At 71.3% G+C, this 57,168-nt stretch carries 50 protein-coding genes and 1 pseudogene; 28 read left to right on the forward strand and 23 right to left on the reverse strand.

Annotated features, from left to right (window positions below; all coding sequences use genetic code 11):
* Positions 1–122: 122 nt before the first annotated feature.
* From ABT154_RS32075 to ABT154_RS32090, 4 genes are all read right to left on the reverse strand, one after another.
* Positions 123–1,559 carry a UDP-glucose dehydrogenase family protein gene (locus ABT154_RS32075; protein ID WP_351861628.1) on the reverse strand — a complete coding sequence of 479 codons (1,437 nt, stop codon included), beginning with the start codon at positions 1,557–1,559 and terminating at the stop codon, positions 123–125.
* A 47-nt stretch (positions 1,560–1,606) separates the two neighbouring features.
* The gene (gene galE / locus ABT154_RS32080; RefSeq protein ID WP_351861630.1) at positions 1,607–2,629 is read right to left on the reverse strand and encodes a UDP-glucose 4-epimerase GalE; all 1,023 of its coding nucleotides are present in this window, start codon (positions 2,627–2,629) and stop codon (positions 1,607–1,609) included.
* A gap of 34 nt (positions 2,630–2,663) precedes the next feature.
* A complete protein-coding gene (locus ABT154_RS32085; protein WP_351861632.1) occupies positions 2,664–4,553 on the reverse strand; it encodes a glycosyltransferase family 2 protein in 1,890 nt (629 codons plus the stop codon).
* Between the two features lie 108 nt (positions 4,554–4,661).
* The gene (locus ABT154_RS32090) at positions 4,662–5,756 is read right to left on the reverse strand and encodes a UDP-glucuronic acid decarboxylase family protein (RefSeq protein WP_351861634.1); all 1,095 of its coding nucleotides are present in this window, start codon (positions 5,754–5,756) and stop codon (positions 4,662–4,664) included.
* Between the two features lie 707 nt (positions 5,757–6,463).
* On the opposite strand from ABT154_RS32090, the gene ABT154_RS32095 reads away from it, so the two are divergent.
* The 17 genes from ABT154_RS32095 (at position 6,464) to hypE (ending at position 24,987) form a co-directional block, all read left to right on the forward strand.
* Positions 6,464–7,555: a carboxylate-amine ligase gene (locus tag ABT154_RS32095; RefSeq protein ID WP_502969639.1), complete on the forward strand. Its 1,092-nt coding sequence runs from the start codon at positions 6,464–6,466 to the stop codon at positions 7,553–7,555.
* Between the two features lie 520 nt (positions 7,556–8,075).
* Complete coding sequence (locus ABT154_RS32100) at positions 8,076–9,035, forward strand: NmrA/HSCARG family protein (RefSeq protein ID WP_351861638.1); 960 nt, start codon at positions 8,076–8,078, stop codon at positions 9,033–9,035.
* Between the two features lie 1,043 nt (positions 9,036–10,078).
* Complete coding sequence (locus ABT154_RS32105) at positions 10,079–11,779, forward strand: hydrogenase maturation protein (protein WP_351861640.1); 1,701 nt, start codon at positions 10,079–10,081, stop codon at positions 11,777–11,779.
* 57 nt (positions 11,780–11,836) lie between these two features.
* Positions 11,837–12,919 carry an NADH-quinone oxidoreductase subunit B family protein gene (locus ABT154_RS32110; RefSeq protein WP_351861642.1) on the forward strand — a complete coding sequence of 361 codons (1,083 nt, stop codon included), beginning with the start codon at positions 11,837–11,839 and terminating at the stop codon, positions 12,917–12,919.
* A gap of 90 nt (positions 12,920–13,009) precedes the next feature.
* Complete coding sequence (locus tag ABT154_RS32115) at positions 13,010–14,794, forward strand: nickel-dependent hydrogenase large subunit (protein ID WP_351861644.1); 1,785 nt, start codon at positions 13,010–13,012, stop codon at positions 14,792–14,794.
* Positions 14,791–15,348: a NifU-related iron-sulfur-binding protein gene (locus tag ABT154_RS32120; protein WP_351861645.1), complete on the forward strand. Its 558-nt coding sequence runs from the start codon at positions 14,791–14,793 to the stop codon at positions 15,346–15,348. The genes ABT154_RS32115 and ABT154_RS32120 overlap by 4 nt, the downstream gene beginning before the upstream one ends.
* Entirely contained in the window at positions 15,345–16,004 is a 660-nt protein-coding gene (locus tag ABT154_RS32125) for a DUF5947 family protein (RefSeq protein ID WP_351861647.1), read from the forward strand. The genes ABT154_RS32120 and ABT154_RS32125 overlap by 4 nt, the downstream gene beginning before the upstream one ends.
* Complete coding sequence (locus tag ABT154_RS32130) at positions 16,001–16,636, forward strand: DUF6084 family protein (RefSeq protein WP_351861649.1); 636 nt, start codon at positions 16,001–16,003, stop codon at positions 16,634–16,636. The genes ABT154_RS32125 and ABT154_RS32130 overlap by 4 nt, the downstream gene beginning before the upstream one ends.
* On the forward strand, positions 16,636–18,033 hold the full coding sequence (locus tag ABT154_RS32135) for a hypothetical protein (RefSeq protein ID WP_351861729.1): 1,398 nt from the start codon (positions 16,636–16,638) through the stop codon (positions 18,031–18,033). Before ABT154_RS32130 ends, ABT154_RS32135 begins: the two co-directional genes overlap by 1 nt.
* Complete coding sequence (locus tag ABT154_RS32140; protein WP_351861651.1) at positions 18,030–18,560, forward strand: hydrogenase maturation protease; 531 nt, start codon at positions 18,030–18,032, stop codon at positions 18,558–18,560. The genes ABT154_RS32135 and ABT154_RS32140 overlap by 4 nt, the downstream gene beginning before the upstream one ends.
* Positions 18,557–18,697 carry a DUF6893 family small protein gene (locus tag ABT154_RS32145; RefSeq protein ID WP_351861653.1) on the forward strand — a complete coding sequence of 47 codons (141 nt, stop codon included), beginning with the start codon at positions 18,557–18,559 and terminating at the stop codon, positions 18,695–18,697. The genes ABT154_RS32140 and ABT154_RS32145 overlap by 4 nt, the downstream gene beginning before the upstream one ends.
* A 138-nt stretch (positions 18,698–18,835) precedes the next feature.
* Complete coding sequence (locus ABT154_RS32150) at positions 18,836–19,231, forward strand: hydrogenase maturation nickel metallochaperone HypA/HybF (RefSeq protein ID WP_351861655.1); 396 nt, start codon at positions 18,836–18,838, stop codon at positions 19,229–19,231.
* 2 nt (positions 19,232–19,233) lie between these two features.
* A complete protein-coding gene (gene hypB, locus ABT154_RS32155; protein WP_351861657.1) occupies positions 19,234–19,929 on the forward strand; it encodes a hydrogenase nickel incorporation protein HypB in 696 nt (231 codons plus the stop codon).
* Positions 19,926–22,397 (forward strand): carbamoyltransferase HypF, encoded by a 2,472-nt coding sequence (gene hypF, locus ABT154_RS32160; protein WP_351861659.1) that lies wholly within the window; start codon positions 19,926–19,928, stop codon positions 22,395–22,397. Before hypB ends, hypF begins: the two co-directional genes overlap by 4 nt.
* A gap of 10 nt (positions 22,398–22,407) precedes the next feature.
* On the forward strand, positions 22,408–22,725 hold the full coding sequence (locus tag ABT154_RS32165; protein ID WP_351861661.1) for a HypC/HybG/HupF family hydrogenase formation chaperone: 318 nt from the start codon (positions 22,408–22,410) through the stop codon (positions 22,723–22,725).
* The gene (hypD, locus tag ABT154_RS32170) at positions 22,722–23,897 is read left to right on the forward strand and encodes a hydrogenase formation protein HypD (protein ID WP_351861662.1); all 1,176 of its coding nucleotides are present in this window, start codon (positions 22,722–22,724) and stop codon (positions 23,895–23,897) included. Before ABT154_RS32165 ends, hypD begins: the two co-directional genes overlap by 4 nt.
* 49 nt (positions 23,898–23,946) lie before the next feature.
* Complete coding sequence (gene hypE, locus ABT154_RS32175) at positions 23,947–24,987, forward strand: hydrogenase expression/formation protein HypE (RefSeq protein ID WP_351861731.1); 1,041 nt, start codon at positions 23,947–23,949, stop codon at positions 24,985–24,987.
* A gap of 90 nt (positions 24,988–25,077) precedes the next feature.
* Here hypE and ABT154_RS32180 read toward each other — a convergent pair whose 3' ends face one another.
* Complete coding sequence (locus ABT154_RS32180; protein WP_351861664.1) at positions 25,078–26,625, reverse strand: MFS transporter; 1,548 nt, start codon at positions 26,623–26,625, stop codon at positions 25,078–25,080.
* A gap of 185 nt (positions 26,626–26,810) precedes the next feature.
* On the opposite strand from ABT154_RS32180, the gene ABT154_RS32185 reads away from it, so the two are divergent.
* Together ABT154_RS32185 and ABT154_RS32190 are read left to right on the forward strand one after the other, a co-directional pair.
* The gene (locus tag ABT154_RS32185; RefSeq protein WP_351861666.1) at positions 26,811–27,875 is read left to right on the forward strand and encodes a right-handed parallel beta-helix repeat-containing protein; all 1,065 of its coding nucleotides are present in this window, start codon (positions 26,811–26,813) and stop codon (positions 27,873–27,875) included.
* A 54-nt stretch (positions 27,876–27,929) separates the two neighbouring features.
* Positions 27,930–28,958 (forward strand): methyltransferase, encoded by a 1,029-nt coding sequence (locus tag ABT154_RS32190; protein ID WP_351861668.1) that lies wholly within the window; start codon positions 27,930–27,932, stop codon positions 28,956–28,958.
* A gap of 91 nt (positions 28,959–29,049) precedes the next feature.
* On the opposite strand, the gene ABT154_RS32195 is transcribed toward ABT154_RS32190, so the two are convergent.
* The 7 genes from ABT154_RS32195 to ABT154_RS32225 form a co-directional block, all read right to left on the reverse strand.
* On the reverse strand, positions 29,050–29,382 hold the full coding sequence (locus ABT154_RS32195) for a TcmI family type II polyketide cyclase (protein WP_351861670.1): 333 nt from the start codon (positions 29,380–29,382) through the stop codon (positions 29,050–29,052).
* A gap of 59 nt (positions 29,383–29,441) precedes the next feature.
* On the reverse strand, positions 29,442–29,921 hold the full coding sequence (locus ABT154_RS32200) for an SRPBCC family protein (protein ID WP_351861671.1): 480 nt from the start codon (positions 29,919–29,921) through the stop codon (positions 29,442–29,444).
* Between the two features lies 1 nt (position 29,922).
* Positions 29,923–30,183, reverse strand: a complete 261-nt coding sequence (locus tag ABT154_RS32205) for a phosphopantetheine-binding protein (protein ID WP_351861673.1) — start codon at positions 30,181–30,183, stop codon at positions 29,923–29,925.
* 24 nt (positions 30,184–30,207) lie between these two features.
* The gene (locus tag ABT154_RS32210) at positions 30,208–31,455 is read right to left on the reverse strand and encodes a ketosynthase chain-length factor (protein WP_351861675.1); all 1,248 of its coding nucleotides are present in this window, start codon (positions 31,453–31,455) and stop codon (positions 30,208–30,210) included.
* Positions 31,452–32,720 (reverse strand): beta-ketoacyl-[acyl-carrier-protein] synthase family protein, encoded by a 1,269-nt coding sequence (locus ABT154_RS32215; protein ID WP_351861677.1) that lies wholly within the window; start codon positions 32,718–32,720, stop codon positions 31,452–31,454. Before ABT154_RS32215 ends, ABT154_RS32210 begins: the two co-directional genes overlap by 4 nt.
* Positions 32,717–33,187: a cupin domain-containing protein gene (locus ABT154_RS32220; RefSeq protein WP_351861679.1), complete on the reverse strand. Its 471-nt coding sequence runs from the start codon at positions 33,185–33,187 to the stop codon at positions 32,717–32,719. Before ABT154_RS32220 ends, ABT154_RS32215 begins: the two co-directional genes overlap by 4 nt.
* Before the next feature lie 68 nt (positions 33,188–33,255).
* On the reverse strand, positions 33,256–34,377 hold the full coding sequence (locus ABT154_RS32225) for a SchA/CurD-like domain-containing protein (protein WP_351861681.1): 1,122 nt from the start codon (positions 34,375–34,377) through the stop codon (positions 33,256–33,258).
* Positions 34,378–34,612: 235 nt separating this feature from the next.
* Between ABT154_RS32225 and ABT154_RS32230 the strand changes: the two genes are divergently transcribed.
* Both ABT154_RS32230 and ABT154_RS32235 read left to right on the forward strand, forming a co-directional pair.
* Positions 34,613–36,274: an FAD-dependent oxidoreductase gene (locus ABT154_RS32230; protein ID WP_351861683.1), complete on the forward strand. Its 1,662-nt coding sequence runs from the start codon at positions 34,613–34,615 to the stop codon at positions 36,272–36,274.
* A gap of 397 nt (positions 36,275–36,671) precedes the next feature.
* Positions 36,672–37,184: a sortase gene (locus ABT154_RS32235; RefSeq protein ID WP_351861684.1), complete on the forward strand. Its 513-nt coding sequence runs from the start codon at positions 36,672–36,674 to the stop codon at positions 37,182–37,184.
* Between the two features lie 610 nt (positions 37,185–37,794).
* On the opposite strand, the gene ABT154_RS32240 is transcribed toward ABT154_RS32235, so the two are convergent.
* Entirely contained in the window at positions 37,795–38,934 is a 1,140-nt protein-coding gene (locus ABT154_RS32240) for a PucR family transcriptional regulator (protein ID WP_351861686.1), read from the reverse strand.
* An 86-nt stretch (positions 38,935–39,020) separates the two neighbouring features.
* On the opposite strand from ABT154_RS32240, the gene ABT154_RS32245 reads away from it, so the two are divergent.
* Positions 39,021–40,076, forward strand: a complete 1,056-nt coding sequence (locus tag ABT154_RS32245) for a ferredoxin reductase (RefSeq protein WP_351861688.1) — start codon at positions 39,021–39,023, stop codon at positions 40,074–40,076.
* A 7-nt stretch (positions 40,077–40,083) separates the two neighbouring features.
* Entirely contained in the window at positions 40,084–41,202 is a 1,119-nt protein-coding gene (locus tag ABT154_RS32250) for a fatty acid desaturase family protein (protein ID WP_351861690.1), read from the forward strand.
* Positions 41,203–41,278: 76 nt separating this feature from the next.
* Here the strand turns inward: ABT154_RS32250 and ABT154_RS32255 are convergent.
* Both ABT154_RS32255 and ABT154_RS32260 read right to left on the reverse strand, forming a co-directional pair.
* Positions 41,279–41,709: pseudogene (locus ABT154_RS32255) on the reverse strand (transposase family protein); the annotation flags it as partial.
* Between the two features lie 289 nt (positions 41,710–41,998).
* Positions 41,999–42,646 carry a TetR/AcrR family transcriptional regulator gene (locus ABT154_RS32260; protein ID WP_351861692.1) on the reverse strand — a complete coding sequence of 216 codons (648 nt, stop codon included), beginning with the start codon at positions 42,644–42,646 and terminating at the stop codon, positions 41,999–42,001.
* A 98-nt stretch (positions 42,647–42,744) separates the two neighbouring features.
* Between ABT154_RS32260 and ABT154_RS32265 the strand changes: the two genes are divergently transcribed.
* Complete coding sequence (locus tag ABT154_RS32265; protein WP_351861694.1) at positions 42,745–43,770, forward strand: glycoside hydrolase family 113 protein; 1,026 nt, start codon at positions 42,745–42,747, stop codon at positions 43,768–43,770.
* A 495-nt stretch (positions 43,771–44,265) separates the two neighbouring features.
* On the opposite strand, the gene ABT154_RS32270 is transcribed toward ABT154_RS32265, so the two are convergent.
* The 3 genes from ABT154_RS32270 to ABT154_RS32280 all read right to left on the reverse strand — a co-directional run bounded on the left by ABT154_RS32270 (position 44,266) and on the right by ABT154_RS32280 (position 46,973).
* Positions 44,266–44,715, reverse strand: a complete 450-nt coding sequence (locus ABT154_RS32270) for a hypothetical protein (RefSeq protein ID WP_351861696.1) — start codon at positions 44,713–44,715, stop codon at positions 44,266–44,268.
* Positions 44,716–45,159: 444 nt separating this feature from the next.
* Entirely contained in the window at positions 45,160–45,849 is a 690-nt protein-coding gene (locus ABT154_RS32275) for a response regulator (RefSeq protein WP_351861698.1), read from the reverse strand.
* Entirely contained in the window at positions 45,846–46,973 is a 1,128-nt protein-coding gene (locus ABT154_RS32280) for a sensor histidine kinase (RefSeq protein ID WP_351861700.1), read from the reverse strand. The genes ABT154_RS32275 and ABT154_RS32280 overlap by 4 nt, the downstream gene beginning before the upstream one ends.
* A gap of 168 nt (positions 46,974–47,141) precedes the next feature.
* On the opposite strand from ABT154_RS32280, the gene ABT154_RS32285 reads away from it, so the two are divergent.
* On the forward strand, positions 47,142–48,332 hold the full coding sequence (locus tag ABT154_RS32285; RefSeq protein WP_351861701.1) for an alpha/beta hydrolase family protein: 1,191 nt from the start codon (positions 47,142–47,144) through the stop codon (positions 48,330–48,332).
* A 981-nt stretch (positions 48,333–49,313) separates the two neighbouring features.
* Here the strand turns inward: ABT154_RS32285 and ABT154_RS32295 are convergent.
* The 5 genes from ABT154_RS32295 to ABT154_RS32315 all read right to left on the reverse strand — a co-directional run bounded on the left by ABT154_RS32295 (position 49,314) and on the right by ABT154_RS32315 (position 54,671).
* The gene (locus ABT154_RS32295) at positions 49,314–50,381 is read right to left on the reverse strand and encodes an endonuclease/exonuclease/phosphatase family protein (protein WP_351861703.1); all 1,068 of its coding nucleotides are present in this window, start codon (positions 50,379–50,381) and stop codon (positions 49,314–49,316) included.
* The gene (locus ABT154_RS32300; RefSeq protein WP_351861705.1) at positions 50,378–51,331 is read right to left on the reverse strand and encodes a D-alanyl-D-alanine carboxypeptidase family protein; all 954 of its coding nucleotides are present in this window, start codon (positions 51,329–51,331) and stop codon (positions 50,378–50,380) included. Before ABT154_RS32300 ends, ABT154_RS32295 begins: the two co-directional genes overlap by 4 nt.
* A gap of 491 nt (positions 51,332–51,822) precedes the next feature.
* Positions 51,823–53,082, reverse strand: coding sequence for an ATP-binding protein (locus ABT154_RS32305; protein ID WP_351861707.1), 1,260 nt, complete (start codon positions 53,080–53,082; stop codon positions 51,823–51,825).
* Positions 53,079–53,789 (reverse strand): two-component system response regulator CseB, encoded by a 711-nt coding sequence (gene cseB, locus ABT154_RS32310; RefSeq protein WP_502969641.1) that lies wholly within the window; start codon positions 53,787–53,789, stop codon positions 53,079–53,081. The genes ABT154_RS32305 and cseB overlap by 4 nt, the downstream gene beginning before the upstream one ends.
* Before the next feature lie 393 nt (positions 53,790–54,182).
* Positions 54,183–54,671, reverse strand: a complete 489-nt coding sequence (locus tag ABT154_RS32315) for an IS5 family transposase (RefSeq protein ID WP_502969642.1) — start codon at positions 54,669–54,671, stop codon at positions 54,183–54,185.
* Positions 54,672–54,937: 266 nt separating this feature from the next.
* Between ABT154_RS32315 and ABT154_RS32320 the strand changes: the two genes are divergently transcribed.
* From ABT154_RS32320 to ABT154_RS32330, 3 genes are read left to right on the forward strand one after another with little or no spacing between them, the layout of a single operon-like run.
* Positions 54,938–55,501 carry a hypothetical protein gene (locus ABT154_RS32320; RefSeq protein WP_351861710.1) on the forward strand — a complete coding sequence of 188 codons (564 nt, stop codon included), beginning with the start codon at positions 54,938–54,940 and terminating at the stop codon, positions 55,499–55,501.
* A gap of 16 nt (positions 55,502–55,517) precedes the next feature.
* A complete protein-coding gene (locus ABT154_RS32325; RefSeq protein ID WP_502969644.1) occupies positions 55,518–56,237 on the forward strand; it encodes a helix-turn-helix domain-containing protein in 720 nt (239 codons plus the stop codon).
* A 44-nt stretch (positions 56,238–56,281) separates the two neighbouring features.
* Positions 56,282–56,836 carry a dihydrofolate reductase family protein gene (locus ABT154_RS32330; protein WP_351861714.1) on the forward strand — a complete coding sequence of 185 codons (555 nt, stop codon included), beginning with the start codon at positions 56,282–56,284 and terminating at the stop codon, positions 56,834–56,836.
* The last annotated feature ends 332 nt before the right edge of the window (positions 56,837–57,168 follow it).

Raw genomic sequence — 57,168 nt, forward strand, 5'->3', positions numbered from 1 at the left:
GGTCCCCCCCCCCGCCCACACCCCCCCCGCGACCCCCGGGGCCCGGCCCGGCCCCTCCCCCCCCCCCCCCCCGCCCGCCCGGCCCGGGGGCGGGCGGGGCGGCGTCGGCGTGCTCGGGAGGTCTAGGCCCTGCCGGTGGGCCGCGCCGGGGACACCAGGGCGGTGTGGTCCGCCTCGACGGCGGGCGAGGCGATCGTGGCCCGCAGCGGCTGCCCCGCCCGAGCGGCCGGCGGCCGGTCCGTCGGCGCGGGACGGCCGAGTGCCTTGACGGTCCAGCCGGCGGCCCGCCACTCGTCGTGCGGTAGCGCGTTGCGCGCGTCGACGAGGACCGGCGTGCGGACGACCCGGGCCAGCTTCACCGGGTCCAGCTCGCGGTACTGCCCCCACTCGGTGAGGTGCAGTACGAGATCCGCTCTCTTACAGGCCGTCAGAAGGTCGTCCTCGTAGCGCAGTTCCGGGTGGGCGCGGTGCGCGTTCGCGGTGCCCTCCGGGTCGTGCACCCGGATGTGGGCGCCCTGCCGGTGCAGCGCCGCCGCCACCGCCAGCGCCGGCGAGTCGCGTACGTCGTCGCTGTTCGGCTTGAAGGTGGCACCCAGGACGGTCACCCGGCGGTTGGTCAGGTCGCCCCCGGCCACCTGACGGGCGAGTTCCACGGTCCGCGTCCGCTGCCGTTCGTTGATCTCGTCGACCTGGTCCAGGAAGGCCACCGCGGGGCCGACACCGAGCTCCTGGGCGCGGGCGGTGAACGCCCGGATGTCCTTGGGCAGGCATCCGCCGCCGAAGCCGAGCCCGGCGTTGAGGAACCGCCGGCCGATCCGGGTGTCGTGGCCGAGGGCGTCGGCGAGGGTGACCACGTCCGCGCCCGCGGCGTCGCAGACCTCGGCCATCGCGTTGATGAAAGAGATCTTCGTGGCGAGGAAGGAGTTGGCCGCGGCCTTCACGAGCTCGGCCGTGCTCGGGTCGGTGCCGATGTACGGGACGCCCGCGTCCAGCATCGGGGCGTACAGTCGGCGCAGTGTCTCGTCGGACTCCCGGCCGACCGTGCCGACGACGATCCGGTCCGGCCGCAAGGTGTCCTCGACCGCGAAGCCCTCACGCAGGAACTCGGGGTTCCACGCCACGTCGGCCCGTACGCCCGGGGGGACGAGCCCCGCGATGCGGGCGGTCAGGCGCGCGGTGGTGCCCACCGGCACGGTCGACTTGCCGACCACCAGGCACGAGGCCGCCAGATGCGGCACGAGCCCGTCGACGACAGCGTCGACGTACCGCAGGTCGGCCGCGTGGGAGCCCGCCTGCTGCGGCGTGCCCACGCAGATGAAGTGGACCTCGCCGTGTACCGCCGCCTCGCGCAGACTGGTTCCGAAGCGTAGCCGTCCGGAGGCGAGGGCGCGGGTGAGGACCTCGTCGAAGCCGGGTTCGTAGAAGGGGGGCCGGCCCTCGGTGAGGGCGGCGATCTTCTCGGCGTCGAGGTCGACGCCGAGGACATCGTGTCCGATGTCGGCCATGCACGCGGCGTGCACAGCTCCGAGGTAGCCCGTTCCGATGACGGTCAACCGCATGCGGTGTTCTCCTGTCTGAACGCGGGTGGGATGAACGATGTGAGGGGTCAGGGCGCGTAGCCGTACGGGTTCTGCTGCTGGAAGGTCCACGCGTCGCGGCACATGGCGGCCAGGTCGTGCCGGGCGGTCCAGTTCCAGGCCGAGGCGACCTTCGTGGGGTCGGCGACGAGTTCGGCGACGTCGCCGGGACGGCGCTCGGTGACGCGGTGCGGGATCGGCTGCCCCGACACCTCCTCGAAGGTGCGTACGAGCTCCAGGACGGACGCGCCGCGCCCGGTGCCCAGGTTGAAGACCCGCATGCCCGGCTCGTCGTCGATGTGGTCCAGGGCGGTGCGGTGCCCTTCGGCGACGTCCACGACGTGGACGTAGTCGCGGATCCCGGTGCCGTCGGGGGTGGGGAAGTCGTCGCCGAAGACGCTGAGTTCGTCGCGGCGGCCCACGGCGATCTGGGTGAGGAACGGCATGATGTTGTTCGGCACCCCGCTCGGGTCCTCGCCGAGGAGTCCGGTGGGGTGGGCGCCGGCCGGGTTGAAGTACCGCAGGGCGAGTACCCGGAGCTCGGGCACATGCCGGCAGACGTCCGCGAGGATCTGCTCGCAGGTCCACTTGGTGGTGGCGTACGGGTTGGTCGGCGCCGCCGGCGACTCCTCGGTCAGCGGGACGGTCGTGACGTCGCCGTAGATCGAGCAGGAGGACGAGAACACCAACCGGTGCACGCCGTGCTCGTGCATGGCCGAGACCAGGGCCGTCGTGCCGCCGACGTTGACGTCGTAGTACGCGAGCGGGATCCGCACGGATTCGCCGACCGCCTTCTTCGCGGCGAAGTGGATCACCGCGTCGATCGGGTGGCTCGTGAAGACGCTGTCGAGGGCCCTCCGGTCGCGTACGTCCGCGACGTGGGCCGCCGCGATGGGGCGGCCCGCGATCTTCGCGATCCGTTCGAGGACCTCGGGCGAGCTGTTGGAGTGGTCGTCGAGCACGACGACCTCGTGGCCGGCGCGGAGGAGCTCGACGCAGGTGTGGCTGCCGATGAATCCGGCGCCGCCGGTGACCAGGACGGTCTGGGGCACGGGAACCTCATTTCTCGATCGGTCGCAGAGGCCGTCACCAGGTGTAGAAGCCGGTGAGGTAGGTGGGGAAGACGCCGACGGCGAGCGCCAGCGGGATCAGGGCCAGGAGCCCCGCGGTGAGAGGGCATGCGGCGGTGCGCAGGGCCCGGTGCCGCCGGACGCCGGCGGCGCGCGCCGTCTCCCCGATGTGCAGGGCGCAGACCGCGAGGGTCACCGCGGCGTACGAGAGGGCGCCGAGGATGCAGAGGAACACGTAGCCGAACGCGGGACCGGTGAACTGGCCGACGAGGGCGGTGCCGGACAGGAACACGGTGATCAGCAGGTAGGGCGCCACGGCACGCAGCGGCAGCCGTTCGAGGCCATTGCGTTCCTTCGGCGTGACCTTGAAGGTGATCGGACGGGGCCGCAGCTTCTGCATCAGGGCCGCCCCTACGCCCCAGGCCACGTACGGCCAGCGGGCCAGGCCGAACAGCCAGATCTCCCAGCTGACCACGGGCGAGTCCTTCGGGCGCAGCAGGCCGCGCCGACGGCACAGCAGCGTGAGCAGCATCAGCCAGACGGACATCGTCCAGAAGCGGGCCAGAAACTCGAAGTAGTTGACGTTGATCCACGGAACTCCGGTGACCGCCGCGACCGGCGGCAGCATGATGCCGATCACCGTGGTCAGGGCGAGCAGCGGGTAGTACAGCAGCGCGCAGGAGAAGCGGAGCCGCAGCTTTCCGGGCATCCGGCTCAGGTGACGCGGCAGCATCCCGAAGAACATCACGGCCAGGCTGCGCGACCACTGGAACTCCTGGGTGATCATCGCACCGAAGGTGATCGGACCGTCCCCGTGGGCTTCGGCGTCGATCGCGAACGCGCCTTGCCAGCCAGCCGAATTGAGCAGGAACGACGTCGAGAAGTCCTCGGCGAGTTCCGGGCCGAGGCCGCCGATGTCCCGCAGCGCCGCGGTGCGGACGGCGTAGTGGGAGCCGATGCACAGCGGAGCGAGTCCGGCGGAGTAGCCGAGCTGCACGGGGCCGTGGAAGAGTGCCTCGCGCTGCAGGCGGCCGCGGGCCGCCCAGGACTGGTCCGCGTTGGCGTCGCAGATGCTCGGGGCGGCGACGTAGCCGATGGCCGGGTCGGCGAAGGGCCGGACGACCTCGGCGAGGTAGCGCGGGTGCGGCACGTGGTCGCAGTCGAGCTGGGCGACGACGTCGTAGTGCTCGTAGCCCCAGTGGTCGTAGAAGTAGGCGAGGTTGCCCTCCTTGCACCGGGTGCGCCGCGGCCAGTCGAGCCGGTGGTAGTCGGCGCGGCCGCGCCGGCAGGAGACGCCGACGCCATGAGTCCGGCACCAGTCGATGATCTCCTCGGTGGGGTCCTCGTCGCACAGCCATACGTCGTAGGCGTAGGGGAAGTCCTGGTCGAGCATCGCCTCCAAGGTGGTGCGGGCGATGTCCCAGTGCTCGGACGGGGCACGGGTCACGACGAACGCGGTGCGCAGCCCCGGCACCTCGATGGCCGGGTTGAAGCGCCGCATCCGGATCAGGGCGACGAGGAAGTGCACCGGCAGATAGGCCAGGTAGAGCAGCAGGGCGCTGTTGACCACCAACCCGGTCCAGCCGAGGCGGTGGGACGGTTCGAGCCACCAGACCCAGAACCAGACCAGGCAGGCCACCCAGCCGAGGGACAGCAGCGCGACCAGGAAGCGGTCGGAGCGCGAGAACGCCAGGACGAAGCTGGACGGGCTGGTGGTGAATCCGTGTGCCGGGCGCGCGAGAACGGGGCCGTCCGGGCCGATGGAGGCCACCGAGCCGTTCGAGAGCGCGTGGATCTCCGCGCCCAGTGCCTCCCACTCCGCCGGTGAGCCGGGGGCCGGTGAGGAGAGAGGGGATTCCTGGGCAGTGCCGGTCCCGTGGGCGGGACCTTGCTCCAACGACGTCATGGCAGCAGGTTCTCCAGGCGGTGCGACAGGGTGAGAGGCCCGGGGGAGGAGGCCCGACGGACTCGGGGCCGCAGCGGGACCGGCGCGGGGCCCGCCGCGGCGTGTGGATCAGCCACCCGCGACGGTGGCCCCGGGCGCGACGGAGGCGACGCCGGTGGCGGCGCCGGCCGGACCGGGGATCGTCTGGGGCGTGAGGGACGCCGGCGTCGCCTCGGTCAGCGGGACCGTCTCGTCCTGTCCGCCGCGGATCGACGCGGCCGAGGCGGCGAGGCGATCCGCGTGGGCGGCGAAGTACGCGACGGTGCGGCGCAGGCCCTCGGTGATGTCGATCTCCGGCTCCCAGCCCAGTACCTCGCGGGCGCGGGTGATGACCGGGCGGCGGCGGACCGGGTCGTCGACCGGCAGCGGGTGGTGCTTCACCTCGGATGCCGAGCCGGTCATCTCCAGTACGATGCCCGCGAGTTCGGAGACCGTGCGCTCGACGGGGTTCCCGAGGTTGAAGGGTCCCAGTTCGGAGGAGTCGAGGAGCGCGAGCAGGCCGCGGACCAGGTCGGCGACGTAGCAGAAACTGCGGGTCTGCCCGCCGTCGCCGTAGATGGTGAGCGGTTCGCCGGTCAGGGCCTGGGTGATGAAGCTGGACACCACACGACCGTCGTGCGGGCGCATGCGGGGGCCGTACGTGTTGAAGATCCGGGCGATGCCGACGTCGACTCCGTGCGTGCGGCGGTACGCGGCGGAGACCGCCTCGGCGTATCGTTTCGCCTCGTCGTAGACGCTGCGCGGGCCGATCGAGTTGACGTTGCCCCAGTACGTCTCCTCCTGCGGGTGCACCAGCGGATCGCCGTAGATCTCGCTCGTCGACGCGAGGATGAAGCGCGCGTGGTGACGCAGGGCCAGGCGAAGGGCGTTCTCGGTGCCGCGGCTCCCGACCGCGAGCGTCTCCAGCGGGTGGCGCAGATAGTCGGTAGGGGAGGCCGGAGAGGCCAGGTGGGCGACGGCGTCGACGTGGCCGACGACCTTCAGGGACACGCTCACGTCGGCGTGCTGGAACTCGAAGGCCGGGTGGGCCAGGAGAGGGGCGATGTTCTCGGGGTCGCCCGTCGAGAAATTATCGAGGCACACCACGGAGTCGCCGCGCCGTAGAAGCGCCTCGCACAGGTGTGACCCAAGGAAACCCCCGCCACCGGTTACGGCAACGCGCATATGTTTCTCCAGGGATGAGAAGCGGAATCACTTCGAGATCCGCTCGCAAAGGTAATCGAATGCCGGAATGGCGGAATGACCTGACGATCTGGAAAGCAGAGCCATCCCGGAAGATGCAGAACGAGAGTATGGGCATACGTAGTCATTTTTTCGGAGGCGATTCGAAGGCTGGGCTGATCGGCGGCCACCTGGCGGGATGGTGTACGGGCCCACCGCCCAGTTTGGGGTTGTGCCGAATGTCGAACGGCGTAATCAGACAGTGTCACCCGCACGTGTCTATGTCGGTGTCCGAGGCCAACCTCGGAGACAACCCTCGTGCCTGCCGGATCGATGGTCTGCATCGCTTCAGACACTCTCCGAGGACGGCACGCGAGAGGGTGTGCACCCTGCGCCCGAAAAGGCCCGCCCGAACCGGACGCGTCATAAACGGGCGCGTCCACGGGCACGAGAGCACTGCGCGCTCGTCGGCTTTCAACGAGCGCGGGTTGGTGGAAAGAGGAGCCATGCGCCAACTCTGAGATGGACCGGGGTGGCCAGCCCAACGCCCCGGAAACCCTCGCCGGGGTGGCTGGCGGCGGCATCATGATCGTTCATGTGCGACGTCGGCGGCCGTTCACCCGGCCTGCGGTGGGTTCGGGCCGGTCGGGTCGCCTGGGTGGAAATCGAGGGAGGGTGATCATGAGGTGCCTGGGTAGGCGCAGCCTGTGATGACCGTGGGCGTGGAAGAGGAGTATCTGCTGGTGGACCCGGCGACGGCCGTCCCGGCCCCAGTGGCGCAGAAGGTGCGCCGCGTGGCAGGGCTCGGCCCCTTCGCGGAGGGGGTCGAGATCCAGGACGAGCTGTTGCAGGCCCAGATCGAGGTGGCCACGCCCGTGTGCTCGAGCCTCGGCGAAGTGGAGGGCCACCTGCTGCGGCTGCGCCACGCGGTCGCCTCTGCCGCCGAGACGAACGGCTGCCGGGTCGCCGCCACGGGGGCGGCGCCGTTGCGCGGCGGCCTGCCCGTACCCGTGACCCCCACACCGCGCTACCTGAGGATGGAGGGCGAGGCTCGCCAGCTGGTCGACGAGCAGCTGATCTGCGCCATGCACGTGCACGTAGGGGTTCCCGATCCGGAGACGGGTGTGGCGGTGCTGAACCGGATCCGGGGGTGGCTGCCCACCCTGCTGGCGATGTCCGCGAACTCGCCCCTGTGGGACGGTCGGGACACCGGGTACGCGAGTTGGCGCACCATCCTGTTCGGCCGTTGGCCCGTCAGCGGCCCTCCGCCGCACTTCGACGGGGCCTGCGGCTACGAAGAGCGTCTTGAGCGGTTGGTGGCGTCGGGAGTGATCGCCGACCGGGGGCAGGTCTACTGGCAGGCTCGGCTGTCCGAGCGCTACCCCACTGTCGAGGTGCGCTGCCTCGACGTCCAACTACGGGCCGACGACGCCGTCATGTTCGCCGGTATCGTCCGGGGGCTGGTGGCCACGGCGGTCGCGGAGGAGGAGGCGGGCGTATCCCTGTCGGTGGTGGCGCCGGAGTTGGCGCAGGCCGCGAACTGGCACGCGGCCCGGCACGGTCTGAACGGGATCCTGCTGGATCCCCTCGGCTGCCCGCACAGCAGCGGAGACGTGCTGCGCGCCCTCCTGCGACACATCACACCCGCCCTGGAGGACGCGGGTGATCTTCAGGGAGGGAGCGGCCTCATCCACCGGCTCCTGCAACTCGGCACGCCCGCCGAGCGCCAGCGTCGTGCTCTGGACGAGGCAGGGCTGCCGGGGCTGATCGACCTGGTGACCGGGGCCGGCGCGTCCGAATGAGCCGCTCGGGAGTTCTGCGGAACAGCTGGATGTTCGTCCAGATGGGGCTCCTTCCCTAGTGTCCCCTCGGCCCTGAGGCTCCCGCCGGTCCACCCGAGGTAGTCGACCAGGCATGGTCCGCCTACTCGGGGGAACCGCAGGGGTATGGGTGTCGTGCACCAGCGGTCCCCGACGGCGGACGGCGCGGCACCGTGCGCGGCAGGATCCCGGGCATCACCTACGACGACTGGGATCTCGGTCGCTGCTGCGCGTCATCGGGGTCGACGATCCCGAGATGCTCGTCGGCGCCGACTCACGCGAGCAGGAGGAAGAGGAGAGGCGGCGGGCCTGCGGAGAACGTGGACATCGAGATCGGGGGCAACGAGTTGTTCATCAGCTGTGTCACCGGCGGCATCGAAGCGGCGCAAGATCGAGATCGGAGGGACAAGCAGATCAAGGCGTAGGCAGAAGGTCCCCGGACCGCCGCCGACCGTGCCCGGGTGCCGCTCCACGTGCAACCACCTGCGAGGCGAATCACGTCATGACGGACAAGAAGATCATCACGGTATTCGGCGCGACCGGCCGACAGGGCGGCGGTCTGGCGCGAGCCGTTCTCGAGGAACGGGGTGGCGACGCCGAATTCACGGTACGCGCTGTCACCCGGAACCCGGACGCGGAGCCCGCCCAGGAGCTGATGCGACTGGGTGCCGAGGTCGTCCGGGCCGACATGGACGACGAGGCGAGCCTCGCCCCAGCATTCGAGCACGCGTACGGCGCGTTCCTTGTGACGAACTTCTGGGAGCACATGTCCGCCGAGCGGGAGAAGACCCAGGCCCGGTCACTGGCCAGGGCCGCCTCGCGCGCGGGTGTCCAGCACGCGATCTGGTCCACGCTGGAGGACACCAGGGAGTGCGTCCACCTCGACGACGAGCGGATGCCGACGCTTCAGGAGCGCTACAAGGTGCCGCATTTCGACGGCAAGGCCGAGGCGGACCACTACTTCACCGACGAAGGCGTCCCCACGACGTTCCTGCGGCCCACCTTCTACTGGGAGAACCTGCTCGGCGCCTTCGCCCCGCAACGCGGCGCCGACGGCGCCTTCCGGCTGACGTATCCGATGGGCGAGAGCAGGCTTTCCGGAATCGCCGCGGACGACATCGGCAAGACCGCCCAGGCGATCTTCCGCCGAGGCACGGACCTCATCTCCGCCACGGTCAGCATCGCCGGCGAGCACCTCAGGATCGCCGACATGGCCGCCGCGCTCACCAAGACGCTCGGCGAACCGGTGCGCTATCACCCCCTCAGCCCGGACGAGTGGCGCGCCCAGGGATTCCCCGGCGCCGACGAGACGGGAAACATGTTCCAGTACTACGCCGACTGCGAGCACCGCTTCGTCGCCGCCCGCGACCTCGACGCCGTACGCGACCTCAACCCCGCCTTGCAGGACTTCGCCACCTGGCTCGCCGCCCATCACGACCACCTGCGCACCGCCTGGGCATGACCCTGCGGGCCGTTTCCCAGGTGCCAGCCTGGCACCGCTACGGCGGCGCCGACGGGGTACTGGTCGAGGAGAAGGGCGTGCCGACCCGAGGGGAGTCCGTCATGAACGATCCGAGGCTATCCGGCAGGGAGTAGCGGCTCATCGACGGCATCGACGGCATCGACGGCATCGATGGCATCGATGGCGGCCCGCGCAGCGACGAGACCCTGGGGCGACGACACCGCAGCCTCGGGCCCGGAGGCACACCAGGAGCCAGAGCGTGGGGTTCCCGCGCGGGCGTCTGGGCTGGTGCACGGTCTTCCCCGGGGGCGCCTGTAGGGCGCTGTTCGTATCCGCAGCCGCGTCCTCGGCACTGGTTTGGCTCTAGTCCGGCATGTGGGTGAGGCGCCGCCGGTGGTCCGGGTATGGGAACGTCGCGGGCCGCCCGGTGATCGGAAGAACGGGTTTCAGCCCCGCCCGAACTCGCCGGGCGCCGCGCCGCCGAGCCGGTCCGCGTCGGCCCCTTCCCCCTCTGCCGTCGCGGCCGTCGTCGTGCTGCTCGTCTGCTCCCACCACGGGAACGGCCGAAGCGGCGACGGAGGGACGCCCGTACGGAGCGGTGGCTGTGCCGCGTCAGCCCGGTCAGGGGCCGGAGGAGTCGTCGTCAGGGTTCACGCCGGTGAACGCCGAGACGTCCCTCGTGCTGCTGGGGCGCTGTGTCCGGCCCCTTCGGCCGGTGTCGTGCATGCCCTTCTCCGGCGAGTGACCTCGCTTCTCACCTCTCGTGGTGTCGCTGTGAACGGTGGCGCCGACCTGCCTGTCCGTGTGAGGGGGCAGGCATCCGCATCCCTGTAGGACTCTGATCTTCCCACGGGACCCAGGGCTCGTCTCCTCGGTCACGCACCGCGGGGATCAGCCCGCCAATCGGTCGGACGCACACCTCGAACGGGTGAGGTGTGGGCTCCGCCACCCTGGTGCCCGCCTCGCGCTGCCCGATGATCGCAGGCGGTTGGCGGACCGCGGCTCCCGGGCGCGCCGTCCACCGCAACCCGGAAAGGCCGCCCATGCGCATCCTGCTCGTCGCCAGCAGCTTCAACAGCCTCACCCAGCGCGTCCTGGTCGAGCTGCGTGACCGCGGGCACACCGTTCCCGTGGAGGTCACCCCCGACGGGGCCGCCGTGCGCGAGGCCGTGGCGCGTCACGCGCCCGAGCTGGTCGTGGCCCCCATGCTGAAGGCCGTCGTGCCCCGCGATGTGTGGACGGTGCACCGTTGTCTGATCGTGCACCCCGGGCCCGTGGGCGACCGCGGCCCGTCCTCACTGGACCACGCGATCCACGACGGGGCCGAGGAGTGGGGCGTCACCGTCCTCCAGGCCGACGACGAGATGGACGCGGGCGACGTCTGGGCGTCCGTGACCTTCCGCGTTCCGGAGGTCGGCAAGAGCGATCTGTACCGTAACGAGCTGTCCGACGCCGCCGTGGCCGCCGTGCTCCTCGCCGTCGAGAGGGTCGCCGCAGGGGCGACACCGCGTCCGCAGACCGGCGAGGTCCGCGCCCGTCCCGCTCTCCGCCAGGAGGACCGTCGGATCTCGTGGGGCGAGGACACCACCGAGACCGTCCTGCGAACCCTGCGGGCCGCCGACTCGCAGCCCGGTGTACCGGACCGGCTGCTCGGCGCCGAGTGGTTCCTGCACGGCGGCCACGCGGAGGACGGTCTGCGCGGGCGGCCCGGCGCACTGCTGGCCACCCGGGCGGGCGCGGTCTGCCGCGCCACCGTGGACGGCGCTGTGTGGATCCCCGAGCTCCGTGCCCGCACCGGCCCCGGCACGCCGCGTGCCTGCAAGCTCCCCGCCGCCCTGGCCCTCGCGGGGCGGCTGCCGGAGCTCCCCGAACTGCCGGCACCCGCCGACCCGGCGGCAGGCCGGCGGACCTGGTCCGACATCCGGTACCGCGAGCAGGGACCGGTCGGTGTTCTGTCCTTCGCGTTCCCCGGCGGGGCGATGAGCACCGACCAGTGCCGCCGCCTGCTGGACGCGTACGAGACCGCCCGCGGGCGTCCCACCTCCGTCCTGGTGCTCGGCGGGCAGCGCGACTTCTTCTCCAACGGCATCCACCTGAACGTCATCGAGGCCGCCGCCGACCCCGCCGCCGAGTCCTGGGCCAACATCAACGCGATGAACGACCTGGTCGAGGCGGTTCTCACCACGACCGACCGGCTCGTCGTGAGCGCGATCGGCGGCAACGCCGCCGCCGGCGGGGTGATGCTGGCCCTCGCCGCCGACGAGGTCTGGTGCCGCTCGGGGGCGGTGCTCAATCCGCACTACCGGCGCATGGGTCTGTACGGATCGGAGTACTGGACCCGCACCCTGCCGGGGAAGGTGGGCGAGGCCCTGGCCGCGCGCCTCACCGAAGAGGCCCGGCCGGTGTCCGCGGCGGCAGCGCTCGACATGGGCCTGGTCGACCGGGTCGTCGACTGCGGCCCCGGGGAGTTCGCCGCCGAGATCACCCGATCGGCCCTCGACCTGGCATCCCGTGGGGGTCTCCAGCCGCGGATCGCGGCGAAGAAGGCGGAGCACGAGCGCAGGGAGGCCGTCGCTCCCCTTGCGGCCCACCGCGAGCAGGAGCTCTCCCGGATGCGGTCGATCTTCGACGATCCCGCCGCGAGCTACCACGCACGGCGCTGTGCCTTCGTCCGGAAGGAGGCCCCCCGAGCGCCGCTCCCGAACGGCCCGGGTGCGGGCGCGGCCGGATCGGCCGACTGTTGAGCAAGACCTAGGCCCGAGACGAGGCCTTCGCCCCACTCCCTCCTCAGGAGGCGACCCATGAGCGCAGTAGAGCCGGCCCCGGTCGAGGACCAGGGTGCCGCACCCGGCAGCGAAGAGAAGCCGATCCACATTCTCTGGATCAACGCGGGTCTGAGCTGCGACGGCGACTCGGTGGCCCTGACCGCCGCCATGCAGCCGAGCATCGAGGAGATCGCCCTCGCGGGGCTGCCAGGGCTGCCCAGGATCGCGGTCCACTGGCCGCTGATCGACTTCGAGTGCGGTCCGGTGGGCGGCGCCGACACCTTCATCGAGTGGTTCTTCAAGGGGGAGCGGGGCGAGATCGACCCGTTCGTGCTGGTCGTCGAGGGATCGATCCCGAACGAGGCCATCAAGCAGGAGGGCTACTGGAGCGGCTTCGGCGACGACCCGAAGACCGGTCAGCCCATCACCACCAGCGAGTGGATCGACCGGCTGGCACCCAAGGCCCTCGCGGTGGTCGCGATCGGCACCTGCGCCACGTACGGCGGCATCCACGCCATGGCGGGGAACCCGACCGGCGCGATGGGCCTCCCGGACTATCTCGGCTGGGACTGGAAGTCGCATGCCGGCATCCCCATCGTGTGCGTGCCCGGCTGCCCCATCCAGCCGGACAACTTCGCGGAGACGCTGACCTACCTGCTCTATCAGGCGGCCGGTTCCGCGCCCATGATTCCGCTGGACGACAAGCTCCGTCCGACCTGGCTGTTCGGGGCGACCGTGCACGAGGGCTGCGACCGGGCCGGCTACTACGAACAGGGCCAGTTCGCCTCGACGTACGACTCGCCCAAGTGCCTGGTCAAGCTCGGTTGCTGGGGCCCCGTCGTCAAGTGCAACGTCCCCAAGCGCGGCTGGATGAACGGCATCGGAGGCTGCCCGAACGTCGGCGGCATCTGCATCGCGTGCACGATGCCCGGATTCCCGGACAAGTTCATGCCGTTCATGGACGAGCCTCCCGGCGGCAAGGTCTCCAGCACCGCCAGCGGTGTGTACGGCTCCGTCATCCGCCGTCTGCGTTCCATCACGGCCAGGACCGTGGACAAGGAGCCGAAGTGGCGGCACACCGGCGATCGCATCACCACCGGCTACCGGCCGCCCTGGTGACCGTGACGCCTTCGCGCCACCCCCGCAGGCCCCCCCAACCCCCCCACTGTTCGAGAAGTCGAAGAGTTGACGAAGGGCACCACAGCGACCATGGCATCTCCGGCGAAGACGACGGGTGACGGCTCCGGCCTTGTGGAGATGGCCTGGGACCCCATCACCCGGATCGTGGGCAGTCTCGGCATCCACACGAAGATCGATTTCAAGCAGAAGCGCGTCGCGGAGTGCTACAGCACTTCCTCCGTATTCCGCGGATACAGCGTCTTCATGCGGGGCAAGGACCCCCGCGACGCGCACTTCATCACCAGCCGCATCTGCGGCATCTGTGGTGACAACCACGCGACCTGCTCGGTGTACGCGCAGAACATGGCGTACGGCGTGAAGCCCCCGCACCTCGGTGAGTGGATCATCAACCTCGGCGAGTCCGCTGAGTACATGTTCGACCACAACATCTTCCAGGAGAACCTGGTCGGGGTCGACTACTGCGAGAAGATGGTCCGCGAGACCAACCCCGGCGTCCTGGAGCTGGCCGAGCGCACCGAGGCGCCGCACGCCGCCGAGCACGGCTACCGCACGATCGCGGACATCATGCGCTCCCTCAACCCCCTCGAAGGCGAGTTCTACCGAGAGGCGCTCCAGGTCAGCCGCTACACCCGGGAGATGTTCTGTCTCATGGAGGGGAGGCACGTCCACCCCTCCACCCTCTACCCCGGTGGTGTCGGCACGGTCGCGTCCGTGCAGCTGTTCACCGACTACATGAGCCGCCTCATGCGCTACGTGGAGTTCATGAAGCGGGTCGTCCCGCTCCACGACGACCTCTTCGACTTCTTCTACGAGGCGCTGCCCGGCTACGAGGAGGTCGGCCGCCGCCGTGTGCTGCTCGGCTGCTGGGGCGCGCTCAACGACCCCGAGCACTGCGACTTCACCTACGCCAACATGACCGACTGGGGCCGGCGGATGTTCGTCACCCCCGGTGTCGTCGTCGACGGCAAGCTGGTGACCAACGACCTCACCGAGATCAACCTCGGCATCCGCATCCTGCTCGGCAGCTCGTACTACGAGGACTGGCAGGGCCAGGAGCAGTTCGTCACCCACGATCCGCTGGGCAACCCGGTCGACCCCCGCCACCCGTGGAACCAGCACACCATCCCGGCCCCGCAGAAGCGGAACTTCGACGACAAGTACAGCTGGGTCATGTCCCCGCGCTGGTTCGACGGCAAGGACCACTTGGCACTGGACACCGGCGGCGGCCCCCTCGCGCGCCTGTGGTCCACCGCGCTCTCCGGCCTCGTCGACATCGGCTACATCAAGGCCACCGGGCACAGCGTCGTCATCAACCTCCCCCGGACGATGACCAAGCCGGAGACCACCTTCGAGTGGAAGATCCCGAAGTGGAGCAACGCCCTGGAGCGCAACCGCGCCCGGACCTACTTCCAGGCGTACGCGGCCGCCGTCGCCCTGCACTGCGCCGAGAAGGGCCTGGAGGAGGTTCGCGCCGGACGCACGCAGACGTGGGAGAAGTTCGAAGTGCCGGACGAGTCCATCGGCGTCGGCTTCACCGAGGCCGTACGAGGTGTCCTCTCGCACCACATGGTCATCAGGGACGGCAAGATCGCCAACTACCACCCCTATCCGCCGACGCCGTGGAACGCCTCCACGCGGGACACGTTCGGAACCCCCGGCCCGTACGAGGACGCGGTGCAGAACACCCCGATCTTCGAGGAGAACACGCCCGAGAACTTCAAGGGCATCGACATCATGCGCGCCGTGCGCAGCTTCGACCCCTGCCTGCCCTGCGGCGTCCACATGTACACGGGCGACGGCAGGACCGTGAAGCAGATGCACGTGCCCACCGGCCTGAGCGGTCTGGCCGGATGAGCGCGACCACCGCCGAACAGGCGGGTCGGCGGGTCGAGGAGGTCCTGGACCGGCTGGCCGAGAACGGCGACGCCGAGGCCTCCGCGGCCGCGGAGGAAGTCGTACGCGTCCTCATGGAGTTCTACGGCAGCGGCATCGCCCGCGTCGTCGAACTCCTGGGGCGCCCCGCCGCCCGCCCGCCCGCCGACCCGCTGGACCCGCTGCTCGCGGACGAACTCGTCGCGAGCCTCCTCAACCTGCACGGACTGCACCCCGAGGACGCGCCGACCCGTATCGACCGCGCCCTGTCCGCCCTGCCGCAGCCCGTCGAGAACGCCGGATTCGACCCGGCGACGGGCGTGCTGCGGCTGCGGGCCACCGCCTCGACCGGCTGCGGCTGTTCCGGCACTCAGGAGTCCGTCCGGCAGGCGGCCGCGGACGCCCTCGCCTGCTTCGCCCCCGAGGTGACCGGCGTGGAGCTGGAGAGCCGCGCCCCGCGTGAACCGGCGCTGCTCCAGATCGGCACCCGTCCGTCGCCCGCGGGCGCGGACGGCCGCTCATCGGCCGCCCTGTGAACGGGCCGCCGAACAGCGCCGTGCGGCGCCCGCCGCCCACCGGCCTGCGCCGGTTCACCACACCCCGCCCGCCCCGCGAGGAGCGCTGCGAACTGTGCGGCGCCCCGCTGGCGGCCGAGGAGCGTCACCCGCATCTCGTCGACACGGACAAGCGGGCCCTGGTCTGCGCCTGCGGCCCGTGCGCGCAGCTCATGGACCGCTCCGCCGCCTCCCCGGGGCGGTTCCGGGCGGTCCCCGGCCGCTACCTGAGCGACCCGGGCCACCGGATCGACGACCGGGCCTGGGAGTCGTTGCGGATCCCGGTCTCGGTCGCGTTCTTCTTCCGCAACTCCGCCCTCGACCGGCCGGTGGTGCTCTACCCGAGCCCCGCCGGCGCCACCGAGAGCGAACCGGACGACGAGGCCTGGCGGTCCGTCCTCGACGCCACTCGGCTCGCCGCCCACCTCGAACCCGATGTCGAGGCCCTGCTGCTGCGCCGCCACGAGGGCCGCACCGAGTGCTTCCTCGTGCCGATCGACCTCTGCTACGAACTGGTGGGCCGCATGCGACTGCACTGGCAGGGCTTCGACGGGGGCGCGGAGGCGCGGGCGGCCCTCGACGACCTCTTCACCCACGTCCGCGCCCTGGCCCGCGAGCCGCAGGGGAGCCGACCGTGACCGAGTTCTCCTTCAGCTGCACCGATGTCCGCGCCGACGCCTACGCGGCCGGACCCACGCTCGTGTTCCGGCTGCGGATCACCGCCAGCGGCGGCACCCCGGTCCACGCCATGGCCCTGCGCTGCCAGATCCGTGTCGAACCCGCCCGGCGCGGTTACGACGACCACGAGGCCGCGGCTCTGGGCGATCTCTTCGGCGAACGCTCCCGGTGGGGCAGCAGCCTCAATCCGGTCCAGTTCGCCCAGGCCTCCGTCATGGTGCCCGGCTTCACCGGCGAGATCGAGACCGACCTCGTCGTGCCGTGCACCTATGACACCGACATCGCGGCGTCCCGCTATTTCCGGGCGCTCTCCGACGGCGACGTCCCGTTGCTCCTGCTCTTCTCCGGCACCGCCTTCACCGGCGCCGGCGGCTTCCACGTAGAGCCCGTTCCCTGGGACAAGGAGGTCTCCCACCGCATGCCCGTGAAGGTGTGGCGCGAGATGATCGACCAGCACTTTCCCGGCTGCGGATGGATCCGGCTGCCGGGCGACGCGATGGACGCCCTGCTCGCCTACCGCTCGCGCCGGGCCCTTCCGTCCTGGGAGGCCACCGTCGAGTCCCTGCTCGAAGCGGCGGGGGAGAGGACATGATGACCACCGTCGCCTTCACCCCCGGCACCGAGGCGCGTTTCGCCGTCGCCCGGCACGTCGCCGACGCCGTCCTCTTCGAGGGGTACGTCCTCTACCCGTACCGTGCGTCCGCCGCGAAGAACCGGCTCCGGTGGCAGTTCGGGGTCCTGGTGCCGCCGTCCTGGAGCGCCGCAGCCGAAGAGCACGACTTCCAGCTCACCGAGTGCCTCATGGAGCCCAGGGCCGGCGCCGAACTCGCCGTGGAGGTCCGTTTCCTGCGAGCCCAGCGGCGTACCGTCGAGGAACTGCGCGAGGACGGGACCTACGCGCCGACCGGTGAACTCCGGCTGGCCGACCGGGTCCTGGTGGCCTGGGACGAAGGCGTCGAGGAGCGCGTCGCCCTCGTCGTCCCCGTCGCCGAACTGCGGGGCGACGGCACCGCCCTGCCCTTCTCCCGCCCCGCCGCCGAGGAGACGGAGGAGGTCACCGACGCCGACGGACGCGTCCTCGGCCGACTCGTACGCAGGCGCGAGGGGATCAGCGGCACCCTGCGGATCTCGACGGCCGAACTCGACGGCCCGTACCGCGTCGAGCGTCTCTCGGTCACGGTGGAGAACACCAGCGACTGGACCGCCGAGCGGGACGCCGACCGGCACGCGGCGCTGCCGTACTCCCTCGTCGCCACCCACACGCTGCTCCGTATCGACGGCGGCTCGTTCCTGTCGATGACCGACCCGCCGGAATGGGCCAGGGGCGCCGTCGCCGCCTGCCGCAACCTGCACACCTGGCCCGTCCTGGCCGGCGAACCCGGCCGCGACGACCTGATGCTCTCCTCGCCGATCATCCTGGAGGACCACCCGGCCATCGCGCCCGAGAGCCCCGGCGCCCTCTACGACGCGACCGAGATCGACGAGATCCTCGCCCTGCGCACGGCGGCCCTCACCGACGAGGAGAAGCGCGAGGCCAGAGGGACCGACGCCCGCGCCGCGGCCGTGATCGAGCTGGCGGACACCATGCCCCCCGAAGTCCTGGAGCGTCTGCACGGAGCGGTACGGAGCCTCCAGAGCGTCACCGGGCCCCCGAAGCCGGCCGGAAACATCCTCGAACCGGAGACGCCCTGGTGGGACCCGGGCGGCGACACCGGTGTCGACCCGGGCAGTGACCACGTCCTCGTGGACGGACGCGCGGTCCGCGCGGGCAGCAGGGTCGTCCTGCGCCCCCGGCTGCGCCGCACGGACGCCCAGGACCTGTTCCTCGACGGGCGCGGCGCGCTGGTCGAGGCGGTCCTCCACGACGTCGACGGCGGAGTCCACATCGCGGTGACCGTGGAGGACGACCCGGGCGCCGACATCCGCCGCGAACAGGGCCGGTTCCTCTACTTCCAGCCCGACGAGGTCGAAGCCCTGGAGGACGTGTGAACGGCCCCGCGCCCGAGGCCCGGGCGCCCGGCACGGCCCGCACCCTCGTGGCCGGGGTGGGCAACATCTTCCTCGGCGACGACGGCTTCGGCGTGGAGACCCTGCGGCGGCTCACCCGCGAGGAACTACCCGCCTGCGTCGAGCTGGCCGACGTCGGGGTCCGGGGCGTCCACCTCGCCTACGAACTCCTCGACGGCTGGGACACCCTCGTCCTCGTCGACGTCACCGCCCGCGGCGGTGAACCGGGGACGCTCTATCTGATCGACGCCTCGGCGGCCGACGACCGCGCCCGCGAGACGGAGCCCGCGCCGCTCGACGGCCACCGGATGACGCCCGACGCCGTCCTCGCCCTGCTCGACACCCTCTGCGCGGGAACCGGGGCCGCGCCGCCACGGCGGATCCTCGTCGTCGGCTGCGAACCGGCCTGCCTCGACGAGGGCATCGGGCTCAGCCCACAGGTCTCCGCGGCCGTCCCCGAGGCGGTGCGCATGGTGACCGAACTGGTCCGACAGGAAGCCGTCGTATGAAGACCGAAACGGAGAGCACCATGCACAGGAACGTCCTCGGCGTCGCAGTCGCCGCCACCGCCGCCCTGGCCGTCGTGGCCGTCGTCGTCGCAGTCCTCCCCGACGTCCGGCGCTATCTGCGCATCAGCAGGATGTGACGCAGCCGCGGGTCCGGTGGTGCGGCCGGCTGCACCGAACGGACGACACCGCCGTCCGGTCCCGGCGTGCCGGGCGTGCCCCCGTCGCCCCCCGCTCTCTAATGGCGCCCGAGACCCCCGCGCCCAGGACGGAGACCGATGCACGAGATGTCCCTCGCGGTCGCCGTCGTCGACCAGGTCGAGGCCGCGGCGAAGTCCCGCGGGGCCGTCGGCGTCAGCAGCATCGAGCTGGACGTGGGCGAGCTGGCCGGCGTCGTCGCCGACGCCCTCGCCTTCTGCTTCGAACTCGCCTGTGCCGGAACCGTCGTCGAGGGCGCCGAGCTGATCACCCGTACCGTCCCGGGCACCGCGCGCTGCGCGCCGTGCGCCGAGGACTGGGCGGTCGGCATGCCGCCCCGGCTGCTCTGTCCGGGCTGCGGCGCCGCGGCCGGCGAACTGGTCTCCGGCCGTGAACTCCAGATCCGGGAGGTCCGCTGGGCCTGCCCCGAAACGACGCGTGAACGACATCGCCGACCGATCACCGAGGAGAGCTGAGCATGTGCCGAGCCGTCGATCTCCAGCGCGCCGTCCTCGCCAAGAACGATGCCGCGGCACACGTCCTGCGCACCGAGCTGAGCGCCCGCGGCACCACCGTGATCAACCTGCTCTCCAGCCCCGGCAGCGGGAAGACCGCCCTGCTGGAGCGCGAACTGCGCCTCGCCGGCGAGCGGGGCGTCAGCGCCGCCGCGCTCACCGCCGATCTGGCCACCGAGAACGACGCCCGCCGCCTGGCCCGCTCGGGCGTTCCCGTCAAGCAGGTGCTCACCGACGGCCTCTGCCATCTGGAGGCGGACATGGTCGCCCGGCACCTGCACGACTGGCTGCCCGAGTCCGTCCGGCTGCTGTTCGTCGAGAACGTCGGCAACCTCGTCTGCCCCGCCGGCTACGACCTGGGGGAGTCCCTCCGTGTCGTGCTCGCCTCGGTCACCGAGGGGGAGGACAAGCCGCTCAAGTACCCCACCGCGTTCGGCCTCGCGCAGCTGGTGATCGTCACCAAGCACGACATGGCCGAGGCCGCGGAGTTCGACGAGACGGCCTTCCGCGCCAACGTGCAACAGGTCAACCCCGGCGTCGAGGTCGTCCTCAGCTCGGCGCGTGACGGCCAGGGAGCCGGCGTGCTGCTGGAGCGGGCCCTCGCGACGGCCGAGGGGAGCCGCGTCCACACCCCGGCGATGGCCCGGGCCGAGGCATGACCACGGCGCGGCCCGGACCCGCCCCCGCCATGGCCCCGCGGCGCAGCCGTGTGGTCGTCCGTGGTGTCGTGCAGGGCGTGGGCTTCCGGCCCTTCGTCTACGCCCTCGCCACCGGACTGCGCCTGTCCGGCCACGTCACCAACACGGCGGACGGCGTCGTCGCGGAGGTGGAGGGAGACCCCGCGGACGTCGCGTCCTTCTGCGCCCGCCTCGCGCCCGATGCCCCGCCCCTGGCCCGGGTGGAGTCGGTCGAGGCGGCCGAGGTGAGCGCGAGCGGCGGCAGCGGATTCGCGATCGTGCCCTCCCGCCAGGGTGGCGCCGTCCGCACCCTCGTCCCGCCGGACACCGCCACCTGCGACGACTGCCTCGCGGAGCTCGCGGATCCGGCCGACCGGCGGTACCTGCATCCCTTCATCACGTGCACCAACTGCGGCCCGCGCTTCACGATCGTCACGGGACTGCCCTACGACCGGGTCCACACCACCATGGCCGGCTTCCCGATGTGTCCGGACTGCGCCCGGGAGTACGCGGACCCGGCCGACCGGCGCTTCCACGCGCAGCCCGTCGCCTGCCTCCGCTGCGGGCCCCGGCTGCGGTTGGTCACGGCACCCGGCGGCCCCGCCCCCGTCGGCACCGGTCCGGCGCCCGACTCCGACCGGGCCGACTCCGACCGGGCCGACTCCGACGGGGTCGATCCCGGTGCCGACCCGGTCGCCGCCGCGCGCAGGATGCTCGCCTCCGGCGCGATCCTCGCGGTCAAAGGCCTCGGCGGCTACCACCTGGCCTGCGACGCGACGAACCCCGACGCGGTGGCCGAACTGCGCCGCCGCAAGGCGCGGGGTGACAAACCGTTCGCGATGATGGCCGCGGACCTCGCCGACATCGAGCCCCTCGTGCACCTCGGCCCGCTCGAACGTGAACTCCTCACCGGCGGCGTCCGGCCCGTCGTCCTGCTGCGCCGCCGTGACGACGCCCGGCCGCGCGATGGGGCCGCACCGGCGCGGGCGGTGGCGCCGGGCAGCCCGGACCTCGGCTTCATGCTCCCGTACACCCCGGTGCACCATCTCCTCCTCGGCCTCGGCACGGCGGACCGGGAAGGGCCCCGGCTGCTGGTGATGACCAGCGGCAATCTCGCGGGCGAGCCCATCGTCACGGACGACGCGGAGGCACTGAGCAGGCTCGCCGGTCTGGCGGACGCCTGGCTGCTGCACGACCGACCCATCCACGTGCCCTGCGACGACTCCGTCGTCCGCGTCTGCGACGGCGAACAGCTGACGCTGCGCCGCTCCCGGGGCTATGCGCCGCTGCCGGTCGCGCTGTCCGTCGAGGTCGCCCCCGCCCTCGCCGTCGGAGGGGACCTGAAGAACACCTTCTGCCTCGGCGACGGACGTCAGGCCTGGCTCTCCGCCCACATCGGCGACATGGACGACATCGCCACCCAGCTCGCCGTCGCCTCCGCCGAGGGGCACCTGGAGTCCGTCACGGGCGTACGGCCCGGACTGCTCGCCGCCGACCGCCACCCCGCCTACCGGTCGACCCGCTGGGCCCGCGAACACGCGGCGGGACGGCCCGTCGTCCCCGTACAACACCACCATGCGCACGTCGCGGCGGCGATGGCCGAGAACGGTCTCGACGGCACGCGTCCCGTGATCGGTGTGGCCTTCGACGGCACCGGCTACGGTCTCGACGGCGCCGTGTGGGGCGGTGAGTTCCTTCTCGCGGACTACGCCGGGTTCCGACGGTTCGCGCACCTGGCCTGCGTACCCCTGCCGGGCGGTGACGCGGCCGTACGACGGCCCTACCGCATGGCCCTGTCCCACCTGCGGGCCGCGGGCCTCGCCGCCGACCGCGCCCTGCCCTGCACCCGAGCCTGCCCGCCCGGAGAACTACCCCTGCTGGAAAGGCAGTTGGAGCGCGCGCTGAACTGCGTGCCCACGTCCAGCATGGGGCGCCTCTTCGACGCCGTCTCCTCCCTCGCGGGGGTCTGCCAGCACGCGGGATACGAGGCGCAGGCCGCGATCGAGCTGGAGGCCGCGGCCCTGCGCGCACCCGCCGTGGCCGAGGACGCGCGCTACGCCTTCCGGCTCGGCCCGCCGCGGCCCGGCGCCCCGCTCACCGCCGACCCCGCACCCCTTCTGACGGCGGTGGTCGCCGACGTGCTGGACGGGACCCCCGCGGCTGTCGTCGCGGCGCGGTTCCACCGCGCCGTGGCCCGGCTGGTGCGTGTGGTCTGCGCCGCCGCCCGCGACGAGACCGGCGTGGAGACCGTCGCCCTGACCGGGGGAGTGTTCGCCAACACGGTGCTCTCCTCGGCCTGCGCCGGTGGACTGCGGGAGGACGGCTTCACCGTCCTGCGCCACCGCCGGATCCCGCCGAACGACGGCGGTCTGGCTCTCGGCCAGCTCGTCGTGGCCGCCCGGATCACGGGCGGGGCGGCCCCCGGCACGTCACGACGAGAGCGAAAGTGAGGAGACACCCATGTGCCTGGCGGTACCCGGAAGAGTGCTGGACGTCGAGGACCGGGACGGCACCCGGATGGCCACGGTCGACTTCGGCGGCGTGGTCAAGGAGGTGTGCCTGGAGTACCTGCCGGACCTGAAGCCCGGTGAGTACGCCATCGTGCACGTGGGCTTCGCCCTCCAGAAGCTCGACGAGGAGTCGGCCCGGCGGACGCTGGAGCTGTTCGAGACCCTCGGCCTGCTCCAGGAGGAGTTCGGAGACCCGTGGGAGGCCGCCGAGGCCGCGGGAGGCGAGTGGCAGACGCAGGGTGACGTCCACGGGGAGGTACGGCCGTGAAGTACATCGATGAGTTCCAGAACCCGGACCTGGCAGGCCGGCTGCTCGACGAGATCCGCGCGACGGTGACGCGCCCCTGGGCCCTGATGGAAGTCTGCGGCGGCCAGACCCACAGCATCATCCGGCACGGCATCGACCAGCTCCTGCCGCCCGAGATCGAGCTGATCCACGGCCCGGGCTGTCCGGTCTGTGTCACTCCGCTGGAGATGATCGACAAGGCCCTGGAGATCGCTTCCCGGCCAGGGGTGATCTTCTGCTCCTTCGGCGACATGCTCCGCGTCCCCGGCACGGGTCGCGACCTGTTCCAGGTCCGCGGGCAAGGCGGTGACGTCAGGGTGGTCTACTCCCCGCTGGACGCGCTGCGGATCGCCGAGCAGAACCCGGACCGGGAGGTGGTCTTCTTCGGCATCGGCTTCGAGACCACGGCGCCGCCCAACGCGATGACGGTGCATCAGGCGCGCAAGCGGAACATCCGTAACTTCAGCCTGCTCGTGTCCCACGTCCGCGTCCCCCCTGCGATCGACGCGATCATGCGGTCCCCGGACTGCCGCGTCCAGGGTTTCCTCGCCGCCGGCCATGTCTGCAGTGTGATGGGCACGGCCGAGTACCCGGAGCTCGCGCAACGCCACCGGGTGCCGATCGTGGTGACCGGATTCGAGCCGCTGGACATCCTGGAAGGCGTACGCAGGACCCTGCTCCAGCTGGAGCGGGGCGAGCACAGGGTCGAGAACGCCTACCAGCGCGCCGTGACGGCCGAGGGCAATCCGGCGGCACAGGCGATGCTGGGCGATGTCTTCGAGATCGCCGACCGGGCCTGGCGCGGCATCGGCGTCATCCCGGACAGCGGCTGGCGCCTGTCCGAGCGCTACCGTGACCACGACGCCGAGCACCGCTTCTCCGTCGAGGGGATCGACACCCGCGAGCCCGCCGAGTGCCGCAGCGGCGAAGTCCTCCAGGGCCTGCTGAAACCGAACGAGTGCGAAGCGTTCGGCACCACCTGCACGCCCCGCTCCCCGCTCGGCGCCACGATGGTGTCCAGCGAGGGCGCCTGCGCCGCCTACTACCTCTACCGGCGGCTCGACGCGGGAACCCCGGGACCGAGACCTCCCGCGTCGGCCTCCGGCACCCCGTCCCCGGTCACCGCTCCCTTGGAGGGCAGCCCCCTTGCCTGACACCGTCAGCACCACCCCGGCGGCCGACGCCGCGCAGCCGGCACCCGACATGCTCGCCTGGACCTGCCCGGCGCCACTGCGCGACCGACCACGCATCGTCATGGGCCACGGCGGCGGAGGAGTACTGTCCGCCGAGCTGATCGAGCACGTCTTCGCGCCCGCCTACGGCGGACCGGCCCTCGCGCACACCGCCGACGCGGCCGAGATCCGGATCGGCGGCGCCCGCCTGGCGTTCTCCACGGACTCCTTCGTGGTCCGCCCTCTGTTCTTCCCCGGGGGCAGCATCGGCGACCTCGCCGTCAACGGCACCGTGAACGACCTCGCCATGAGCGGTGCCCGGGCGAGCCACCTCTCCTGCGGGTTCATCCTGGAGGAAGGCGTCGAGACCGAGGTGGTCGCCCGCGTCGCGCAAGCCCTCGGTGCGGCGGCACGCGCGGCCGGCGTTCAGGTCGTCACCGGTGACACCAAGGTCGTCGAGGCCGGTCACGGCGACGGCATCTACATCAACACCTCAGGAGTCGGGCTGATCCCCGACGGAGTCGACCTGCGCCCGCAACGGGTGGTGCCCGGAGACGTCGTGATCGTGAGCGGCCCGATCGGGATGCACGGCGTCGCGATCATGAGCGTGCGCGAGGGCCTCGAATTCGGTGTCGAGATCAACAGCGACTGCGCACCGCTCGGTGGCCTCGTCGAGGCGATGCTCGCCGTCACGCGGGACCTGCACGTGCTGCGCGACCCCACGCGCGGGGGACTGGCCGCCTCGCTGAACGAGATCGCGGCGGCGTCCGGCACGGGAGTCGTCGTCCAGGAGCGTGCCGTCCCGGTCCCCGAAGCGGTCGGCAACGCCTGCGCGGTGCTCGGACTCGACCCCATGTACGTGGCGAACGAGGGCAAGCTCGTGGCCTTCGTCCCGCGTGACCACGCCGACGCCGTACTGGCCGCGATGCGCGCCCACCCCATGGGCACCGAAGCAGCGGTGATCGGCGAGGCGGTCGAGACCCACCCGGGCATGGTGGTGGCTCGTACCGGACTCGGCGGCACCCGCGTCGTGGACATGCCGCTCGGAGAGCAGCTCCCGCGCATCTGCTGAGCTCGGGCGCGGCGGCCACGTCGCTCAGGGGAGGGGGCTTCCGCCACCGTGGTGAGTCCCCTCATCGCCGCGCGTCATGGGCTTCCGCCGCTACAGGGCGGCGTCCGCTCGTGTCTCCTGTCCGCGTGGGCTCGCGCCCGCTTCCGGCTTCTGCTGCTCGGCGCCGCCCGTGGGGACGCGTACCGTCGAGACGACGAGCAGTGAGGCCACCGCCCCCAGCGCCGCCGCCACGACCAGCACCGCGTTCAGGCCGGACGCGAACGCCTCACGTACGAGGTGCGCCATCTCGGCGCGTTCACCTTCCGGCCAGCCGGCAACGATCGACCGGGCTTGTCCGCCGCTCAGAGCGACGGCCGCCTCGTGCGGGTCCGGGACACTGCCGCCGGCCCTCAGCACACTCTCCATCCGCGACTGGAAGATCACGCCGAACACGGCGATCCCCAGGGCGAAGCCCAACTGGCGGAAGGTGTTGACCGCACCGCCCACCATGCCTCCGCGCTCCGGCGGCACCGTCGCCAGGGCCGCCGCCGACAGACTCGGTGTCACGAGCCCGACCCCCAGACCGGAGACGACGAGACCCGCCACGAGGCTGCTGCCCGAAGACCCCGCGTCGAGGGTGGCCTGCATCCCGCTGCCCAGGGCGATGAGCGCCAGCCCTCCCCCGATGCACGCCCGGGGTGGCCAGGGGCCGAAGCGGCCCGCGAGCGCGGAGACGACGAACGCGGAGGCGCACATGGGCAGGATGTACAGACCTGCTTCGACGGGCTCGTACCCCAGTACGGACTGCATCCACAGCGACTCGAACAACAGATAGGCGAACGCGGCGCCTTGCAGGAAAAGGGCGCTGATCATGATGCCGGTGAACGACGGCCTGCGGAACAGCGACAGGTCGAGGACGGGGTGCTCGTGCCTCGTCTCGACCACGACGAAGAGGGTGAGGGCGACGGCCGCCGCCGCGAACAGGCCGAGCGTGAAGGACGATGCCCAGCCGTCGGAGTGGGCTCTGATCAGCCCGAACGTGAGGGCCCCGCTCGCCACCGTGAAGGTGACCATGCCGAGCACGTCCGCACGCTGCGGTCCCTGCCCCTTGGCCTCTCGCACCGAACGCAGGGTCATCACGACGGCGGCCAGGCAGACCGGCAGGTTGACGAAGAAGATCCATCGCCAGTCCAGGTACTGGGTGAGGAGTCCGCCGACCATCGGCCCGGCGGCTGCGGCGACCGAGTTGGTGGCGCCCCACACGGCGAAGGCCACCCCGCGCTCCCGGCCGCTGTAGTGCATGCCGAGCAGGGCGATCGTCGTACCGAACATCCCGGCGGCGCCCAGTCCCTGTACCGCCCGGGCGCCGATCAGCACACCCGCGTTCGGAGCGACCGCGCACACCACCGAAGCCGCGGTGAAGACGGTCAGCCCGACGAGATACACCTTCTTGCGGCCGATCCGGTCGGCGCGGGAACCGACGCCGAGCAACAGCGACGCCAGTGCCAGGGCGTAGATGTCGACCACCCACTCCAGTTCGGAGAGCGTGGTGCCGAGGTCCGCCGCCATGGCGGGCAGCGCCACGGTCACGATCGTGACGTCCAGAAGAAGCATGAAGGTGCCCAGACAGATCGCCGCCAAGGGCCACCACTTACGCATCCGAACCCCTTCCCTGCCCGCTGCACCGAGGAGATGCCCCCGGCGGCGCCATGATCCACGCGGGAGCCGCGTTTTCACCCGGGACGCGCGCGCCACGCCCATGTGTGGACCGCAGGGAGGTATGCCTAGGTCCGCCTGGGGGATCAGCGGTGGCAGGCCGGAACACGCGCTCATAGCTTCGGCACATGACCAAACGACAGATCGCACTCCTGGCATGCACCGTGGCTGTCGTGGCCTCGGGGCTGGGCGCAGCCGCCCCGACGGCCCACGGCCGGACGGCGCACCTGGTGAAGCCCGGCGAATCGATCCAGAAGGCGGTGGACGCCGCGAAACCGGGGGACACCGTCGTCCTGTCTCCCGGTACCTACCGTGAGAGCGTCCGCATCACCACGTCGGACCTGACGCTGCGAGGCTCGGGCCTCGCTTCCACCGTCATCGTGCCCGGCGACGCCGCTGCCGGCGACGCGTGCGCCAAGGCCGGTCACGGTATCTGCGTGACCGGGACGGAGAACCGCCCCGTCCAGGGCGTCACCGTGCGCTCGCTCACGCTCAGGGGCTTCACCGGCAACGGCCTGTGGGCGTCCTGGACCGACCGGCTCACGGTCCACAAGGTGCTCGCCGACAAGAACGGACAGTGGGGCATCGCCCAGGAGAGATCCGTGCGTGGCGTGTTCAGCCACAACACCGCCCGGAACAACGGCGACGCCGGACTGTTCCTGGCCAACACCGTCGACAGCGAGGGCGGCGCCACGGACACCATGGGGACGGTGATCACGCACAACAGCCTGTCCGGCAACCGGATCGGCCTCACGGTGAGGCGCCTGCGGAACGTGACCGTCGACCACAACGACGCGACCGGGAACTGCGCCGCGGTGTTCGTGGTGGGCGACGAGTCCAAGCCGCGCGCCGGGGCGATGACCCTGCGCCGGAACAACATCCACGCCAACAACAAGCACTGCCCGAAGACCCCCCGTCTGCCCTTCCTGCAGGGCTCGGGAATCGTCCTCACCGGTACCGAGGAGACGGTGGTCGAGAAGAACAGGGTCGTCGACAACGTGGGCACCTCGCCCCTCTCGGGCGGCATCGTGCTGTTCAAGAGCTTCGTGGGGGCCCTGAACGAGCAGAACGAGATCCGCGACAACGTGGTGATGCGCAACAGCACCGCCGATCTGGCCAACCGGGACCCCGGCAAGGGAAACACCTTCACCCGCAACACGTGCACGCTCTCGGAGCCCGCCGGAATGTGCTGACCCACCGGGCTCCCCGCCACCGCCCATGGCACGACAGCAAGGACAAGGCAACAGATGACAACGGTTGATCCGGCTCCCCCGCCGCCCATGCGGCTGAGGGAGCTCGTATTCGGGGCGGCGTGCGCCGCCGCTGTACGCGCGGCCGCCCGCCTCGGCGTGGCCGACGCCCTGGACGACACGCCCATGACCGTGGAAGACCTGGCAGCGGCGGTGAAGACCCAGCCGCGGACACTGCGCCGACTGATGCGCGCGCTGTCCTGCCAAGGGGTCTTCACCGAGAACCCCGACGGCACCTTCGCCCACACGGAGATGTCCCGGCTGCTGCGCGAGGACGATCCGCACAGCCTCCGGTACATCGCCCTGTGGTGCACCGAGCCGTGGACGTGGGACGTCTGGCCGAAGCTCGACGAGGCGGTGCGCTCCGGACGCAACGTCTTCGAGGACGTGTACGACCGGGAGTTCTTCGCGTATCTCAACGAAGAGGCGCCCGAGTCCGCCTATGTCTTCAACCGGGCCATGACGACGTCGAGCCAGCAGTCGGCACGGGACGTCGCGAACCTACTCGACCTCACGGACGTGTCCTCCGTCGCGGACATCGGAGGCGGACAGGGACACGTCCTGGCGAGCCTGCTGGAGAAGTACCCCTCCCTGCACGGCACGCTGCTCGACCTGCCGGGAGTGGTGGAGAACGCCGACCCGCGCCTGCGCGGGAGCGGGGCGCTGGCCCCCCGGGTCCGTGTCGTGGCCGGCGACTGCCGTGAGGACATCCCGGTCCAGGCGGATGTGTACATCATCAAGAACATCCTGGAATGGGACGACGACAGCACCCGCAGGGCGCTCGCCAACGTCCGCAGGGCAGCGCGCCCCGGCGCCCGGGTCGTCGTGATCGAGAACCTCGTGGACGACACGCCTTCGATGAGGTTCACGACCGCCATGGACCTGCTGCTGCTCCTCAACGTCGGCGGTGCGAAGCACACCCGGCAGAGCATGGTCGACCGGCTGACGGACGCGGGGCTCGTCATCGGCGAGATCCGCCCGGTCAACGCGTACCTCCACGCCTTCGAGTGCACCGTTCCGGTCTGACGGGGACGAAGGAGGGAAACCCGAGGCCGCCCGCTCCGCGTCGTTCGCGGGGCGGGCGGCCTCGGGTTTCCCTGCCGTGCGTATCGGCGGATCAGGAACGCGCGTCACGCTCCCAGCGGTAGAAGCACTGCGCCATGGCGTCCTTGGGGCTCCGCCACGTCTTCGGGTCGTACGCGCTGACGTACGCCGACAGTTTCTCGCTGGCGTCCCGGAACTCCGGGTGTCCGGCCAGCTTCGCGATGGCCGGCGCCGGGTCCTGGTCCGACTCGATGAGGTGCAGGTACACGTCGCCGAACTGGAACAGGCGACGCCGGGTGACGCCGACCAGGTGCGGGAGTTCGCCCCGGTCGGAGGTGGCGAACACGTCGGCGATCGCCGGCGCCGAATCGGGCGCCATGCGGGCGACGATCAGAGCGTGGTGCATCGAGCGTCCCTCCTGGGTGTGGGGTGGGTGTGGGCGGGGGTGCGCACGGCCGAGTGCGGTCAGCCGGGCAGGACCGAGGCGCTCCGGCGGTCGCGGGCGACCTGCTCGATGCGGTCCCGGATGAGGGCCATCTGCGTACGGGAGTTGCGGTTGATGTTGTCGGTCATCCAGGCGTCGTCGACTGGAGCGTCGGGCTTCATCGCGAAGTCCTGCACCCAGCGCATGTGGACGCCGGCCGGCGTCTCCTCGTACTCCCACCGGATGTTCATGTGGTCGAACGGGCCGGTCTCGACGCGGCGGGCGCGAACGGTCCGCCCGGGGCGGTCCACGGTGCGCTCCGACACCCAGCTCCAGACCTTCCCGGACTCGTCCGGGTGCATGGTCAGGCGGAAGGAGGTGGAGTCGCCCTCGCGGGAGAGGACTTCGAGGGAGGCGTACTCGCTGAAGAGATCGGGCCACTTCTCGATGTCGTTGGTGATGTCCCAGACGAGGTCGAGCGGGGCGTCGATGGTGATGCTGTTGTCGGTGTGACCGGCCACGTCAGACTCCAGTCCTGAGGGCGTTGTTGACCAGGCCGAGGAACTCGGCGGGTGTCTTGCAGCGCTCGGCGTCGGTGGGCAGCGCCACGCTGTACTTGTTCTCCAGCTCGCCGACGATCCCGAGCAGGCCGAGCGAGTCGAGGCCGAGGGTGGCGAACGGCGTGTCCGGCGCCTCCTCCAGCTTCCCGGCGTCGACGGTGACCCCGGCCGCCTGCTTCATCAGCGCGGCGAGTTCGCCGAGGGTCAGTGAAGTGGTGATCATCTGTGCTCTCCTTCCCGCCCGGTCCTACCGGGCGGAGCAGTCGCCGCGGCGCACGACCAGCGCCGCGTTGGATCCCATGAGTCCTCGGCTGAGGACGAGGGCCGTGCGCAGCTCGGCGGGCCGAGCGCGGGACATCACCAGATCGAGGTCGTGGCAGATGTCGAACACGTTGGGGGTGGGGGGGACCAGGCCGTGTTCCATCGCGAAGACCGCTGCGGCGGTGTCCAGGACGGGCGCCCCGCAGTAGGCGCGGCCGATGCCCGTCTTGGGCGCCGTGACGGGTACGCGGGTGGCGTGTGCCCCGAGGGCGTCGGCGATCGCCATCGCCTCGGCGCGGTCCGCTTCCGGTACGCCCAGGGCGTCGGCGAAGACGACGTCGATCTCCTCGGGGGCGCACTCGGCCTCGTCGAGGGCGACACGGATGGCGCGGGCGAGTCCCTCCCGGGACTCCTTCCATCGGGAGGCGCCGGTGAACGTGGCGCCGTGGCCGGCGACGACGGCCCGGACGGCCGCCCCCCGGTCGCGGGCACGGGACTCGTCCTCCACGACGAGCATCGCGCCGCCCTCCGCGGGGACGAAGCCGCAGGCTCCCGCGGTGAAGGGCCGGTAAGCGCGGCCCGGGTCCTCGACGGTGCTGAGCTCCGGGTATCCGAGCTGGCACACCATCGAGTACGGGGCGAGGGGCGCCTCCGCCGCTCCGACGATCACGGCGCCGGTACCGCGCCGCACGGCCCGGGCGGCGTGGGCGAGGCCGTCCAGGCCTCCCGCCTCGTCGCTCGCGACCACACCGCACGGTCCCTTGAACCCGCTCCGGATGGAGATCTGGCCGGTGCTGGCGGCGTAGAACCAGGCGATCGACTGGTACGGGCCGACGAACTTGGATCCCTGGCCCCAGAGCTTCTGCAGCTCTCGCTGGCCGAACTCGCCGCCGCCGGAACCCGCCGCGGTGACGACGCCGATCGAGAAGGGATCCTCCGGGTCGTCGTGGGCGAGACCGGCGTCGTCGAGGGCGAGCTGGGCCGCAGCCATCGCGTAGTGGCTGAAGCGGTCGGTCTGGACGAGGAAACGCTCCTCGATCAGGGCGGAGGGGTCGAAGCCCCGGACCTCGCCCGCGACCTTGAGCGGCAGGTCCTCGCAGCCCTCACGGGTGATCCGGTCCAGTACGCCGAGCCCTTCCCGGACGGACTTCCAGTACGCGTCGCCACGCTGTCCGTTGGGGGCGATCACGCCGATGCCGGTGACGACCGCGCGCCGTGGGCGCTCAGTGCTCATCGTGTCCTCCCGCCCGGCCCCGTCAGGAGGACCGCGGACTGGAAGCCGCCGAATCCGCTGCCCACGGAGAGCACGTTCCTGAGCTTCCGGGGGCGGGCGGTGCGCGGCACGTAGTCCAGGTCGCACTCGGGGTCGGGGGTCTCGTAGTTCGCCGTCGGAGGTACCACCTGGTGCTTCAGCGCGAGGACGCAGGCGGCCACCTCGATCGCGCCGATCGCGCCCAGCGAGTGCCCCACCATGGATTTGATGGAGCTCATGGGCGTGTCGTAGGCGTGCGCCCCCAGGGACCGCTTCACGGCGGCGGTCTCGTGCCGGTCGTTCTGCCGGGTGCCCGAACCGTGCGCGTTGACGTAGTCGATCAGCGTGGGGTCGAGCCGGGCCTTGTCGAGCGTGGAGTCGATCGCCCGGGACATCTCCAGCCCCTCGCCGGTCAGACCGGTCATGTGGTACGCGTTGCCGAAGGTGGCGTATCCGCTGATCTCGCAGTAGATGTGCGCACCGCGGGCCCTGGCGTGCTCGTACTCCTCCAGGATGAGGACGGCGGCGCCTTCGCCCATGACGAAACCGTTGCGGTTGTTGTCGAAGGGCCTGGAGGCGTGCTCCGGGTCGTCGTTGTCGGGCGACGTGGCCTTGATGGCGTCGAAGCAGGCCATGGTGATCGGCGAGATAGGGGAGTCCGACGCGCCCGCTATGCAGACGTCCGCCCGGCCCTCCTCGATGGTGTGGAAGGCGTAGCCGACGGCGTCGAGGCCGGAGGTGCATCCGGTGGAGACGGTCTGCACCGGACCGCGGGCGCCGAACTGTTCGGCCACGACGGAGGCGAGCGTGCTCGGCGCGAACGCCATGTGCAGCTTGGGGCCGGCCGCGCGGTGGTCCACGTCCCACCGCCGCCCGCCCTCGCTGACCAGGACGTAGTCGTGTTCGAGCCGGGTGGTGCCGCCGACGGCGCTGCCCAGGGAGACGGCGACGCGCCAGGGGTCTTCGGCGTCGGTGTCGAGTCCGGAGTCGCGGACGGCTTCCCCGGCGGCGACGACGGCGAACTGGATGTACCGGTCGGCGTGGCGGCTCAGGTCCGGATCCAGTCCGTGGTCCGCCGGGTCGAAGTCGCACTCGGCGGCGATGCGGGAGCGCAGACCGACCGGGTCGAACAGGGTGATGCCGCGGGTCGCGGTACGGCCGGCGGCGAGGAGGTCCCAGAACGCCTTCGCTCCGGTGCCGCCCGGAGCGACCACACCGATGCCGGTGACGGCCACTCGCCGGGTCACTCGATGGCCCCGCTGCGCTCGGACACCCGTCCCGGGTCGTGCACGGTCACGTGCGGGCCCGCGGCGGCGGCCTCGGTCTCGTCGGTGACCTCCGTGTCGACGTGGCCGAGGCTCGGCCGGGGGGCGAGCGGGCCCAGGTGGAAGACCATGCGGGCCTCCACGTCGCCCACGTTGCGGAAGCGGTGCCGCACGTCGATCGGGATCAGGAGCCCCTGATCGGGCTGGAGTGCGTACGTGTCGCCGTCCAGGTCCACTTCCAGTGCGCCCGAGACGACGTACACGAACTCCTCGGAGTACGGGTGGTAATGCTCGCCGATGCGCTCGCCCGGCTGAACGATGGCCAGGCCCATGAAGCCGCTGGTGGCACCCACGGTGGCCGGCGTGAGCATGGCCCTCAGGTCACCTCCCCGCCTGCGGTTGGGTTCCGTCTCGCTCAGGTTCACGATGCGTGGACGCTGCTTGAGCATGGTTGATACCTCCAGATGTGGCGGTGACGTGCTGGGGGAGCGAGGGCGGCGGCAGCCTCGACCAGCCGTCAGGAATGCGCCGAGCGGTCGGTGACGGGCAGCATGTCGGCGTGCGACAGAAGCCGGTTGATGTTGCGTTCCGCCTCCAGGGAGCCCTCGACACCGATCGCGGCGCCGTCGAGGAGGCGTTCCAGCTCCGCGGCCTTCCGGGCGCCCTTGAGCCCGAGGGAGGCGACGGGGTCGAGGTCGGGTTCGCCCGTGATGTCGATGAGGCGCACCACGATGTCGTCGCGCTGGAACACGGTGCTGCTGTACACCGGGCTGTTCGGGTCGTCCGCCGCGGCCCGGTCCTGATCGGCGAGCAGCCGGGCGAGCTCCATCCCGTGGCCTTCCTTGGCCGGGTAGTACAGCGCGTGCCGTCGTAGGTCGGCCGGTGTCGGCCGCTCGGACACCACGTGGTGGACGGCCGGGAGCGCGGCCCGGGTGAAGAACACACGTGCCGACTCGGGGTCGGTCAGGTCCCGGTCCTGCTCCAGGTACGGGTTGATGGCCTCCTCGACCGCTCGTACCTCGGGCTGACGGGCGACGTGCCGCAGTGCCACGAGGAGGTCGCCTTCCACCTCCACGGCACGCACGACGCGATTGCCGTGCATGAAGAGGGAGGTGCGGCGCAGCCGTGTGGTCTCGTCGACCTGGGCCCGGGGTGACTCGTACCCGGCCAGGAGCTCCGCCACCTTCGACTCGGAACCCGGCTTGACGGTGAAGGTGAGGGCGTGGCGTGCCACACCGTCGCCCACGCGGGCCTTCGCCTGCACGCCGCCCGATGCCGCGGTCCGCGAGGCCGGCTGACCGGGGCTGGTCTCCCGGAGGATGCTGTAGCGCATCGAACGGGTGTCCCGGACACAGCTGTGCATCGGCTTGACGGTTTCGACGTGCTCCTCGCTGTTCACCCACGCGAGGAACGGCGGCGCGCTCTCCCACTCGCTGGTGATGAGCCACTGCGAGGGGTTCTCGATGGACTGGCAGAGCTGGTCACTGATGTGACCGGGAACGGAGGCGACCTGCTTGCGCATGAGTTCGTACGCGTCCAGGAACTGCTGCTGCGCTCCCTCGTACAGGTCGAGGAGGAGGATCACCCGCAGCCTGGAGCCGTCGAACACAGACTGCGAGACGCGTCCCGAGGGGGCCATCCGGCACACCTCTTTCTCTTCTCAGTGGGGGATGGGGGAACGGCCTACGTGAGCGAAACGCCGGGGCCGTCATGTGCTGATCCTTGACAGGAGCGCCGACAGCGCGCGAGCCCCATGGAGCGGACGAGTGAACCGCGTGTCATCCGGGTGCCCCCGGCACGCGGACCCGTCCCCGAAGGGCATGAATCTGCATCCCATCCCCGACTCGCGTCGCAGGTGACGCCGGAGACGAACAATGACCCGATTCGACGTGGCCGGCGGAGCAACCGGTCACCGCACGCCCGTACTTATCGTCGGCGGCTCGCTGGTGGGTTTGTCGACCTCGCTGTTCCTGGGACGGCTCGGAGTCCCGCACACACTGGTCGAGCGCCATACGGGCACCTCGATCCACCCGCGTGGCCGCGGCAACAACGTGCGCACGATGGAGCTGTTCCGCAGTGCCGGGGTCACGCAACCCGTCCGGGAGGCCGCGTCGGTTCTGGCGCCCAACAACGGCATCCTGCAGGTGCCGAGCCTGGTGGGCGATGTCGGCGAGTGGCTCTTCAAGGAGATCGACCCCGGCGGCGGGGTCGCCCGCTTCAGCCCCGCCGGGTGGTGTCTGTGCAGCCAGAACGATCTCGAACCGGTGCTGGTCAAGCGCGCTGGGGAGCTGGGCGGAGATCTGCGGTTCGCGACGGAGCTGATGTCCTTCGAGCAGGACGCCGAAGGGGTGACCGCACGGGTCAAGAGCCGCGGCACCGGAGAGCACACCACCATCCGCGCGGACTATCTCGTCGCGGCGGACGGCCCGCGCAGCCCGGTTCGCGAGCAGCTCCGCATCGGGCAGAGTGGTCAGGGCGACCTTTTCCACAACGTGAGCATCACCTTTGTCTCCCGCGGCCTCGCGGACGTCGTCGGCGACCGGCACTTCATCGTCTGCTACCTGACGAACCCGGAGGCAGACGGAGCCCTGTTGCCGGTCGACAACCGGGAGCGCTGGGTGTTCCACGCCCCCTGGCACCCCGAACACGGCGAGACGCTGGAGGAGTTCACCGACGAGCGGTGCAGGGAACACATCCGGCGGGCCGTGGGGGTTCCGGACCTCGATGTGGAGATCACCGGCAGAGCGCCTTGGCACGCGGCCGAGAGGATCGCCGAACGGTACGCGGACGGCCGGGTGTTCCTCGTCGGCGACTCCGCCCACGAGATGCCGCCCACCGGGGCGTTCGGCTCCAACACCGGTATCCAGGACGCGCACAACCTCGCCTGGAAGCTCGCCGCGGTCCTCGGCGGCTGGGCCGGCACCGGCCTGCTCGCGTCCTACGACGCGGAGCGCCGGCCGGTCGCGGAGGCGACGAGCGCCCGGGCTTCGGCGCGGTCGGTCGAGCACAGCCACCCCGGGTACGCCCCCGGCCCCGGATCCGGCAGCCCCAAGGGAAAGAAGGGCGGCCTCCTCAACGACGTGCTCGGCTACCGCTATCCGCAGGGCGCCGTCCTGGGCGCCGACCGGACGCTGCCGGTCGTGCCCGACGAACTGCGGTTGACGGGCGAACCCGGGAGCCGGGCACCCCACGTGTGGCTGAACCGCGCCGGTACCCGGGTCTCCACCCTCGACCTGTACGAGCGGTCCCTGGTGCTCCTGAGTTCCGAAGACGGCGCAGGCAGGTGGCACACCGCGGCGACACGCGTCGGGCAACAGCTGTCGGTGCCGCTCGACTCGTACCGGATCGGCGACGGGCCCGACGCGGAGCTCACCCCCGCGAGCGACATGGACTGGGCGGAGGCTCACAGTGTCACCACGGACGGCGCGGTGCTGGTCCGCCCCGACGGGTTTGTCGCGTGGCGGTCCGAAGGGGCGTCGGCGGATCCCGAAGCGGCGTTGCGGCAAGCCCTCACGGCGATCCTGGGCCGGGACTGACCGCTTTGTCGTCGCCGGCCGGTATCCGGTGCGGCCCGTTACGTGATGGCTGCTGGGCGGGTGAGCCGGACGACGCTTCCGGTCCGGCCTGCTGACCCTATTGACGAATCATCAGGTGGTGGGCGTACGGGGGCGCGCCGGTGCGGACAACGCTCGTGGTCGAGACGCCTCATCCATGCGCGCGCAGGAGGCCGTTTGTTCCCGAGCACCGCACGGGACGCTGTGACCTGCGGCGTTGATCACCGGGGAGGACGATCAAGACGCCAACCGGGGGACATCGAGCGTGATCCTCCCGTTGCGGAGATCACCGGTCGGGGATCTCCTCGTGCACGGAGCACAGCACAGGAGCCGCGCGGCCCAGCCGGCCAGGAAAGCTCCACCGAAAGAGAGAAGAAGCATGCGTCTCGCACGTACGGGTCCCCAGCTCGCCCTGGTCCTCGGCGCCCTCGTCCTGTCCGCACCCTCCGCCGTCGCGGCGCCCGCCGGTGGCGTCTGGGTCAATCCGGGGAAGGCAGCCCCCGGCACCACCGTCACTGTCAGCACCACCGCCTGCGGCAAGGAGACGTACGGCAAGGGCGAGTCGGAGGCGGGCGGGAAGTTCCATCTCCTGCCGGGCGACCGGAAGGGCGTCCTGGTGGGTCAGTTCACGCTCCCGTCGGACGCCGTCTCCGGCACGGACACCGTGACCCTCAAGTGCCCGCCCCGCATCAAGCAGACCGTCACTTATCAGATCTCGGGCCGGCCGATCGGTGCCGTGGAAGCGGGCTTCGGCTGGGCCGCGGGCGCAGGCGAGGACGGGGGCGACGGCGGCAGCCCGTACGTCCTCGGCGCGCTGCTCCTCGGCGGCGCCGCCGCGGGCGTCCTCCTCAGGATGCGCCGCCGCACCACCGCCGCCCGGAACTCCGTCTGAGCCCACGCCCCACGCCGCACGGCCAGGGCCCCGGCTCCGCGAGGAGATCCGGGGCCCGCCGTCCAGCGGAGGCGTGATCCACGTGAAGAACGGCTCCCCCCCGGCGCCCCGGCGCTCGCCGCGACGGCCACAAGGCCGAAGCCCGACGGAACCCATCCCGGCGCGCCCCTCGGTCAAGAGGCCCCGGCGGAGTGCGCCCGCCGGGCCGGCCAGCGCATCGAGGTCCTCTTCCGCGTCCGGGAATCTCTCTCGTCGGCGCGCACGTACGCCGACTGCTCCGCTCGGAGCATGTGCCGTCCGTCGGCCACGGGCTGCGGCAGGGACCACCCGGCCACCTGACAGAAGCGCTCGCGGGCGCACCACCCCATCAGGCGTCCGTGGCCCCGGCCACGCCCAGGGTCCTCGCTCTCGTGAAGAGCTCCACGGCTCCGGCTGATCGGGACGTGGCCCTGAACGCGTCCCTCTTGTCGAACACTCCCAGGCGCGGCGTACAGCACAGACGTCTCACACGGCCCCCGCCGAGGCCGGCAGCAGCCAACCTCGATGGACGCGGAGTGCGGGCTGCGATCCCGCAGTCCGCCGACCGGACCGCCAACGGCCGAAGTGTGCGTCAGCTGACGCGGAGACCGACCGCCAGCGTCAGTTCAAGGACGCGGTGTGGCGATGCGAGATCCGGAAACAGCTCCCGCAGCTGCGACATCCGGTATCGGACTGTCTGGGGATGGACGAACAGCGCCGCCGCCGCCTCGTCCCGCCTGCCCTGGTGCAGCAGCCACTCCCGCAACGTCTCCTCCAGTCGCTGTGCGGTCGCGACAGGCAAGGTCCGCAACGGTGCGAGAGCTCGGGCACGCAGGTCCGCGAACGCGTCCGCGTCCGCGCTCAGCACCAGCTCGGGCAGGTGGTCCTCGGTGTCGCGGATGTCGGAGGAGAGGGAGCGCGCGCGTACGGCTCGTGCGTACGAGGCGGACGCACGAGTCCACGGTCGGGCCGGGCCGACCACGGCGGTGCGGTCGGTCAGCTGCCGCAGGAGATGTGATCGGTCGGCATCGGGGACGAGCAGCACACCGGTGGCGTCCGGCAGATCGTCGAGGACCAGGGTGCTCGGGTCGAGCGCGCGGTAGGCAGGCCGGGCCTGGGCGGCGGGCAGCAGGACCGCGGTCAGGGAGACCGGAGGATGCCACCCGGCCCTTTGAACAGAGGCCAGCAGCACGTCCGGGCTCGCGCCGGCGAGGAGGTCGCGGGCCAGGTGTTCCAGGTGGCGCTCGTGGGCCCTGCCCCGGGCTGCCAGTTCGTCGGCGTGGCCCGCGGCGCTCGCGGCGGACAGCTCGTCGATGTAGGCGAAGGTCAGCTCGGCGAACTTGGCGACCTCGGCGGCGGGCAGACCTGCGGGTACGGCACCCGCTGCCAGGCATCGCCAGGCCACGCGGGCGCCGACGCGGTAGGCGCTGAGCAGGGCGTCCATCGAACGGCCGGATCGCACCTCGCCCCGGCCCAGCTCGTAGGCCGCGTCACCGGCGTCGCCGCCTGTGGCGTGCCCGCTCGCGAGGTCCAGGTAGTGGCCCAGGGCGGTGCGGACGGCTCGGCGGATGGTGCCGCCCATGCGGCCCGAAAGGGCGTTGGCGTAGGGCGGGACCTCGTCGATGATCGCCTGGACGACCTCGTCGGCGGTGGTCTTCAGCGCGGCCCGAAGCGCGGTGACCGTCGTCTCGTCCAGGGCCAGTTCGGTGACCCTCCGGATTGGATGGCTCATGTCTTATTCCCTGCGAACAATTTTGCCGATCAGATTTACGTCCTGCGGTCAGGACTTTACGCCTTGAGGCGCAGCAAGCTGGAGTCATGACGAGTGCAGCCCTCCGCAGCAGGGCGTGGAAACTGCTGGAGATGGTCACGACGCCGCTGCTGCCGTCGGACTACCTCGACCTGGTCAGCCCGCTGCGTGCGGGCGCTGACCTGCGCGGGCGCATCGAGGCCGTGCACCCCGAGACGGGTGATGCGGCGACCATCGTGATCAGGCCGGGACGGGGCTGGCGCGGCCACACAGCCGGTCAGTACGTGCGGATCGGGGTCGACGTCGACGGGGTGCGCCTGTGGCGTGCCTACTCCCTCACCTCGCCGACGAACCGCCAGGACGGCCGCGTCACGATCACCGTGAAGGCGATCCCGGACGGCAAGGTCAGCAACCACCTGGTCCGCAGGGCGAGACCGGGCACGCTGGTCCAGCTCGATCAGCCGACCGGTGACTTCGTCCTGCCGGAGGCCAAGCCCGCCAAGGTGCTCTACCTGACGGCCGGCAGCGGCATCACGCCCGTGATGGGCATGCTGCGTGACATCGAGTTCGACGACGTCGTCATGGTCCACTGTGCGCCACAGCCGCAAGACGTGATCTTCCGCAACGAACTGCACGACCTGGTCGCGGACAAGAAGCTGCGGCTCACCGAGGTGCACACCGACACGGACGGCATGCTCGACATCACCCGTCTCGACGATCTGGTGCCCGACTGGGCCGAGCGCGAGACCTGGGCCTGCGGGCCCGCGGGCCTGCTCGATGCCGCTGAAGAGCACTGGACCGAGCACGGCGTACGAGAGCGCCTGCACACCGAACGCTTCCGCCCCAGCATCGTCGTCGCCGGTGACGGCGGCGAGGTCACGTTCAGCGTCACCGGCAAGACCGTCGACGCGGACGGCGCCACGCCGTTGCTGGACGTCGGCGAGGAGGCCGGCGTGCTCATGCCGTCCGGGTGCCGCATGGGCATCTGCTTCGGCTGTGTCACGCCGCTCAAGGCGGGCGCAGTCCGCGACCTGCGCACCGGCGAGATCACCGAGGCCGAGCCGGGCGTCCTCATCCAGACCTGCGTGTCCGCCGCGGCGGGCCCCTGCGACATCGAACGGTAGGAGCACCTTGACCGCCATCGACCCCACCGCCCACCTGACCGCGGAGCAGATCGAGGAGCTCGGCCGCGAGCTGGACGCGATCCGCGATGAGGTGCTTGCCGGTCGCGGCGAGAAGGACGCCGCCTACATCCGTAAGGTCATCTCGGCGCAGCGCAAGCTCGAGCTGGTCAGCAGGGGCGTGCTGCTGTTCTCGATCTTCCCGCCCGCGTGGCTGCTCGGCACCGCCGGTCTGTCCGTGGCGAAGATCATGGACAACATGGAGATCGGCCACAACATCCTGCACGGCCAGTGGGACTGGATGCGAGACCCGAAGATCCACTCCACCACCTGGGAGTGGGATCACGTCTCGCCGTCCGAGCAGTGGAAGCACTCGCACAACGAGCTGCACCACACGTACACCAACGTGATCGGCAAGGACAACGACCTCGGCTACGGCATCATGCGCGTCGACGAGGACCAGAAGTGGCACCCCTTCCACCTCGGCCAGCCGCTGTGGAACTTCATCAACGCCTGCTTCTTCGAGTACGGCATCGCAGCGTACGACCTGGAGCTCGGCAAGAACCTGCACAAGCGCCGCCGCAAGAACCCGGAGTTCCGCGCGCGGGCCAAGGCCGTGGGCCGCAAGATCCGCAAGCAGGTGCTCAAGGACTACGTGATCCACCCGCTGCTGTCGGGCCCGTCGTTCCTCCCCACACTCGCCGCCACGTTCACCGCGAACCTGGTCCGCAACATCTGGTCCCATTCGGTGATCATGTGCGGGCACTTCCCCGAGGGCGTGAAGGTCTTCGAGCGCCGGTCGATCAAGGGCGAGACTCGCGGCCAGTGGTATCTGCGCCAGATGATGGGCTCGGCGAACATCAGCGGCAGCAGGGCCATGCACTTCATGACCGGCAACCTGTCGCACCAGATCGAGCACCACCTGTTCCCGGACCTGCCGAGCAACCGGTACGCCGAGGTCGCGGTGAAGGTGCGCGCTCTGTTCGAGAAGTACGAGCTGGAGTACGTCACCGGGCCGCTGCCCAAGCAGGTGTTCTCCGCGTGGCACAAGGTCTTCCGGCTCTCGCTGCCGAACAAGAGGCCCAAGGTCAAGACGCCGGACCGCGAGCAGGAGCTCGTCGCGGCCTGATTCCCGTTATTGGTTCGGATCCTTCGGCCGTACCGGCGGCACCGCCGGGTTCGGTGAGACACTCCGTGAACCGTTTTCATCCTGAATAGCTGCAGGTCAGCAGCGTGTGAATGGCCTGGGCGGCGGTGCCGATGCGGCGGGTGGAGCATCTGGCTCGTCGGAGCAGTCGCCAGGACTTCAGCGGGGCGAAGGCGCGTTCGCCGGGCGCTCTGAGGTGGGCGTGGTCGCGGTTGAACCGCTGGTAGTGCTCGGGCTGTTCGTGGTGGCGGTAGTAGGGGGTGCGGAAGGTGGCGCCGGCGCCCTGGTAGGCGCGGTCGGCAAGTACGAGGACTGCCGGGTGAGGCAGGTCTGGACGATGCCGTGGGCACGCGCGGCGGTGAGGTCGTGGGTGCGTCCCGGCGTGGCCCGGGAGAACCAGAGCGGTGTGCCGTCCGGCCGTGCGATGACCTGGACGTTCATGCCGTGCTGCTTGTGCTTTGGGGAGTGGTACGGCTCGTCCGCCGCGATGGGGAAGCGATCAGCCACCTGACCGGCCACGCTCCCGGCCGGTGTCAGTGGCGGCTCGTACGACCCGGCTCGTGGCAATCCAACTGAATGATGACTTCCTGCGCCCTTCGAGTTCACCGACCCTCAGCGTGGCCGAGCGAAGGTGCCTGTGAAACGAATCGACCTGCGGCGGCGTCGTCGGCGCCCGGTGTTGAAACGGGGACCACCCATGAAACGCTGCCGCCGATCGTTGACCGCGCTGCGCTCACGCCGTACCCACTGCGACGTCGGAATCGTCGGTGGAGCGGATTCACTGGCGCAAGCGCTGTTGTGCCTGTTCCTCGGCGGCGTCGAGTGCGGGTTCGAGTGTGGCGAGCGTGGAGCGGAGCAGGTCCGGTAGCGAGCCGGACGGCACGACGAGCCCACCGCTCGCGAGGGGTGCGGCCGGAGGTTGCAGCCACAGCTGGAGCGCGACCCGAACTGCAGCGGCCACGCTCGCCGCGAGCACGCGGGGGGCGGGCGTGCCGGTGTGGCCGAGTCGCTGGTCGATCGCGGCGACGAGGGGGTGCTCGATTGCTGCGGCGGCGTCGAGGAACGTGTCGCACAGTGTGGGGCTGGCGGTGATCAGCAGTAGCTCATCCTGGTCGCGGGGTTCGGTGTACTGCTCGAGGATCGCTTCGGCCAAGGCGTCGGCGAGGCGGACGTGGGCGGGCCAGGCGGCCACGGCCGCGGCGACCCGGTGTTCCCGTTCGGCGGTGACGGCCGCGACGATCGCCTGTTCGCGACTGGAGAAGTAGTTGTTGTAGGTCCTCGGCGAGACCCCGGCTGCCTCGGCGATGTCGTCGACGCGGACGTTGTCGGGTCCGTGCTTGAGGGCCAGCCGAAGTGCCGCCTCACGCAATGCCACTCGGGTGGCCTGCTTCTTCTCTTCGCGTAGTCCGGTCCGCCTTGTCGTCACCGTCGAAGCATCCCAGCTTGAGTGCGTGCACGCAAACTTGCGTGCACGCAATATTTGCTTCTACGCTCTCAGGCCTCCCTACAGAAAGGTTCAGACGCATGCGAGCCAAGGGCATCTGCTACGACACCGGCTTCCTCCGCAACGGCAGCAGTTCCCGGGAGCACTTCGATCCCGGCCTGGTCAAGAAGGAGCTGACCATCATCCGCGATGATCTTCACTGCACCGCCGTCCACATCACCGGCGGCGACCCGGACCGCCTGGAGCTCGCCGCACGTCACGCCGCCGAGCTTGGACTGGAGATCTGGTTCTCGCCCTACCCGCTCGAGCTGACGACCGACGAAATCCTCATCCTGATCGCCGACTGCGCAGAGCGGGCCGAGCGGCTCCGGGCACAGGGAGCCGAGGTCGTGTTCGTCACAGGTGCTGAGCTGAGCGTCATGAACCATGGGTTCCTCGAAGGCGACAGCACCGAAGAGCGAATCGGCTGGCTACTGAGCGACCCGGCCCGTCGGCCCGAGAGGATCGCCACCGTCGGCACCCGCCTCAACGCCTTCCTCCGCGCAGCCGTGGGGGTGGTCCGCGAGCGCTTCCACGGCAAGGTCACCTACGCTGCCATCCAGTTCGAAGCCGTCGACTGGGATCTGTTCGACTTCACGACCTTCGAACTCATCCGATCCGCGGAGGTGGCCGACCGATTCCGAGACGCTGTGCGCAGCCTCGTCGCGCAGCCCAAACCGGTCGCTATCACCGGCTTCGGTACCGCCACCTGGCGCGGCGCGGGTGACGTCGCACCCCGCAGCATGGAGATCCTCGAAACCGACGAAGCCACCGGCGCTCCGATCCGGCTGACCGGAGAATACGAGCGCGACGAGGCGGGCCAAGCGGCCTACCTGAGCGACCTGCTGGAGATCTTCGACAGCGAGGGCGTCGACAGCGCCTTCGTATTCCTCTTCGCGTTGTACAACCTGCCCCACCGCCCCGACGGCGATCCTCGCAACGACCTCGACCTCGCCAGTCTCGGCATCGTCAAGATCCTCGAAGACCGCCACGGTGACACTTACCCCGACCTGCCCTGGGAGCCCAAAGCCGCCTTCGCCGCGATCGCCGACCACTACCGCGACTGAGTCCGCTCGGGAACGGGGCATGGGGGACGGTTGAGGCCCTGGAAGCCTTCATCGTTTCTCCGCGCTCGGTCGGTCGGCGGTGTCTACCGGGGGACGGGCACAGCGGCGGCCGGTCCCAGGTCGAGGCGCTTGTCCCCGGAGCCGGTGGGCGGGCCGTCGCTGTTTGGGCCTCCCACCCCAGACGCCCCGGCTCCTTCATCCCCACCGGGGCGGCGCCGGGACCGGCTGCTACAGCCCGGCTCCGGGGCCGTCCGTGTCCAGGGTCCGTAGCGGCCGGTGTCCCCGGTCGTCGAGCTGGGCGAGTTCGTGCTCGTGCCCCGGTCGCACTGCGTCTACGAGAATGATCAACACTCTCGAGAAGGGGTCCTGCATGCCGAACCGACCTTCCAGTAGCGGAATCTCCATCACGCACGGGTTGGAGCCGCACGACTGGTCGAACGGGGAGACCGCCGCGTACGAGGCCGCGATCGAGGCGGTCCACGGGGCCGTCGGCGCCTACGGCGCCGCATCGCCGCCGAGGAGGCGAAGCCGCAGCCGGACCTCGCGGTCATCGGCTCCGCCCAGGCCAGGGAAAAGGCCCGGATCATCACACTCCTGGCCGAGGTACAGCAGCTGACCCGCTTCCCCGTCACCCCCGGCAGCGTCTCGCAGGGCGATCAGGTCGTCGACCGCTCGGACCTCCTCGACGAGGCACACAACAAGGTCGGCGAGACCCACGGCACCTGCACCACCACCCGGGGTGGCGCCGAAGAAGCGGAGCGGTGCGTCGGCACCTACACCCTCCCGGGCGGCCAGCTCACCGTGCAGGGAATGTACTTCAACTACCTCGACCAGGGTCCCTTCGACGACGCGATCACTGGCGGCACCGGAACAGTACGAGAGGGCTCGCGGCTCGGTCCACTCCGACACGATCGCCACGGACCCCAAGGCCGTGAGGCGTTTCACGATCCACCTCGTCTGACGGGCCCCGACGTCCACCTGACCCGGGAATCCGGCCTTCTCCCCTCCCGTCACACCATGGGAGCCAGTCGTACGAAGGGAAGTGCGGGTCAGGGGGCGTCAGGGCTGCTCACCCTTCAGGTCGTCAAACAGGGTGCGAGTGTGGGTGGTTGATACGCGGTCGGCGTAGGTGAAGCGGCGTCGGTTCCTCCTGGCGAGATGCCGTGCGAAGTCGCCGCGTACCGGTCGGCCGGCGACCCGCGTCCGGTGCCGGTGCCGGTGCCGGTGGGAGGCGAGGACGTGCGGACCGGTCACCGACGCCCGAAAGGCCCCGTGGTTGAGCCGGTCTCGCGCCTCTCCCCGGCGCGCCTGGTGAGCTTCCTCGGTGCGCTCCGGCTGCGCGCCGCCGGGGGAGCTCCCTTCAGGTCCACCATCCCGGCCGGTGAGGCGTCAGCCGGTGGACGGGAGGTTCCCGCCCGCGGTGACCAGGCCTGTCTCATAGGCGATGACGACGAGCTGGGCCCGGTCATGGGCGTGGAGCTTGGCCAGCAGCCGCCGGACATGTGTCTTGACGGTCGCGATGCTCAGCCCCAGATGCTCGGCGATCACGAGGTTGGGCAGGCCCCGGGCCACCAAGCGGAGAACTTCCCGTTCCCGTGGGGTCACGCCCGCCAGCTCCCGGGCGAGTCGCGGGCGCGGCTCGTGGCGTCCGGCGAACTCGCGGATCAGTCGGCGGGTGACCGCCGGCGCGAGCAGGGCGTCGCCGGAGGCGACCACCCGCAAGGCTGTCAGCAGGTCGGCGGGGAGGATGTCCTTCAGGAGGAATCCGCTGGCCCCGCCGCGGAGTGCCGCGTACACGTACTCGTCCAGATCGAACGTGGTGAGGACCAGCACACGGGTGCCGGCGGCGTCCGGGTCCGCGCAGATGCGCCGGGTGGCCTCCAGGCCGTCCGTGCCCGGCATCCGGATGTCCATCAGCACGACGTCGGGCCGCAGCCGCAGCGCGAGTTCGACGGCCTGCTCGCCGCTGACGGCCTCGCCCGCGACGGTGAGGTCCGGCACGCTCTCAATGAGCAGGCGGAAGCCCGCTCGCAACAGCGCCTGGTCATCGGCGATGAGAACACGGACCGGCCGGCTCACTGCGCTGTCCGCGATCCGAAGGGCAGCCGCGCGTGCACCCGGAATCCGCCCGTCGCCAGGGGGCCGGCGGAGAGGGTCCCACCGCACATGGCCGCCCGCTCCCGCATCCCGATGAGTCCGTGCCCGCCGCCAGGACGCAGGGACGGGAGCCGGGACGGCGCGTCGTTGACGACCTCGATCTCGACCGCCTCGGGACCGATCCGGGACAGGTTCACCCGGCAGTCCGCCGATCCCGCGTGCCTGACGACATTGGTGAGGGCTTCCTGAACGATCCGGTAGACCGCCAGTTCCACCCCCGGGGGGAGCGGTGGATCCGGGTCGACGGACAGCGCCACGCGCGGGCCCGCGCGGTCCGCGAGCGCGGGCAGGTCCGCCAGACCGGGGGCGGACCCCAACTCGGCTCCGTCACCGGGTGATCGCAGAACGCCGAGCATACGCCGCATCTCGGTGAGCGCCGTTCGGCCCGCTGTCCCGACCAGTGCGAGGGTCCGCTCGGCCTCGTGCGGGTTGGTGGAGGCCACCGCCCGGGCAACCTCGGCCCGTACCGCGATGACGGTCAGATGATGGGCCACCACGTCGTGGAGCTCCCGGGCGATCCGCAGGCGCTCGTCCGTCACGGCCTGCCGGGCGGCGAGTTCCGCGTACGACCGCTGCTCTCTCAGCGCGGTGCCCACCAGCCAGGGCAGGGTCATCATCAAGGACGCGAAGACGACGCCCCACGCGACCTCGGAGGCCGGGACCGGTCGCGGTACGAGGGCCATGGCCGCCGCGACGGCGCCCAGCGAGCAGCCGAGCGCCGTCGCGGACCGGCGCCGCGGTTCCCGCGCCGCCACCGTGTACAGGGCGGCCCCGACGGGGACCCATGACTCCTCCCATCCGGTGAACGCCATGGCGAAGGTCGCTCCGGCCAGGACCGTGTACAGCACCGGGACGGACCATCTACGCCGTACCGCGACCGGCAGCCAGACCACCGCCGCCACGGCTCCCGCGCCCCAGCCACCGCTCCGCGTCTCGCTCGCGCCGAACGCCAGGGCGAGGAGCACGGCCGCGACCGTGTCCACGCCGTGCCACTGTCCGTCCCGCAGACGTCTGGCCACCAGCGGCCGTGACTCCCCGTCGCCCATGCCGGCCACGCTATCCGAGCGGGGGCCTGGGGCCTGTCAGCCCGGAGGACGTCATCTCGCGGGCTGAGTCATCCACCCGGCTGATGCCCGTCGTACCCTCCAGGGCTGACACCGGGTTCCTCCCCGGGGGCGAAGCCGCCGGGCTCATCGGACGGAACAGTGGAGCGCATGAATCGGAGAACACTGCTGACCTCGTGTGCCGGACTGGCCGCCGCCATGGTCCCGGGGCCGCTCGCGCCGGTGGCCGTCGCGCGACCGAGGCAGGAGGAACCCGTGCGGTTCCAGCTGCCCGCCCCGAACGGACCGTACCCGCTGGGTACGATCGCGCTGCACCTGGCCGACACCGCGCGGCCGGACCCCTGGGTGCCCTCGCGCCCCTGCCGTGAGCTGATGATCAGCATCTGGTACCCCGCCCGCGGCTGCGCGGTCCGCCCCACCGTTCCCTGGATGCCTCCGGCGGCAGCCGACCGGTACTTGAACCTCCTGGGCCTGCCTTCCGGCCGGGTACGACTGGGAGACACCCACGGCCACGAGGGCGCTCCCATCGGCGGCCCACCGGGCCCCCTGCCCGTCGTGCTCTACTCTCCCGGCGCCGACGCGTCACGGTCGTTCGGCACCGGCATCGTGGAAGACCTCGCCAGTCACGGCTTTCTGGTGGTGACCGTCGACCACACCTACGACGCGGCGGCGGTCGCCTTCCCCGGTGGACGCGTCGAGACGAATCCGCTGGGCGGGATCAGCGACTACGCCAAGGCCCTCGCGATCCGTACCGCCGACATCCGATTCGTCCTGGACCGGCTCGCCGTTCTCCGCTCGGGCGGCCACCCCGGCGTCTGCCGCACCCCGCTGCCCACAGGCCTGCGCGGGGCGCTCGACCTCCGGCGCGTCGGGATGCTCGGCCACTCCCTGGGCGGCGCCACCACCGCCGCGACGATGCTCACCGACGGCCGGATCATGGCGGGAGCGAGCCTGGACGGAGGCGCGGCGGGCCCGGTGGTGGACGCCGGGCTCGACCGTCCCTTCCTGGTCGTGGACACCCCGGGCAAAGGCGGCATGGAGAGCAACCCCGACCTGCGCGCGTTCTGGTCGCGCCTGCGCGGCTGGCGCCTGCATCTGACCGTACGGGGAGCCGCGCACCAGTCGTTCGGCGACGATGCGCTGATCCTGCCGCTGATCGCCCCTCTCCTGGGCATGTCACCGCGCGATCTGGAGGAAGAGGTCGGGACCATTCCCGGGCACCGGGCACAGGCGTTCCAACGCGCCTACCCGCGAGCCTTCTTCGACCTCCACCTCCGCGACCGGGGGCGGCTGCTCGACGGTCCCGCCCCCGGCTTCCCCGAGGTCGACTACGCCCGGTGAACGCCCCGGCGCCGGTCCCGCCCGTCTGGGCTCCGAGCTGACTCCCCATGAGCGGCCGACGCTCCTCGCCAAGAGGCCCTATGACCTCCGGCACGCCGGGATCTCGTTCTGGCTGCACTCGGGCGTGGATCCCGCCGAATGCGCGCGCCGGGCCGGCCAGAGCATCCAAGTGCTCTTCCAGTACTACGCCAAGTTCCTGGACGGTCTTCAGGAGCATTCCAACCGGCTCATCGAGGAGTCGATGCAGGAGTGGAGCCGGCGCAGCGAAGACAGCAGCCCCAAGGGCTGAGCCGCAATCTGGCCCGTGTATGGCCCGGAACTGCTGGTCAGGACTGGGATACCGGTGGGATGAAATGAAAGAAGGGGGGTATCTCGACACCTCCCCCATGGGAGGGGACGTGCACTCCAAGAAGGCGCCTGAACCAGGGAACACCCCAGGTCAGGCGCCTTCTTTCGTGCGCCTAGAAGAAGCCGAGCTTCTTCGGTGAGTAGCTCACCAGCAGATTCCTAGTCTGCTGGCGGTACCCGCCTCGCATGTCCCCTGACCAGCGGAATCGGCCGCGATTCGGCCAAGCTCCAGGCGGCTGGTCCGCGAATGGCCCGGATCTTGGCCGGCACGGAGAGGGCCTCTGACCGATGGCGCGAGGCGGCGGCGAGTTGGCACAGGCGAGGGGGATCCCGCGTCTGCGCAGGTAGGCGCGGTTGGCCTTGGACGAGGAGGCATGGTCCGCGGCCACCGCCATGGGTCGGGTGCGTGGCCGGCCGAGTGAGCCGGGACCTGGATTCGGCCGAGTGCTGTGGGAACGGAGGGCTGCCCCTGGGGCGGGTGAACTCCCGCTGCTGCAGGGGCGGCGCCTGGGGTCTCGGCGTCGCTGACGAGGGCACCGTCGTATGCCGTGTCCGCTCCCTCCCAGCGCTCAGCGAGGGCAAGGGCGGTCGCCGCTTCGCCCCACACCGCACCCGACGACCACCCACTCATCATCAGGGAGCGGGGTCCGGGGAAAGGTGGATCCGGGCCGCTACCGGAAGGTGGTCGCTGGCCGTCGCGGGGAGGGTCCATGCCGAAGCGGCCCGGACGCCCCCGAGAAGGATCTGGTCGATCCGGACGGCCGGCAGGCGCGCCGGCCAGGTGAAGCCGAAGCCCGCGCCCGCCGAGGCCTGTGCGGAGGCGAGACGGTCGGTGAGGGGCCGCAGTGCGCGGTCGTCGGTGGAGCCGTTGAGGTCGCCCATGACGACGACGCGCCGGACGGGCTCGGCCCGTACCTCCGTCGCCAGCAGGCCCAGTGCCTCGTCGCGCGCCCCGGCGGTGAATCCGGCCGGGCCCACGCGGACGGACGGCAGGTGGGCGACGTACACGGCCAGCCGCCCGCCGGGCGCGTCGACCGTGGCCCGCATCGCCCGCGTCCACGGCATGATCGGCACGGCCCGCGCGTCCCTCAGCGGATGGATGCTCCACAGGCCCACCGTGCCCTGGTAGAAGTGGTACGGGTAGGCCTCCGCCAGGGCCTGCTCGTAGGCGGGCGCCGTGGCCGGGCTCAGCTCCTCCAACGCCAGTACGTCCGCCCCGGCGGCGAGCAGGCTCCGCACGGTTCCCCCGGGGTCGGGGTTGGCCTGGTTGACGTTGTGACTGACCAGCGTGAGGTCCCCGCCGGGGGACGTCTTGTCGGCGAGGACTCCGCCGAAGACCGCCAGCCAGGCCGCCGCCGGCACCACCAGGGCCACCGCCGCCGCCACCTGCGCCCGCCGCAGCAGGGCCGCGGCCACCAGCACGGGCACGACCAGCGCGCTCCAGGGCAGCAGGGTCTCGGCCAGACTGCTCAGCCGTCCGGGCAGCCTGGGGAGCAGCCCGTGGCCCGCGACGCCCACCCCGAGGAGGACGGAGCAGCCCGTGACCGCCGCCCCGCGGCGTCGCCACCACCGGCGGCGCGCCCCGGCGTCCGCCGCACGGTCCGGGCCGACCGCCGTGCCGCCCGCCCCGGTGGAGGGGAGGGTCCCCGCCGCCGTGCCGTCCGGTGCGGCGGCGGGGACCGGGCGTGTCGTCGCGGTCATCGTCCCCGGCCCTCCGTTCCGGCGGCGGCCAGCCGGTCGCGGACGGCGGTGAGCAGGCCGCGACTGGTGTCGACGGCGGCGCGGAGCCCCTCGGCGGGCGTGGTGTTCGCCCGCTGGTGCAGGACGGCGCCCACCAGCAGCCGGGGCGTACCGCCGACGCGCACCTCGCAGGCCCACAGGAGGTTCCCGCCCGCCGGTGTGCTGGAGCCGGTCTTCACGCCGAGGACGCCCGGGGTGTCCAGCAGGGGATTGGTGTTGGTGATCGTCCCGAGGCCGGGGACGGTGATCTCGCGGGTGGCCACGACCGCCCGGAAGACAGGGTCCTCCATCGCGGCCCGCGTCAGCCGCACCTGGTCGGCCGCGGTGCTCGTGGTCGTCGGCTCGATGCCGCTCGCCCCCGTGTAGACCGTGTCCTTCATGCCGAGCCGTCCGGCGGCGCGCCGCATCTTCACCACGAAGGCAGCCTGGCTGCCGGAGTCCCAGCGGGCCAGCAGACGGGCGACGTTGTTGCCGGAGGGGATCAGGAGCAGTTCCAGGAGCCGGCGCTGGGAGTAGCGTTCGCCAGGCCGTACGGGGACGGTCGACTCGCCGCCGACCCCCGCCTCGTGCGCGGCCGTCCGGTCCACTTCGATCAGGGGGCCTTCCTCGTCAGGCCGCAGCGGGTGCTCCTCCAGGATGACGTAGGCGGTCATCACCTTCGTCAGGCTCGCGATCGGCACTGGCCGCCGCCCGCCCCGCTCGCCCAGCGAACCGGTCCCTTCGAGGTCGACGGCGCTCTGGCCGTCCCGCGGCCACGGGAGCGGGCCGATGTCGGAAACCGGCCTTCGCTCGTCACCCGGCGTCGGAGGCGCGCCGGAGGGGGAGGCGACGGCGATGCCCAGGGCCGTCAGCAGGGCCAGGAACAGGGCACCGCCGACGAGGCGGTGACGGGGGGTACGGGGAACGGGCACGGGCCGCCTCCAGGGGCTGCGGTACGGGATCGGTACGGCAGCAAGACTCCGGGGACGAGGTCTCCGTCCCACGGTCGGAAGAGCGCGGCCCGCTCTCGGGAACCCATCGGTCGTGTATCAACGGGGCGGCGAGTGGACGTGCGCCAGCCGGCGCGTTCGACGCATCGGCGGGGGCGGGTCGGGCCCCGGCCGGAAGAGCGGAGGGGGTGCGCATCGCGCCGGGCGGCCGTCCCGGCGAAGGCGATCGACACGGGACGGCCTCGTCGGCGGACGGAGCCGTCCCCGGACGGCGGAGCCACGCACCGGCGGGCCGTCCGAAGCGCGGGGACGTACGCCGACAGGTGACCGCCGAGGACCGTGCGTCGGCAGGCAGGCCGTACCGGTACGTACCCCGACAGGCGGACCTCCCGGGACGCCGAGGAGCGTCCCGCGGCGGGCAGGCCGTCCCGGTACGGCCGGGTCACCCGCCGGCGGGCGGTCCAGGGACGCGGTCACGCCTCGGACGGTGGCCCGTCCTGGGGCAGGGTCAGGGTCGCGACCGCCCCTCCGTCCGGGGCGTTGGCGAAGTCCAGGGTCGCCCCGATCACCCTCGCCTGGCCGGACGCGATCGTCAGGCCCAGGCCGTGCCCGTGCCCCCGCTCGGCCGTGCCCGTACGAAATCGCTGGGGGCCGTGGGACAACAGGTCGGCCGGGAAGCCGGGGCCGTGGTCCCGGACGGTCACCGTCCGGCCGGCGACGGCGACTTCCACCGGGCCCGCGCCGTGCCGGTGGGCGTTGACGACGAGGTTGGAGACGATACGGTCCAGGCGCCGGGGGTCCGACTCGACCACCGCCGCCTCCCGTTCGGTCACCCGCGCCGCGAGGCCCGTCCGCGCCACCGAGTCCCGGACGAGGGCGGCCAGGTCGACCGGTCCCGGCTGGGACGTCTCGGCGCCCGCGTCGAGACGGGAGATCTCGAGGAGATCCTCCACCAGGTTCCGCAGCACCCGCACCCGGCTCTGGACCATGTCCGTCACCTCGCCCTCGGGCAGCAGGTCCGTCGAGGTGACCAGACCCATCAGCGGGGTGCGCAGCTCGTGTGCGACGTCGGCGGTGAAGCGCTGCTCGGTGTCGATCCGCTGCTGGAGGCTGTCGGCCATCGAGTCCACCACGGCTGAGATCTCGGCGACCTCGTCGCCCCCGCGGACCGTCCCCGTCCGGGCGTCGAGGTCGCCCGCCGTGATGCGGCGGGCCGTGCGGGCCACCCGGCGCAGCCGCCGGGCGGGGAGTTCCGTCGCCAGGGCCGTGGCGGGGACGACGACGCCCAGGGTGAGCAGCGAGTACTTCCACATGTGACGGTCCAGGGCCTGCCGGGTCAGCAGGTCGGCGGTCATGTCGACCTCGACCGCGTACAACTTCCCGCCCTCCCGCCGGGCCGCCCAGAACACGGGGGCCGGGGGCTCGTTCTCGTAGAGCGTGGCCTCGCCGTCGTGCTCGACCTGCCGCAGCAGGGCCTCGGGCAGCTCCCCCGGGGAGGCCCGGGGGCCATCCTCACCCGAGGCCGCGGCCTCCTCCCTGGCCTTCGCCAGGGCCGTGACGGCCCTGCCCGCGCCCTCGTGCGTGGACCGCCGCAGCACCGAGTCGTGCACCAGCACGCCGACCGTCAGCGCCATCGAGGCACAGGCCAGTGCCACCAGGAGGACGATCTTCCAGCGTAGCGAGCGGGAGTGCGGCACCAGGCCCGCGACCGCTCCCCGGGGACCCCGGCTCACCGCTTCCACTTGTAGCCGAAGCCCCGGACCGTCTCGACGCGCTCGGCGCCGATCTTCTTGCGCAGTCGCTGCACGCACAAGTCGACGACCCGGGTGTCGCCGTCCCAGCCGTAGTCCCACACCTCGCGCAGCAGGGTCTGACGGTCCAGCACGATTCCTGGGTGCGCTGCGAATTCGAGCAGCAGCCGCAGCTCGGTCGGGGCGAGCGCGATCCGCTCGCCGCCTCTGCGGACCTCCAGGGCCGCGGGGTCGAGGGAGAGGTCACCGAAGACCAGCGGGGCGGCCGGCTCCGCGGGGCCGGCCGGTTCGGCTGCCGGGGGTACGAAGGCGGCCCGGCGCAGCAGCGAACGGATCCGCGCCACCAGGACGGCGGTGTCGACGGGCTTCACCACGTAGTCGTCGGCCCCCGCCTCCAGGCCGGACACCACGTCGAGGGCGTCGCCGCGCGCCGACATCATCAGGATCGGGTCCGTGGCCGTCTCCCGGATGCGCCGGCACAGCCCGATGCCGTCCAGGCCCGGCAGCATCACGTCGATCAGCATCAGGTCGTGCCGCCCCTCCCGGAAGAGTTCGAGCCCGGTCAGGCCGTCGGCCGCGACGAGCACGCGGTAGCCGTAGCGCTCCAGGGCCATCGCGACGGACCGCCGGATCACCTCGTCGTCCTCGACGAGCAGGATCGTCACGGGCGCGGGCACGGCATCAGACATGTACATCCCTCGGGGCACGGGACGGGAAAGGTCCTCCATCATGCCTCACCCTCCCGCACCCCCGGCGGCGCGGGAGGGCTGTCGGCACGCCCCCGACCTGGTCTGATACACGCCTGATACACCACCGCGCGGGGGCCGACGCCCATCCGAGCCGGTACGGACACGGAGACGGCGCGCCTGACACCGGCGCCGCGACAGCCGCTCCGGCGCCCACCGTCGCCGGACGAGTGACGTCGGTTGCCACGACGGCGTCGTCACCCTGTCGGAAGGTGCGCTCGCCGCGCCGTCCGCACGCACGTCGCGACGCAGGGCCTCCACGACCTGTCGGCCGGCGCCGCACCAGAAGCACCGGCCTGGACGTCGACAGGTGGGCGGCCTGCACCGGGTGCCCGGTCACCCGGGGTGATCGGCCGCGGGCCGGGCGGCGAGGTCGTCGCCTAAGCCCGTCGCAGGCCAGGTGGACTTTCGTGCCCAGTCCGCCGCGGGATCGGCCGCCGCCGTGATCACCCGCTTCGTCCCGGTCGACCGCCCCCTTTTACCGCCGGCGGCGTGCTGGTGGGCCCGCACGATGGTGGAGTCGACCGACACCAGCCACTGGATGTCCCCGGCCGCGTCCTTCTCCGCCCGAATGGCCCGCAGCATGCGCGAGAAGGTGCCGTCCAGGGACCACCTGCGAAAACGCGTGTACAGGGTCTGCCAGGAGCCGTACCGTTCCGGCACATCGCGCCAGGCCGATCCGGTCCGCAGCTTCCACACGATCCCGTTCAGCACCACCCGGTCGTCCGAACGAGGACGCCCCGCGGTCCCCGAACTCGGCAGCAACCGCGACAGCACAGCCCACTCGGCATCCGAAAGCTCATGACGACGCACCACGACAAGCATGATCCCTCATCACTCGATCACCTTTGAAGACGATCCCTAGTCCCACGACGGAGACCCGGAATCGGGGCCTTGCGCAGCCACTTGCATGTGACCAGTACGGGTCATGGGAGTGGAAGTGTGGGCTCGAGTCGTACCCGATTCGGGCGGCGGCGCGGGTTCCCGCCGGGTCCGGCTGGGCAGAACGAGGGACCTACGCGACCGTCGGCCTTGCGGGTGAGCAGGTTGATGCAGGGTGTGGGAGCGGGGCGTGAAGCTGGGCGTCCGACGTGAACGACGCTGTGCTGACGGAGCTCGTCGCCGCGGGGGCCGCGATCGGCGGCGGAGTGGCTGACGGGGTGTTCGCCCTCGCTGCCGCGAAGCGGCAGGCCGCTTCCGCCTGGAAGGCCGGCCGACAACAGGCGGCCGCCGCCTGGGACGCGGGTCGGCTCCAGGCCACAGCGCAGCTCGACCTGTCCCGCCGGACGCTCACGGAACAGGCGCTGACGAACCAGAGGGCGGTGCGGCGGGCGGCATACGTGACGTTCCTGGGCCGTACCGATAGCGCTCAACTGGCTCTGGCGGCTTGGCAGAGCGCCGTCGGCACGGCGGACGAGTCGCCACGCCGAAGGGAGTACGACTCGATCATGTGGTCGGTGGGGGAGGTGCTCGGCAAGCGCCGCACACCCGACTGGGTGTGCGGCGCCCGCGAGGTCGACGAGCTTGCCGTGGCGAGCCGCGCCCGGGGCGCCGGGATCGACGCCCAGCTGCTGGACGCGGTCACCGCCGGCCGGGGACCGTCTCTGCCACGTCCGGACGGCGTGGCAGACTGGCGGCTCACGCAGCAGCGGTGAGCGGGGGTTGATCCGGTTGGGGCTGGAGATCGAGAGCCGCCCTTCGGAGCTGCCGCACATCGAGCGGGTCTGGCGCAGCCGAAGCGATGACGTGGGGCGGATGACGTCGATCGCGAACGCGCACTGGGAGCTCGTCTTCTGGGAGCACGACGGCCGGGTGCAGGCTGCGGTACTCGGCCCGGAGCCCAAGGCCAGCGTGGCGCCCGTCCCGAAGGACGCCACGTTCTTCGGCATCAGCTTCGCCGTCGGTACTTCGATGCCGCACGTACCGATCAGTCGGCTGGTCGGCAGCGGCGCGGAGATTCCCGACGTGACGCGGCGGTCCGTGTGGCTGAGGGGCTCGGCGTGGCACGTGCCCGATTACGACAACGCGGAGGCGTTCGTACGGCGCCTGGTACGCGAGGGCATCGTGGACCGCGACCCGATCGTGCCCGCCGTCCTCGACGGGGCGGTTCCCGACGTCTCCGAACGCACCCTCCAGCGGCGTTTCGCCGCCGCGACGGGCCTCACCCAGGGCGCCATAGGGCAGATCCACCGTGCCCGCCAGGCGGCGGTACTGATCCAGGAGGGCGTTCCGGCACAGGACGTCGTACACCGGCTGGGGTACTTCGACCAGCCGCACCTGGCACGGTCCCTGACCCGATACATCGGCCGCACCGCCACTCGGCTGAGCGCCCCGGACACGGCCGAGCCGCTGTCGCTTCTGTACAAGCCCTCGCCCTCGGCGCCCGCATAGCCTTCCTGACGCAGCGACAAACCCGTACGCATCATGGAGGAATCATGCGCAAGGTCGTTTCCGGTCTGTTCGTCTCGCTCGATGGTGTCACCCAGTCGCCGAACGAATGGCAGTTCGCCTTCGACGAGGAGATGGGCGCCGCGCTGGCGGAGACGCTGGAGACGGCCGACGCGATCCTGCTGGGCCGTGTGACGTTCACCGAGTGGGCCGGGTACTGGCCGACGGTGACCAGCGGGGAGGACGCGGCCTTCGCCAAGTGGATCAACGGCTCGCCCAAGTACGTTGTCTCCTCCACGCTGGACAGCGTCGACGACTGGGCGAACAGCACACTCGTCCGTGGCGAGCCGGCGACCGCGATCAAGGAGCTCAAGGCGGGCGAGGGGAAGAACATCACCGTCGCGGGAAGCCCGACGCTGGTGCGCTCGTTGCTGGAGCTGGACCTCCTGGACGAACTGGTCCTGCTGATCCACCCGGTGGTGGCCGGCGAAGGGCGCAAGAAGCTGTTCGCCGATGATGCCGCCCTGAAGAAGATGGAGCTGGTGAGCGCCCGGCCCACCAGCAGCGGAGTGATCATCGCGACCTACCGACCGGAGCGCTGAGAGGTCCTCCGTGGGGCCTCTGCGGTGTGCAGGCTGCTGATCTTGAGTCTTGGCCTGAGGAAATCGGACTGCTCCGCCCCACCGCCGAGGCCCGGCTGCGCCGGGCGGAGTTGTGGGCCGTTCTGGCCAGAGGGACGCCCCGCGGGGAACTCGGGGCGGCTACTCCGCTCACGTCTCGGCGGTGGCCCAGTGCCGCGCGACGGCCGGCGACCGGCTGCGCGAGGCGCTCCGGCGTTCGGGCCCGGGCGTCCGGAGGTCACGGTCCAGGGCATCACGGTCTGGGGCGAGCACCCCTCACTGAACGGGTCGGACGGATTCGCGCGGGTCGAGCG

This window comes from Streptomyces sp. NPDC001728 (genome assembly GCF_040297565.1).
GTDB lineage: Bacteria > Actinomycetota > Actinomycetes > Streptomycetales > Streptomycetaceae > Streptomyces.

Excerpts from the sequence above, each read along its gene's own strand:
- ABT154_RS32075 (WP_351861628.1), bottom strand. The coding sequence starts at position 1,559 with ATGCGGTTGACCGTCATCGGAACGGGCTACCTCGGAGCTGTGCACGCC.
- ABT154_RS32085 (WP_351861632.1), bottom strand. The coding sequence starts at position 4,553 with ATGACGTCGTTGGAGCAAGGTCCCGCCCACGGGACCGGCACTGCCCAG.
- ABT154_RS32090 (WP_351861634.1), bottom strand. The coding sequence starts at position 5,756 with ATGCGCGTTGCCGTAACCGGTGGCGGGGGTTTCCTTGGGTCACACCTG.
- ABT154_RS32095 (WP_502969639.1), top strand. The coding sequence starts at position 6,464 with ATGACCGTGGGCGTGGAAGAGGAGTATCTGCTGGTGGACCCGGCGACG.
- ABT154_RS32100 (WP_351861638.1), top strand. The coding sequence starts at position 8,076 with ATGACGGACAAGAAGATCATCACGGTATTCGGCGCGACCGGCCGACAG.
- ABT154_RS32105 (WP_351861640.1), top strand. The coding sequence starts at position 10,079 with ATGCGCATCCTGCTCGTCGCCAGCAGCTTCAACAGCCTCACCCAGCGC.
- ABT154_RS32110 (WP_351861642.1), top strand. The coding sequence starts at position 11,837 with ATGAGCGCAGTAGAGCCGGCCCCGGTCGAGGACCAGGGTGCCGCACCC.
- ABT154_RS32115 (WP_351861644.1), top strand. The coding sequence starts at position 13,010 with ATGGCATCTCCGGCGAAGACGACGGGTGACGGCTCCGGCCTTGTGGAG.
- ABT154_RS32120 (WP_351861645.1), top strand. The coding sequence starts at position 14,791 with ATGAGCGCGACCACCGCCGAACAGGCGGGTCGGCGGGTCGAGGAGGTC.
- ABT154_RS32135 (WP_351861729.1), top strand. The coding sequence starts at position 16,636 with ATGACCACCGTCGCCTTCACCCCCGGCACCGAGGCGCGTTTCGCCGTC.
- ABT154_RS32145 (WP_351861653.1), top strand. The coding sequence starts at position 18,557 with ATGAAGACCGAAACGGAGAGCACCATGCACAGGAACGTCCTCGGCGTC.
- ABT154_RS32150 (WP_351861655.1), top strand. The coding sequence starts at position 18,836 with ATGCACGAGATGTCCCTCGCGGTCGCCGTCGTCGACCAGGTCGAGGCC.
- hypB (WP_351861657.1), top strand. The coding sequence starts at position 19,234 with ATGTGCCGAGCCGTCGATCTCCAGCGCGCCGTCCTCGCCAAGAACGAT.
- hypF (WP_351861659.1), top strand. The coding sequence starts at position 19,926 with ATGACCACGGCGCGGCCCGGACCCGCCCCCGCCATGGCCCCGCGGCGC.
- ABT154_RS32165 (WP_351861661.1), top strand. The coding sequence starts at position 22,408 with ATGTGCCTGGCGGTACCCGGAAGAGTGCTGGACGTCGAGGACCGGGAC.
- hypE (WP_351861731.1), top strand. The coding sequence starts at position 23,947 with ATGCTCGCCTGGACCTGCCCGGCGCCACTGCGCGACCGACCACGCATC.
- ABT154_RS32180 (WP_351861664.1), bottom strand. The coding sequence starts at position 26,625 with ATGCGTAAGTGGTGGCCCTTGGCGGCGATCTGTCTGGGCACCTTCATG.
- ABT154_RS32185 (WP_351861666.1), top strand. The coding sequence starts at position 26,811 with ATGACCAAACGACAGATCGCACTCCTGGCATGCACCGTGGCTGTCGTG.
- ABT154_RS32190 (WP_351861668.1), top strand. The coding sequence starts at position 27,930 with ATGACAACGGTTGATCCGGCTCCCCCGCCGCCCATGCGGCTGAGGGAG.
- ABT154_RS32195 (WP_351861670.1), bottom strand. The coding sequence starts at position 29,382 with ATGCACCACGCTCTGATCGTCGCCCGCATGGCGCCCGATTCGGCGCCG.
- ABT154_RS32205 (WP_351861673.1), bottom strand. The coding sequence starts at position 30,183 with ATGATCACCACTTCACTGACCCTCGGCGAACTCGCCGCGCTGATGAAG.
- ABT154_RS32210 (WP_351861675.1), bottom strand. The coding sequence starts at position 31,455 with ATGAGCACTGAGCGCCCACGGCGCGCGGTCGTCACCGGCATCGGCGTG.
- ABT154_RS32220 (WP_351861679.1), bottom strand. The coding sequence starts at position 33,187 with ATGCTCAAGCAGCGTCCACGCATCGTGAACCTGAGCGAGACGGAACCC.
- ABT154_RS32225 (WP_351861681.1), bottom strand. The coding sequence starts at position 34,377 with ATGGCCCCCTCGGGACGCGTCTCGCAGTCTGTGTTCGACGGCTCCAGG.
- ABT154_RS32230 (WP_351861683.1), top strand. The coding sequence starts at position 34,613 with ATGACCCGATTCGACGTGGCCGGCGGAGCAACCGGTCACCGCACGCCC.
- ABT154_RS32235 (WP_351861684.1), top strand. The coding sequence starts at position 36,672 with ATGCGTCTCGCACGTACGGGTCCCCAGCTCGCCCTGGTCCTCGGCGCC.
- ABT154_RS32240 (WP_351861686.1), bottom strand. The coding sequence starts at position 38,934 with ATGAGCCATCCAATCCGGAGGGTCACCGAACTGGCCCTGGACGAGACG.
- ABT154_RS32245 (WP_351861688.1), top strand. The coding sequence starts at position 39,021 with ATGACGAGTGCAGCCCTCCGCAGCAGGGCGTGGAAACTGCTGGAGATG.
- ABT154_RS32265 (WP_351861694.1), top strand. The coding sequence starts at position 42,745 with ATGCGAGCCAAGGGCATCTGCTACGACACCGGCTTCCTCCGCAACGGC.
- ABT154_RS32280 (WP_351861700.1), bottom strand. The coding sequence starts at position 46,973 with ATGGGCGACGGGGAGTCACGGCCGCTGGTGGCCAGACGTCTGCGGGAC.
- ABT154_RS32285 (WP_351861701.1), top strand. The coding sequence starts at position 47,142 with ATGAATCGGAGAACACTGCTGACCTCGTGTGCCGGACTGGCCGCCGCC.
- ABT154_RS32295 (WP_351861703.1), bottom strand. The coding sequence starts at position 50,381 with ATGACCGCGACGACACGCCCGGTCCCCGCCGCCGCACCGGACGGCACG.
- cseB (WP_502969641.1), bottom strand. The coding sequence starts at position 53,789 with ATGTCTGATGCCGTGCCCGCGCCCGTGACGATCCTGCTCGTCGAGGAC.
- ABT154_RS32315 (WP_502969642.1), bottom strand. The coding sequence starts at position 54,671 with ATGCTTGTCGTGGTGCGTCGTCATGAGCTTTCGGATGCCGAGTGGGCT.
- ABT154_RS32330 (WP_351861714.1), top strand. The coding sequence starts at position 56,282 with ATGCGCAAGGTCGTTTCCGGTCTGTTCGTCTCGCTCGATGGTGTCACC.